Annotated in this window: 31 protein-coding genes and 1 tRNA gene (1 of these 32 only partly in view); 17 read left to right on the top strand and 15 right to left on the bottom strand. The window is 71.7% G+C overall.

The window, feature by feature from the left end; all coding sequences use genetic code 11:
* Together rmuC and PKC53_RS06635 are read left to right on the top strand one after the other, a co-directional pair.
* Nucleotides 1-91, top strand: the 3' portion of a protein-coding gene (gene rmuC, locus PKC53_RS06630) for a DNA recombination protein RmuC (RefSeq protein WP_324427499.1). Its footprint begins 1,448 nt before the window's first position; 91 of the gene's 1,539 nt are visible here — the last part of the coding sequence; its start codon lies beyond the left edge, outside the window; the stop codon is at nucleotides 89-91.
* Entirely contained in the window at nucleotides 84-1,310 is a 1,227-nt protein-coding gene (locus tag PKC53_RS06635) for an MFS transporter (RefSeq protein ID WP_324427501.1), read from the top strand. The genes rmuC and PKC53_RS06635 overlap by 8 nt, the downstream gene beginning before the upstream one ends.
* On the opposite strand, the gene PKC53_RS06640 is transcribed toward PKC53_RS06635, so the two are convergent.
* From PKC53_RS06640 to PKC53_RS06660, 5 genes are all read right to left on the bottom strand, one after another.
* Nucleotides 1,307-1,942 carry a glutaredoxin family protein gene (locus tag PKC53_RS06640; protein WP_324427503.1) on the bottom strand — a complete coding sequence of 212 codons (636 nt, stop codon included), beginning with the start codon at nucleotides 1,940-1,942 and terminating at the stop codon, nucleotides 1,307-1,309. The two genes, PKC53_RS06635 and PKC53_RS06640, sit on opposite strands and share 4 nt — an antisense overlap.
* Nucleotides 1,943-2,035: 93 nt before the next feature.
* The gene (locus tag PKC53_RS06645) at nucleotides 2,036-4,054 is read right to left on the bottom strand and encodes a M3 family metallopeptidase (RefSeq protein WP_324427505.1); all 2,019 of its coding nucleotides are present in this window, start codon (nucleotides 4,052-4,054) and stop codon (nucleotides 2,036-2,038) included.
* A 51-nt stretch (nucleotides 4,055-4,105) separates the two neighbouring features.
* On the bottom strand, nucleotides 4,106-4,957 hold the full coding sequence (folD, locus tag PKC53_RS06650) for a bifunctional methylenetetrahydrofolate dehydrogenase/methenyltetrahydrofolate cyclohydrolase FolD (RefSeq protein ID WP_324427507.1): 852 nt from the start codon (nucleotides 4,955-4,957) through the stop codon (nucleotides 4,106-4,108).
* A 69-nt stretch (nucleotides 4,958-5,026) separates the two neighbouring features.
* A complete protein-coding gene (locus PKC53_RS06655) occupies nucleotides 5,027-5,650 on the bottom strand; it encodes a response regulator transcription factor (protein ID WP_324427509.1) in 624 nt (207 codons plus the stop codon).
* Nucleotides 5,647-8,211: a PAS domain S-box protein gene (locus tag PKC53_RS06660; protein ID WP_324427511.1), complete on the bottom strand. Its 2,565-nt coding sequence runs from the start codon at nucleotides 8,209-8,211 to the stop codon at nucleotides 5,647-5,649. The genes PKC53_RS06655 and PKC53_RS06660 overlap by 4 nt, the downstream gene beginning before the upstream one ends.
* A 179-nt stretch (nucleotides 8,212-8,390) precedes the next feature.
* Between PKC53_RS06660 and aceE the strand changes: the two genes are divergently transcribed.
* From aceE to PKC53_RS06695, 7 genes are all read left to right on the top strand, one after another.
* Nucleotides 8,391-11,120 carry a pyruvate dehydrogenase (acetyl-transferring), homodimeric type gene (gene aceE, locus PKC53_RS06665; RefSeq protein WP_324427513.1) on the top strand — a complete coding sequence of 910 codons (2,730 nt, stop codon included), beginning with the start codon at nucleotides 8,391-8,393 and terminating at the stop codon, nucleotides 11,118-11,120.
* 24 nt (nucleotides 11,121-11,144) lie between these two features.
* Complete coding sequence (gene aceF, locus PKC53_RS06670) at nucleotides 11,145-12,791, top strand: dihydrolipoyllysine-residue acetyltransferase (RefSeq protein ID WP_324427515.1); 1,647 nt, start codon at nucleotides 11,145-11,147, stop codon at nucleotides 12,789-12,791.
* A gap of 152 nt (nucleotides 12,792-12,943) precedes the next feature.
* Entirely contained in the window at nucleotides 12,944-14,740 is a 1,797-nt protein-coding gene (lpdA, locus tag PKC53_RS06675) for a dihydrolipoyl dehydrogenase (protein ID WP_324427517.1), read from the top strand.
* 138 nt (nucleotides 14,741-14,878) lie between these two features.
* Nucleotides 14,879-15,943 carry an alpha/beta fold hydrolase gene (locus PKC53_RS06680; RefSeq protein ID WP_324427519.1) on the top strand — a complete coding sequence of 355 codons (1,065 nt, stop codon included), beginning with the start codon at nucleotides 14,879-14,881 and terminating at the stop codon, nucleotides 15,941-15,943.
* A gap of 128 nt (nucleotides 15,944-16,071) precedes the next feature.
* Nucleotides 16,072-16,401 carry a DUF2917 domain-containing protein gene (locus PKC53_RS06685; protein WP_324427521.1) on the top strand — a complete coding sequence of 110 codons (330 nt, stop codon included), beginning with the start codon at nucleotides 16,072-16,074 and terminating at the stop codon, nucleotides 16,399-16,401.
* A gap of 207 nt (nucleotides 16,402-16,608) precedes the next feature.
* Nucleotides 16,609-17,844, top strand: a complete 1,236-nt coding sequence (locus PKC53_RS06690) for a lytic murein transglycosylase (RefSeq protein ID WP_324427522.1) — start codon at nucleotides 16,609-16,611, stop codon at nucleotides 17,842-17,844.
* Between the two features lie 153 nt (nucleotides 17,845-17,997).
* Entirely contained in the window at nucleotides 17,998-19,899 is a 1,902-nt protein-coding gene (locus tag PKC53_RS06695) for an EAL domain-containing protein (protein ID WP_324427524.1), read from the top strand.
* Between the two features lie 23 nt (nucleotides 19,900-19,922).
* On the opposite strand, the gene PKC53_RS06700 is transcribed toward PKC53_RS06695, so the two are convergent.
* Nucleotides 19,923-20,486 carry an NUDIX hydrolase gene (locus tag PKC53_RS06700; RefSeq protein ID WP_324427526.1) on the bottom strand — a complete coding sequence of 188 codons (564 nt, stop codon included), beginning with the start codon at nucleotides 20,484-20,486 and terminating at the stop codon, nucleotides 19,923-19,925.
* A gap of 109 nt (nucleotides 20,487-20,595) precedes the next feature.
* Between PKC53_RS06700 and PKC53_RS06705 the strand changes: the two genes are divergently transcribed.
* From PKC53_RS06705 to pgeF, 3 genes are read left to right on the top strand one after another with little or no spacing between them, the layout of a single operon-like run.
* Nucleotides 20,596-21,294, top strand: coding sequence for a fumarylacetoacetate hydrolase family protein (locus tag PKC53_RS06705; protein WP_324427528.1), 699 nt, complete (start codon nucleotides 20,596-20,598; stop codon nucleotides 21,292-21,294).
* Between the two features lie 14 nt (nucleotides 21,295-21,308).
* Nucleotides 21,309-21,947: a maleylacetoacetate isomerase gene (maiA, locus tag PKC53_RS06710; RefSeq protein WP_324427530.1), complete on the top strand. Its 639-nt coding sequence runs from the start codon at nucleotides 21,309-21,311 to the stop codon at nucleotides 21,945-21,947.
* Complete coding sequence (gene pgeF / locus PKC53_RS06715) at nucleotides 21,937-22,707, top strand: peptidoglycan editing factor PgeF (protein WP_324427532.1); 771 nt, start codon at nucleotides 21,937-21,939, stop codon at nucleotides 22,705-22,707. The genes maiA and pgeF overlap by 11 nt, the downstream gene beginning before the upstream one ends.
* On the opposite strand, the gene PKC53_RS06720 is transcribed toward pgeF, so the two are convergent.
* Entirely contained in the window at nucleotides 22,639-22,902 is a 264-nt protein-coding gene (locus PKC53_RS06720; RefSeq protein WP_324427534.1) for a hypothetical protein, read from the bottom strand. The two genes, pgeF and PKC53_RS06720, sit on opposite strands and share 69 nt — an antisense overlap.
* Nucleotides 22,903-23,148: 246 nt before the next feature.
* Here PKC53_RS06720 and phaC point away from each other — a divergent pair, with 246 nt between their 5' ends.
* The 3 genes from phaC (at nucleotide 23,149) to phbB (ending at nucleotide 26,789) form a co-directional block, all read left to right on the top strand.
* The gene (gene phaC / locus PKC53_RS06725; RefSeq protein ID WP_324427560.1) at nucleotides 23,149-24,750 is read left to right on the top strand and encodes a class I poly(R)-hydroxyalkanoic acid synthase; all 1,602 of its coding nucleotides are present in this window, start codon (nucleotides 23,149-23,151) and stop codon (nucleotides 24,748-24,750) included.
* Between the two features lie 37 nt (nucleotides 24,751-24,787).
* Complete coding sequence (locus PKC53_RS06730) at nucleotides 24,788-25,966, top strand: acetyl-CoA C-acetyltransferase (RefSeq protein ID WP_324427536.1); 1,179 nt, start codon at nucleotides 24,788-24,790, stop codon at nucleotides 25,964-25,966.
* Between the two features lie 85 nt (nucleotides 25,967-26,051).
* Nucleotides 26,052-26,789 (top strand): acetoacetyl-CoA reductase, encoded by a 738-nt coding sequence (phbB, locus tag PKC53_RS06735; protein ID WP_324427538.1) that lies wholly within the window; start codon nucleotides 26,052-26,054, stop codon nucleotides 26,787-26,789.
* A 191-nt stretch (nucleotides 26,790-26,980) separates the two neighbouring features.
* Here the strand turns inward: phbB and PKC53_RS06740 are convergent, their stop codons facing one another.
* The 5 genes from PKC53_RS06740 to map form a co-directional block, all read right to left on the bottom strand.
* Nucleotides 26,981-27,193, bottom strand: coding sequence for a DUF2788 domain-containing protein (locus PKC53_RS06740; RefSeq protein ID WP_324427540.1), 213 nt, complete (start codon nucleotides 27,191-27,193; stop codon nucleotides 26,981-26,983).
* A gap of 14 nt (nucleotides 27,194-27,207) precedes the next feature.
* Nucleotides 27,208-27,993, bottom strand: coding sequence for a DUF2189 domain-containing protein (locus PKC53_RS06745; RefSeq protein WP_324427542.1), 786 nt, complete (start codon nucleotides 27,991-27,993; stop codon nucleotides 27,208-27,210).
* Between the two features lie 56 nt (nucleotides 27,994-28,049).
* Nucleotides 28,050-29,117: a tRNA 2-selenouridine(34) synthase MnmH gene (mnmH, locus tag PKC53_RS06750; protein ID WP_324427545.1), complete on the bottom strand. Its 1,068-nt coding sequence runs from the start codon at nucleotides 29,115-29,117 to the stop codon at nucleotides 28,050-28,052.
* Between the two features lie 135 nt (nucleotides 29,118-29,252).
* A complete protein-coding gene (locus tag PKC53_RS06755; protein WP_324427547.1) occupies nucleotides 29,253-31,859 on the bottom strand; it encodes a [protein-PII] uridylyltransferase in 2,607 nt (868 codons plus the stop codon).
* Between the two features lie 5 nt (nucleotides 31,860-31,864).
* Nucleotides 31,865-32,686, bottom strand: coding sequence for a type I methionyl aminopeptidase (map, locus tag PKC53_RS06760; RefSeq protein WP_324427549.1), 822 nt, complete (start codon nucleotides 32,684-32,686; stop codon nucleotides 31,865-31,867).
* A 101-nt stretch (nucleotides 32,687-32,787) separates the two neighbouring features.
* Here map and purL point away from each other — a divergent pair, with 101 nt between their 5' ends.
* On the top strand, nucleotides 32,788-36,795 hold the full coding sequence (gene purL / locus PKC53_RS06765) for a phosphoribosylformylglycinamidine synthase (protein ID WP_324427551.1): 4,008 nt from the start codon (nucleotides 32,788-32,790) through the stop codon (nucleotides 36,793-36,795).
* A gap of 26 nt (nucleotides 36,796-36,821) precedes the next feature.
* Here the strand turns inward: purL and PKC53_RS06770 are convergent, their stop codons facing one another.
* The 3 genes from PKC53_RS06770 to PKC53_RS06780 form a co-directional block, all read right to left on the bottom strand.
* Nucleotides 36,822-37,502, bottom strand: a complete 681-nt coding sequence (locus PKC53_RS06770) for a hypothetical protein (RefSeq protein ID WP_324427553.1) — start codon at nucleotides 37,500-37,502, stop codon at nucleotides 36,822-36,824.
* A 14-nt stretch (nucleotides 37,503-37,516) separates the two neighbouring features.
* A complete protein-coding gene (gene treS, locus PKC53_RS06775; protein WP_324427554.1) occupies nucleotides 37,517-40,813 on the bottom strand; it encodes a maltose alpha-D-glucosyltransferase in 3,297 nt (1,098 codons plus the stop codon).
* Between the two features lie 100 nt (nucleotides 40,814-40,913).
* Nucleotides 40,914-40,989, bottom strand: a tRNA-Ala gene (locus PKC53_RS06780).
* Nucleotides 40,990-41,244: 255 nt separating this feature from the next.
* Here PKC53_RS06780 and PKC53_RS06785 point away from each other — a divergent pair.
* Nucleotides 41,245-41,624 (top strand): rubrerythrin family protein (locus tag PKC53_RS06785; protein WP_324427556.1); only part of this gene is annotated, 380 nt, incomplete at its 3' end.

Below are 41,624 nucleotides of genomic sequence, written 5' to 3' on the forward strand. Positions count from 1 at the left end.
GCTGCGCAGCGTCGAGGCGCTGCCCGAGGCGCAGGCGCAGCGCCTGCTGCCCGGTGGCGACGACGACGGCGCTGCGTCGCCGCATGCCTGAGCCAGACGGCGACGGTGCGGCGCCGCCGGGCAGCGGTTTCGACCGCACGCTCGTGTTGCTGATCGCCGGGCAGATCGGCATGCACGCGGCGATGGCCGGGCTGCGCCTGGCCGCGCCGCTGCAGGCGCTGCGCGAGGGCCACAGCGCTTGGTCGGTGGGCGTGCTGCTGGCGCTGTTCGCCGCCGCGCCGGTGCTGCTGGCGCTCGGCGCCGGACGCATGGCCGACCGCCACGGCTACCACCGGCCGGCGCGCATCGCGGTGGGTTTGAGTCTGGCCGGGCTCGCGGTCGCGCTGGCGTCGACACCGCTGGCCGGCCGGGCGCAGTTCGCGCTGCTGTGCCTGGCCGCGACGCTCAGCGGCGCCGGCAGCAACGTCGGGCTGATCGTGATGCAGCGCACCGCGGGCGTGCGCGCGCGCGACGGCGTCGAGCGCATGCGCATGTTCAGCTGGATCGGCATGGCGCCGTCGCTGGCCAATGCGGTGGGCCCGGTCGCCGCCGGGCTGGCGATCGATCTCGGCGGCTTCGCCGCCGCCTACGCGCTGCTGCTCGCGCTGCCGCTGGGCAGCGCGTGGTGCGCGCGTCGCGTGCCGGCACTGCCGCCTGCCGACCGCCCCGCGGCGAGGCAGCGCGGTGGTGCGTTCGCGCTGCTCGCCGCGCCGCGGTTCAAGCGGCTGCTGTTCGTCAACTGGCTGCTGTCGAGCTGCTGGGACGTGCACAGCTTCGCCGTGCCGGTGCTGGGCAACGCGCTGGGGTTCAACGCGTCGACGATCGGGCTGATCCTCGGCCTGTTCACGCTCGCCGTGACCTGCGTGCGCCTGCTCATCCCGCTGCTCGCGCACCGGCTGCGCGAGGTCACCGTGGTGCGCGCGGCGATGCTCGCCACGGCTGCGGTTTTCGCGGTGTACCCGCTGACCACGTCGCCGTGGGCGATGGCCGTCTGCGCCGTGCTGCTCGGCGTTGCGCTCGGTGCGGTGCAGCCGATGCTGATGTCGACGCTGCACCAGCTGACCCCAGCGCACCGCCACGGCGAGGCGATCGCGCTGCGTTCGATGTCGATCAACGCGGCGAGCACGCTGATGCCGCTGGTGTTCGGCGCCGCCGGCGCGGCGCTCGGCGTGGCGGCGCTGTTCTGGGTGATGGGCGCGGCGGTCGGTGCCGGCAACTGGAGTGCACGCCGGCTCGACGCAGCAGCGCCCGGCCGATCGTCCGCGGGCTAGAAGCGGATGCCGCCGCCGGCGGGCAGGGGCAGCGACGGCCGCGGCAGCGGCTCGACCGGCGTCTGCGGCTCGGCGGCGGGCGCGGGCACCGTGCGCCGCGCGACCAGCGGCTGGACCTCGGGCGGCGCGTAGTTCGCCGGCAGGCGCGACGTGCGCGGGTAGCCGGCGAGGTCCAGCGTGGCGTTCCACTCCTCGGCGGCGAAGCCGCGCAGCGCCTGCGCACCGACGGTCAGCGCCGGCGCGTCGAGACTGCCGACCGCACGCAGCCAGGCGTCGCGGTCGGCCGCCGGGTCGGCGCGGCGTTCCTCGTGCGGCACGCCGCGGCTGCGCAGCAGGTCGCGGCCGCGATCGCAAGGCGCGCAGTCGGGCAAGGTGTAGAGCACGACGGGAAACCGCGCGGCGGCCTCGCGCAGCGCCTGCGGCAGCGCAGGGGAGCCGGCGCCGCCTTCGGTGCGCCCCAGGCTTTCGACACGCAGGTTGCCGCCGGCGGGCGGCCGGTCGGTGTAGGTCACGGCGCCGTCGGGGGCGACCAGCTTGTAAAGCGCCTGAGCCGCGGCCGGCGCGGCGGCGCAGGCCAGCCACAGGCCCGCCAGCGCGACGGTCGGGGCGAACGGACGGTGACGTGCACTCATGCGTCTTCCTTCGGACAGCACCCGGCGGGCGCGCCCCGGCGGACCACCCGACGGGCTGTTGCGCCGCAATCTAACCCACGCGGCGGCCGCGCTTCAACCCATGCCTTGGTGGCGCAGCAGCGCATCGATCAATGGTTCACGCCCGCGGAAGGCGCGGAAGCTGTCGATGGCCTTGCGGCTGCCGCCGACCTCGAGGATCTCGCGGCGGTAGCGCCGACCGGTCTCGGCGTCGAACACGCCGCGCTCCTCGAACGCGCTCCAGGCGTCGGCGCTGAGCACCTCGGCCCACTTGTAGCTGTAGTAGCCGGCCGAGTAGCCGCCGGCGAAGATGTGCGAGAACGAGTGCGCGAAGCGGTTGTAGGGCACGCGCGGCAGCACCGACACCTCGTCGCGCACCTCGTCGGCGATCGCGGCGATGCGCTCGGCCGCGCCGTACTCGAGGTGGATGCGCATGTCGAACAGCGCGAACTCGACCTGGCGCAGCATCTGCAGCCCGCTGTGGAAGTTCTTCGCCGCGAGCATCTTGTCGAACAGCGCGCGCGGCAGTGCCTCGCCGTGGTCGACGTGCGCGCTCAGGCGCTTCACCACGTCCCACTCCCAGCAGAAGTTCTCCATGAACTGGCTGGGCAGTTCGACGGCGTCCCACTCGACGCCGCTGATGCCGGACACGCCGAGGTCGTCGACGCGCGTGAGCATGTGGTGCAGGCCGTGGCCGAACTCGTGGAACAGCGTGGTCAGATCGTCGTGCGTCAGCAGCGCCGGCTTGTCGCCCACCGGCGGTGCGAAGTTGCACACCAGGTGTGCCACCGGGGTCTGCAACCCGGTGTCGGGGCGCTGCCAGCGCCCGCGCACGTCGTCCATCCACGCGCCGGCGCGCTTGCCGGCGCGCGCGTAGGGGTCGAGGTAGAACTGCGCGACGAGCTCGCCGCCACGTTCGATGCGGTAGAAGCGCACGCTGGGGTGCCACACCGGCGCGTGGTCGGGGCGCACCTCGACCTCGAACAGCGTCTCGACGATGCGGAACAACCCCTCGAGCACGCGCGGCTCGGTCAGGTACTGGCGCACCTCCTGGTCGCTGAACGCGTATCGCGCCTGCTTGAGCTTCTCGCTGGCGTAGGCGAGGTCCCAGGGCTGGAGATCGGGCAGGGCGAGCTCGCGCGCCGCGAACTCACGCAGTTCGGCCAGATCGCGCTCGGCGAACGGGCGCGCACGCCGCGCGAGGTCGCGCAGAAAGCCCAGCACTTGCTCGGGGCTGTCGGCCATCTTCGGCACCAGCGACAGGTGCGCGTAGCTGGGCATACCGAGCAGTTGCGCCTCCTCGCGGCGCAACTGCAGCAACTCGCGCATCGCCGCGCTGTTGTCCAGCGCCGGGTCGCCGAGCTCGCTGGCGCGCGTGATGTAGGCGCGGTACAGCTGTTCGCGCAGCGCGCGGTCGCTGCCGTACTGCATCACCGGCCAGTAGCTCGGCGCGCGCAGCGTGACCTTGCAGCCCTCGCGCGCGTCGGCGCGCGCCGCCTCGCGGGCGGCGTCGCGCACGTCGTCGGGCACGCCGACCAGGCGCGCCTCGTCGACGTACAGCGCGAACCGGTCGGTGGCGTCGAGCACGTGCTCGGAAAAGGCCTGCGCCAGCTCCGCTGCGCGCTCCTGGATCTGTGTGAAGCGCGCCTTCGCCTCGCCGTGCAGTTCGGCGCCGGACAGGCGGAAGTCGCGCAGTGCGTTGTCGAGCGCACGCCGCCGCGCGGCCGACATCGCCGCCGCCGCCGGGCTCGCGGCGAGCGCCTTGTACTTCGCGTACAGACGTTCGTCGGCGCCGAGCGCGGTGTGGAACTCGGTGACGCGCGGCAGGTTCGCGTTGTACGCGGCGCGCAGCTCGGGCGTGTCGGCAACGTGGTTCAGGTGTCCGACCGCGCCCCAGGCGCGGCCGAGCCGCTCGGTGGCCACGTCGAGCACCGCCGACAGCGCGTCGTAGTCCGCCGGCACGTCGGGGCCGACGGCGCGCTCGAGCGCGGCACGCGCATCGGCGAGCAGCACGTCGAGCGCCGGGGTGACGTGTTCGGGGCGGATGTCGGCGAAGGCCGGCAGTCCGGCGGTGTCGAGCAGGGGGTTGGTCATCGGTGCGGCGTGTCGGTCAGGGGTCGGGGGCGGGGCCGCGCGGCGCGTGCCTCAGCCGGCGGCGCGCTCGGCGGCGTCGAGCGTGTTGACGAGCAGCATCGTGATGGTCATCGGTCCGACCCCGCCGGGCACCGGGGTGATATAGCCGGCCACCTGGGACACGCCGGCGAAGTCGACGTCGCCGCACAGCTTGCCCCCTTCGTCGCGGTTGATGCCGACGTCGATGACCACCGCGCCGGGTTTGACCATGTCGGCGCGCAGCACGCCGCGCCGGCCGACCGCGGCGACGACGACGTCGGCTTGGCGCGTGAACGTGCCCAGGTCGGGCGTGGCGCTGTGGCACACCGTCACCGTGGCGTTCGCCTGCAGCAGCAGCAGCGCCATCGGCTTGCCCACCGTGTTGCTGCGGCCGATCACCACCGCGTGCTTGCCTCTGAGGTCGGTGCCGGTGCTCTCGATCAGCTTCATGCAGCCGGCCGGCGTGGCCGGGCGCAGCCCCGGCAGCCCCGTCATCAGCTCGCCGGCGCTGGCCACCGAGAAGCCGTCGACGTCCTTGGCCGGCGCGATGGCCTCGATCACCGCGTGCGCGTCGAGGTGCCGCGGCAGCGGCATCTGCACCAGGATGCCGTGGATCGCCGGGTCGCCGTTGAGCGCCTCGACGCGCGCCAGCAGGTCGGCCTGGGTCATCGTCGCCGGGTAGGTCTCGAGCACCGAGCGGATGCCGTGCTGCTCGCAAGCCTTGACCTTGTTGCGTACGTACACCGCCGAGGCCGGGTCGTCGCCGACCAGGACCACCGCCAGCCCCGGGATGACGCCGCGCGCGCGCAGCGCCGCGGCGCGTTCGCCGACGCCGGCACGCAGGTGCCGGGAGAGTGCGGTGCCATCGATGATGCGGGCGGTCATGGCGGGTGTGCGGGTCGAGAAACGAACAAGGCCGCTGTGGGCAGCGGCCTTGGCGGGAGGGCCGGCGGCTCAGGCCTTGCCGTGCGCGCCGAGCGCGATCTTCAGCAGGTCGGCCACGGTGTTGGCGTTGAGCTTCTCCATGATGTTCGCGCGGTGCGCCTCGACCGTCTTGATGCTGATGCCGAGGTCGTCGGCGATCTGCTTGTTCAGCCTACCGGCGACGATGCGCTCGAGCACCTGCGTCTCGCGCGTGGTCAGCCGCGACAGCAGCGCGTCGCGGCTGGCCTGCTCCTGGTGCTGGCTGAACGCGGTGCGCGCCTGCTCGAGCATGCGCTCGACCAGCGACAGCAACTCCTCTTCCTTGAACGGCTTCTCGATGAAGTCCATCGCGCCCTTCTTCATCGTCGTCACCGCCATCGGCACGTCGCCGTGGCCGGTGATGAAGACGATCGGCAGCGGGCTCTTGCGCTCGAGCAGCCGGTCCTGCAGCTCCAGCCCGCTCATGCCGTCCATGCGGATGTCGGCGATCAGGCAGGCCACCTCGCGCGGGTCGAAGCGCGACAGGAACGACTCGCTCGAGTCGAAACACTTCACACGGTAGTCCTTGCCTTCGAGCAGCCACTGCAGCGAGTCACGCACGGCCTCGTCGTCGTCGACGACGTAGACGGTGCCCTTCTTCGGGATCAGGCTCATGGGAGGGTGGCGGAATCTTCGGTCTGTGGCGGCCCGGCGGCGGGCGGAGATTCGTCGGCGCGCGCGCCGAGTTCGATCGGCAGCGTGAACGAGAATCGGCAGCCGACGACAGCCTCTCCATTGTAGAGGTTCTGCGCGCGAAGCCGGCCGCGGTGCGACTCGACGATCGAGCGGCACAGCCCCAGGCCGATGCCCAACCCGTCGGACTTGGTCGAGAAGAACGCCTCGTACATGCGCGCCAGCACCTCGGGCTTCATGCCGGGCCCGCCGTCGGTGATGCTGAACTCGATGCCGCCGCCTTCCTCGGGCGTGTGGCGCGGCACGACGCGCAGCTCGATGTGCCGCCGCGACGCGGGCAGCTGGGCGATGTCGATCGCCTCGGCGGCGTTCTTCAGCAGGTTCAGCAGCACCTGCTCGATGAGGATCGGGTCGACCAGCAGCGGCGGCAGATGCTGCGCGACGTAGGTCTGGATCTGCACGCGGCGGCGTCGAAGCTCGATGCCCGCGAGCTCGACCGCGTTGTCGACGATCTGCCGCGCCTGCGCACTCTGGCGCTGCGGTTCGCTGCGTTTCACGAAGGCGCGGATGCGGTGGATGATCTGTCCGGCGCGACGCGCCTGGTGGGCGGTCTTCTCGAGCGCGGCGACGAGGTCGTCATTGCCGATCGTGCCGGCCTTCACGCGCGAGACCATGCCGGTGCAGTAGTTGCTGATCGCCGTCAGCGGCTGGTTCAGCTCGTGCGCCACCGACGACGCCATCTCGCCCATCGTCACGAGGCGGCTCGTGACCTGCGCCTTGTCGGCCTGCTGCTGCGCCAGCTCCTCGGCCTGACGGCGCGCGGTGATGTCGGTGGCGATCAGCATCTGCGCCAGGCGTCCGTCGGTCCACTGCAGGTAGCGCGAGCGCACGTCGAACCACTTGCCCAGGTGCTCGACGAACACCTCGCGCGGGTCCGATCCGGTGTCGGTCAGCTCCTGCGTCGGCAGCCCGATGAGGTTGTCGACCGTGTCGTCGCTGCGCAGGTCGGGCAGCGTGAACTGCGTGCCGGCGAGCTGGGCGTGGCCGCGCGCGTCGGCGCCGAACCACATGCGGTACGAGCGGTTGGCGAACAGCAGCTCGCTTTGCTGCACCGACAGCACCGACACGGCGGCGTCCAGCCCCTCGAGCACGGTGGTGAAGCGCTCGTGCGACGCCGACAGCTGGTCGCGGATGCGCTTGGCCTCGGTGATGTTGGTCATCGAGGTCATCCAGCCGGTCTGCTCGCCGTGCGCGTCGACGAGCGGCGAGACGTACATGCGCGCGTCGAACACCGTGCCGTCACGGCGCTGGACCTTGACCTCGATGCCGCCGGCCGGGCTGCGCCCCTGCAGTTCCTGGCGCAGCAGCCGCGCGTTCTCCTCGATGCGGTCGGGCGGCCAGTAAGGGAAGGGCTGGGTGCGCCCGATCAGATCGGCCTCGGAGAAGCCGGTCATCGCGCAGAACGCCGGGTTGACGTACGTGATGCGGCCCTCGAGGTCCATCGCGCGCATGCCCGTGAGCATCGAGTTCTCCATCGCGCGACGGAAGTTGGTCTCGGCCACCAGTGCGTCCTGGATCTGGGTGCGCCGCTGCATGTGGCGCCAGGTGCCGAACAGCATCCACACGGTCAGCGCCGACAGCAGCACGACCATCCAGAACAGCGTCGTGCTGATCAGCCCCACCGAGGTGCGCCAACCCTGGCCGCGCAGCACCAGTCCGTCGGCGGCGGGCATCAGCGGGAGTTCGTAGACGATCTGCGCCGGCCGCGGCGCCTGCCCGGGCATCACCGTCACGGTGCCGACGAGCTCGCGCCCGGTCGCCGCGTCGAGCACCGACAGCGCGTGGCGCTGCACGACCTCGGACGGCACCGCCAGGCGCAGCAGCACCTCGAGCGTGTACTCGGCCACCAACACGCCCTCGAAGCGACCGCGGCGCAGCATCGGCACGTAGACCTGGAACACCGGCGAGCCAGTGATGTCGTTGAACGGCTTCGAGTACACCGGCTGGCGCTGCTCGCGCGCAGCCTCGAAGGCGCGCGCCGGCTCGGTGTCGCGCCCTTCGTCGGGCAGCGCCAGCGCGGTCGTCTCGCCCTGCGGGTTGGCCTCGACGTGGAACGGGCTGGCCGACCAGCCGGCGACACGCTCGCGATCGCGCCCGATCCACTGCAGGTGCGCGATCTCCGGCCGATCGCTGCCGATGGCGAACGCCTGCGCCTCGAAGTCGGCGCGGCCGAGGTCGCGCGAGACGATCTCGCGCGCCAGGCGCGTCACCAGGTCCTGGTTCTCGACCAGGCGCAGGCGTAGCTGCTGCTGCGCGATCTCGGTGTCGCGCTTGACCGCCTCGGTCTCGCGCTCGATCTCCTCGTTGCGCAGGTACCAGAAGGCGGAAATGATCGCCGCCAGGAACAGCAGCACCGACACCAGCGGGCCGATGGTCGCGAACCGGTCCTGCCGCGCCGGCGATTGGCGTTTCCACCAGCGCCCGATCAGGCGCTGGGTGCGCGACAGCGCGGCGGTGCGAGCCCGTACGGCGGACGGTGGCATCGGGGGATTATCGAATGGACCCCGCGCGGCAAGTGGCGAGACTGGCTGCATGCGGTGCGTTCGACGTCATTTGTGTTTCGTATTGCGGGATGTGATCGCACGATTTGGAATTCTCTGACGCCTGTGCCAGAATCCGCGCCGACCGCCCGCTGCCCGCACCCCCACGCAAGGAGACACGCATGTCGGCACAGCCCCTGCCCAACGCCTTCCCGGCCGCCAACGACGCCGACGCGCAGGAGACGCGCGAATGGCTCGACGCGCTCGCTGCGCTGATCAGCGCCGAAGGGCGCGAGCGTGCGCACTTCATGCTTGAGCAGCTGCTCGAGGAGGCGCGCCAGCACGGCATCGACAAGCCGTTCTCGGCCACCACGGGCTACGTCAACACCATCGAGCCGGAGGACGAGGAGCGCAGCCCCGGCAACCTCGAGCTCGAAGGCCGGCTGCGCGCGTACATGCGCTGGAATGCGATGGCGATGGTGGTCAAGGCCAACCGCATCGACTCGGCCGACGGCAGCGAGCTCGGCGGCCACATCAGCTCGTTCCAGTCGCTGGCGCACATGCTGGCCGCGGGCTTCAACCACTTCTGGCACGCCGACGACACCGACGCCGGCGGCATCCACGGCGGCGACCTGCTGTACCTGCAGGGGCACTCGGCGCCGGGCATGTACGCGCGTGCCTTCATGGAAGGGCGACTCACCGAGGACCAACTGCTGCACTTCCGCCAGGAGGTCGGCGGCAAGGGCCTGTCGAGCTATCCGCACCCTAAGCTGATGCCCGACTTCTGGCAGTTCCCCACCGTCTCGATGGGCCTGGGCCCGATCATGGCGATCTACCAGGCGCGCTTCCTGAAGTACCTGCACGCGCGTGGCATCGCCGACACGAGCCGGCGCAAGGTGTGGGTGTTCTGCGGCGACGGCGAGATGGACGAGCCCGAGAGCCTCGGCGCGATCGGCCTGGCGGCGCGCGAGAGGCTCGACAACCTGATTTTCGTCATCAACTGCAACCTGCAGCGCCTCGACGGCCCGGTGCGCGGCAACGGCAAGATCATCCAGGAACTCGAGGGTGAGTTCCGCGGCTCGGGGTGGAACGTGATCAAGCTGCTGTGGGGCAGCAACTGGGACGCCCTGCTGGCGCGCGACAGGACCGGCGCGCTGCGCAAGATCATGATGGACACGCTCGACGGCGACTACCAGGCGTTCAAGGCCAACGACGGCGCCTTCGTGCGCAAGAACTTCTTCGGCCGCGACCCGCGTGCGCTCGAGCTGGTGTCGAAGATGAGCGACGACGACATCTGGGCGTTGCGCCGCGGCGGCCACGACGCGAACAAGGTCTACGCCGCGTTCCACCGCGCCAACAGCCACGTCGGCCAGCCCACCGTGCTGCTGGTCAAGACCGTCAAGGGCTACGGCATGGGCAAGGCCGGCGAGGGCAAGAACACTGCGCACCAGACGAAGAAGCTGTCGGACGACGACATCCGCTACATGCGCGACCGCTTCAACATCCCGATCCCCGACAGCGAGCTGCCGAAGATCCCGTTCTACCGCCCGGCCGACGACACGCCGGAGATGAAGTACCTGCACGAGCGCCGCAAGTCGCTGGGCGGCTACCTGCCCAGCCGCCGGCAGCGCAGCTCCGAGAGCTTCACCGTGCCGTCGCTGGAGACCTTCAAGGCGGTGCTCGAGCCCACCGCCGAGGGCCGCGAGATCTCGACCACCCAGGCCTACGTGCGCTTCCTGACCCAGCTGCTGCGCGACCAGGCGCTCGGCCCGCGCGTCGTGCCGATCCTCGTCGACGAGGCGCGCACCTTCGGCATGGAGGGGCTGTTCCGCCAGATCGGCATCTACAACCCGGAAGGGCAGAAGTACACGCCGGTCGACAAGGACCAGGTCATGTACTACCGCGAGGACAAGGCCGGGCAGATTCTGCAGGAGGGCATCAACGAGGCCGGCGGGATGAGCAGCTGGATCGCCGCGGCGACGTCGTACTCGACGAACAACCGCATCATGCTGCCCTTCTACATCTATTACTCGATGTTCGGCTTCCAGCGCTTCGGCGACCTCGCCTGGGCCGCCGGCGACATGCAGGCGCGCGGTTTCATCCTGGGCGGCACCAGCGGGCGCACGACGCTCAACGGCGAGGGCCTGCAGCACGAGGACGGCCACAGCCACGTCCTGGCCGGCACGATCCCGAACTGCGTCACCTACGATCCGACGTTCGCGCACGAGGTCGGGGTGATCCTGCACCACGGCCTCAAGCGCATGGTCGAGAAGCAGGACAACGTGTTCTTCTACGTCACGCTGCTCAACGAGAACTACGCGATGCCCGGGCTGAAGCCCGGCACCGAGGAGCAGATCATCAAGGGCATGTACCTGCTCGCCGAGGGTCAGGCCGGCAAGAAGAGGGGCGCGCCGCGCGTCAACCTGCTCGGCAGCGGCTCGATCCTGCGCGAGTCGCTGGCCGCGAAGGACCTGCTCGAGGCCGACTGGGGCGTCGCGGCCAACGTCTGGAGCTGCCCGAGCTTCAACGAGCTCACGCGCGAGGGCCAGGACTGCGAGCGCTGGAACCTGCTGCACCCCACCGAGACGCCGCGCGTGCCGTACGTGGCGCAGCAGCTCGGGCCGCACGCCGGCCCGGTGGTCGCCTCGACCGACTACATCAGGAACTACGCCGAGCAGATCCGCGCCTTCGTCCCGAAGGGCCGCAGCTATCGCGTGCTCGGCACCGACGGATTTGGCCGCAGCGACTTCCGCTACCGGCTGCGCGAGCATTTCGAGGTCAACCGCCACTACATCGCGGTGGCCGCGCTGAAGGCGCTGGCCGACGACGGCACGCTGCCGGCGGCCAAGGTCGCCGAGGCGATCGAGAAGTACGGCATCGACCCCGACAAGGTCAACCCGCTGCACGCCTGACAACGACAACCGCGGAGACATCCCATGGCATTGGTCGAAGTGAGGGTCCCCGACATCGGTGATTTCAAGGAAGTCGCGGTGATCGAGGTGCTGGTCAAGCCCGGCGACCGGGTGAAGGCCGAGCAGAGCCTGATCACGGTGGAAAGCGACAAGGCGTCGATGGAGATCCCGTCGTCGGCGGCCGGCGTGGTCAAGGAGATGAAGGTCGCGCTCGGCGACAAGGTCAGCGAAGGCTCGGTGGTGCTGCTGCTCGAGGCCGAGGGTGCCGCCGTGCCGGCGCAGGCTCCGGCCGCGGCGGCGCCGTCCGTTCAGGCTCCCGCCGCGCCGCCACCCGCGCAGGCCCCGTCCGCCGCGGCGGCGGCCGCTGGCCTGGTCGAGGTCGTCGTGCCCGACATCGGCGACTTCGCGGACGTCGCGGTCATCGAGGTGTTCGTCAAGCCCGGTGACACGGTCAGGGCCGAACAGAGCCTGATCACCGTCGAGAGCGACAAGGCGTCGATGGAGATCCCGTCTTCGCACGCCGGTGTGGTCAAGGCCATGAAGGTCGCGCTCGGCGACAAAGTCTCGAAGGGCTCGCCGGTGCTGGTGCTCGAGGCCGCGAGTGCTGCCGCGGCATCCGCGACACCCGCGGTCGCCGCGCCGCCGCCGGCGGCCGCCGCGCCGGCTGCGCCGGCCACCGCGACGCCAGCGGCCGCGGCGACGGTCGGCGCACCGGCGCACGCGCCCAGCGCGGCGGGCGGCAAGCTGCCTCACGCGTCGCCGTCGGTGCGCAAGTTCGCGCGCGAGCTCGGCGTGCCGCTCGACGAGGTGCCTGGCTCCGGGCCCAAGGGCCGCATCACGCACGACGACGTTCAGGGCTTCGTCAAGCGCGTGATGGCCGGCGACGCGCAGACCGCGGCAGTGGCGAAGAAGACGCCGGCCGGCGGCGCGGGCGCCTTCCCCGGCCTGCTGCCCTGGCCGCAGGTCGACTTCACGAAGTTCGGCGAGGTCGAGCGGCGCGACCTGTCGCGCATCAAGAAGATCAGCGGGGCCAACCTGCACCGCAACTGGGTCGTGATCCCGCACGTCACGAACCACGACGACGCCGACATCACCGACCTCGAGGCGTTTCGCGTGCAGCTGAACAAGGAGCACGAGAAGAGCGGCGTCAAAGTGACGATGCTGGCGTTCATGATCAAGGCCGCGGTGGCCGCGCTGAAGAAGTTCCCCGAGTTCAACGCCAGCCTGGACGGCGAACAGCTGGTGCTGAAGAAGTACTACCACATCGGCTTCGCCGCCGACACGCCCAACGGCCTGGTGGTGCCGGTGGTCAAGGACGCGGACCGCAAGGGCATCCTGCAGATCAGCCAGGAGATGAGCGAACTGGCGAAGAAGGCGCGCGACGGCAAGCTGGGCCCGGCCGACATGAGCGGCGGCTGCTTCAGCATCTCGTCGCTCGGGGGCATCGGCGGGCGCTACTTCACGCCGATCATCAACGCGCCCGAGGTCGCGATCATGGGGGTTTGCAGGAGCAACTGGGAGCCCAAGTGGGACGGCAAGGCGTTCGCGCCGCGGCTGATGCTGCCGCTGTCGCTGTCCTGGGACCACCGCGTGATCGACGGCGCCGCCGCGGCGCGCTTCAACGTCTACTTCGCGTCGCTGCTGGCGGACTTCCGCCGCATCGCGCTGTGAGAGCCCCCCCGAAGCGCCTACGGCGCCTCCCTTCCAAGGGCACCGCCAGCGGACCGGCCAAGCCGGGTCCGCGGCGGTTGCTTGCAGGCGCGCGCCCCGGCGGTCGGGCATGCCGCCCGGGCGGCCTGGACAACTGAACTGAGGAGCCGGCGATGGCAATCGTCGAAGTGAAGGTTCCCGACATCGGCGACTTCAAGGACGTCGCGGTGATCGAGCTGCTGGTCAAGCCCGGCGACACCGTCAAGGCCGAGCAGAGCCTGATCACGGTCGAGAGCGACAAGGCGTCGATGGAGATCCCGTCGTCGGCGGCCGGTGTCGTCAAGGCGGTGAAGGTCGGGCTCGGCGACAAGGTCAGCCAGGGTTCGGTCATCGTGCTGCTCGACGCGGCGAACGCGGCGCCCCCGGCGTCGGCGCCGGCCGCCGTCGTGGCGCCGGCTGCCGCACCCGCCGCCGCACCGGTGGCAGCGAGCCACGGCGGCGGCGCCGACCTCGAGTGCGACCTGCTCGTGCTCGGCGCCGGTCCCGGCGGCTACTCGGCGGCGTTCCGCGCCGCCGACCTCGGCCTGAAGGTGGTGCTCGTGGAGCGCTACCCGGCGCTGGGAGGCGTCTGCCTGAACGTCGGGTGCATCCCGAGCAAGGCGCTGCTGCACGTCGCGGCCGTGATGGACGAGGTCGCGCACTTCGCCGACCTCGGCGTCTCCTACGGCGCGCCCTCGGTCGACGCGGCCAAGCTGCTCGCGCACAAGAACAAGGTCGTCGGCAAGCTCACGCACGGCCTGTCGGCGATGGCCAGGATGCGCAAGGTCACGGTCGTTCGCGGCTATGGCAGCTTCCTCGACCCGCATCACGTCGTCGTCGAGGAGACCACGGGCGACGGCCAGGCCAAGACCGGCGCCAAGCACGCCGTGCGTTTCAGTCAGTGCATCGTCGCCGCCGGATCGCAGGCGGTGCGCCTGCCGTTCCTGCCCGACGACCCGCGCATCGTCGACAGCACCGGGGCATTGCAGCTGCGGCAGATCCCCGAGCGCATGCTGATCGTCGGCGGCGGCATCATCGGCCTCGAGATGGGCACCGTCTACTCGACGCTGGGCGCGCGCCTGGACGTCGTCGAGATGCTCGACGGGCTGATGCAAGGCGCCGACCGCGACCTGGTCAAGGTCTGGCAGAAGATGAACGCCAGGCGCTTCGACAACATCCTGCTGAAGACGAAGACCGTGGCTGCCGAGGCGACGTCCGACGGCATCCGCGTGCAGTTCGAGGGCGCCGACGGCAAGACCAGCGAGGGCGTCTACGACCTCGTGCTGCAGGCCGTCGGCCGCAGCCCGAACGGCCGCAAGATCGGCGCCGACAAGGCCGGCGTGGCCGTCAGCGACCGCGGGTTCATCCCGGTGGACGTGCAGATGCGCACCAACGTGCCGCACATCTTCGCGATCGGCGACATCGTCGGCCAGCCGATGCTCGCGCACAAGGCCGTGCACGAGGGGCACGTCGCCGCCGAGGTCGCCGCCGGCACGCTGCTCGGCGACGACCGGCTCGCGAAGTCGCGCTTCGACGCGCGCGTGATCCCCAGCGTGGCCTACACCGACCCCGAGGTCGCGTGGGTGGGTCTGACCGAGGACGAGGCCAAGGCCAGGGGCATCGCGGTGACCAAGGGGTTGTTCCCCTGGACGGCGTCGGGCCGCGCGATCGCCAACGGCCGCGACGAGGGGTTCACCAAGCTGCTGTTCGACGCGCGGCCCGACGGCGGGCACCGCATCCTCGGAGGCGGCATCGTCGGTACGCACGCCGGCGACATGATCGGCGAGGTCGCGCTGGCCATCGAGATGGGCGCCGACGCCGTCGACATCGGCAAGACGATCCACCCGCACCCGACACTGGGCGAGTCGATCGGCATGGCCGCCGAGGTCGCGCACGGTTCGTGCACCGACCTGCCGCCGCCGCGGCGCTGAGGGGCCGGTGACAGCCGAGCGGTCTGGCGCTCATCCGGGTCGGTCGAGGACGGTGACGGGCGGGGGCCACTCGCTGGCGGCCCGTCGCCGCGCCGCCTACACTGGCCCGGCATACAGGAAGGGACAGTGAGCGAGCCCATGGCCCTGTCGCGCGAGATCCGCTTCTGCCGCAGCGCCGACGGCGTCGAGCTCGCGATGGCGCTGTACGGCGCCGGGCCGCCGCTGGTGAAGGCGGCCACCTGGCTGACCCACGTCGAGAGCGAACACACGAACACGTTCGACCTGGCGATGATTCGCGCGGTCAGTCCGCACCGCCGATTCGTGACCTACGACGCGCGGGGCTGCGGGCTGTCGCAGCGTCAGGTCGACGAGGTTTCGTTGGACGCCTGGGTTCGCGACCTCGAGGCGGTGGTCGACGACCAGGGCCTGGAGCGGTTTGCGTTGCTCGGGATATCGCAGGGGGCGGCGATCGCCGTTGCCTATGCGGCGCGCCGTCCCGAGCGCGTCAGCCAGCTGGTGCTGGTCGGCGGTTTCGCCACCTCGTACCTGAGCACCACCAAGCCCGATCCTCGGGTCGTCGACGAGGCCGAGACGCTGATCAAGCTCGTCGAGCTCGGCTGGGGCAGCGCCAGCCCGGCGCTGCGCCAGGTCTTTGTCTCCAAGTTCCTGCCCGATGCGACCGTCGAGCAGTGGCGCGTCTTCGACAGCATCCAGAAGGCCACGGCGACGCCGCAGATGGCCGCGCGCTACCTGAGGGCGATGTTCAGCGTGTCGGTCAAGGCGGAAGCGGCACAGGTTCGTTGCCCGACGCTGGTCATGCACGTCAAGGGCGACCAGATGGTCTTCTTCGAGCAGGGGCGTCGGCTGGCGGCGCTGATCCCTGGCGCGCGCTTCGTGCCGCTGCCGGGCAACAACCACGTACCGTTCGAGACCGAGGCGGCCTGGCCTGTGCTGATGCAGGAGATGCGCGCCTTTCTCGGCCTGACCGCGACGTCGACGCAGCGCAGCGCGCTGACGGCGAGGCAGCTCGAAGTGCTGGCACGCGTGGCGGCCGGTCAGACCGACAAGCAGATCGCCCGCGAGCTGCAGCTCAGCCCGCGCACGGTGGAGATGCATGTCGCCGGCGCGATGAAGGCGTTGGGCGGCAGGACGCGCGCCGAGGCGGTGCGCCAGGCTGCGCAGCAAGGGCTGCTGCCGCCGTGACTCGTCGGCTGCGGCACGGTGTTGCTACCGTAGTCGCGCCGCGGGATGGCCGTAGTTCGCACACTGTCGCGCGGCGGCCGCGCCCGGGACACTGGCTCCATCGACTCACCCATCGCATGGAGCCTGACATGAACCGCGCCCCCGTCCTTCCTGCCGGCCTCGATCTCTCCCTCTGCGGCCTGTTCCGCCGCCTCGTCGCGGCATTCCAGGTCCCCGCGGCGTCTTCCCGCAGCGATCTGTACCGCCTGGCGAAGGGTGCCACGCTGGCCGTGCGCCGGCCGCAGGGCAGCGTCATCGAGTGTCGGTGGGGATCGCTGTGGATCACCTTCGACGACACGCCCCAAGACATCGTGATCGATGCCGGCGAAAGCCACGTCGCCGTGCAGCGGTCGCGCATGCTCGTGCACGCGCTAAGTGACAGTGCGCTGCGACTGGTCGCGGACGGCGGTGCGCGCTGAGTCTGGGTCGCAAGGCGGGCCACGCACTGCGGCAACGGCGAGCGGCCGGCCTTCAGCTGCGGGCGGCGGGTCCTCCATGCGTCACTCGGTGCCGCCAGGGCGCGGCGCCGTCCGTCCCACGACACAGTGGTCGCGCTCCGCGCGCGAGGGGTCGAGCAGCTGCGGTGCGTGCCGGCAGACGCTCGGGCCGGCGGCTACCATCGCCGAATGACGAACGCGCGACGATCGGGCGGCGGCCGCCTCGGGGCGGCCGCGCTGTCGGGGGCCCTGGCATGCGCGGCCGCGGGTGCTGCCTCGGCGCAGACCGAAGCCGACTTCAGGAGCTGCCTCGCCGGGCTGCAGCGCGCCGCAAAGGCGGCAGGAGTTTCGGCGTCGACTTGGCGCGAGCACACCGCCGGGCTGCAGCCCGACATGGGTGTCGTCGCGCGACTCGACGACCAGCCCGAGTTCCGTGTGCCGATCTGGGACTACCTCGCGGCGCTGGTCGACGACGAGCGCGTCGCCGACGGCAGGCGCATGCTCGCCGAGCACCGCGAGACGCTGGCCGGCGTGGCGCGGCGCTTCGGCGTCGACGCCGAGACCGTCGTCGCGGTCTGGGGCGTCGAGAGCGACTACGGCCGCAGCTTCGGGCGCACGCCGCTGGTGCAGTCGCTGGGCACGCTGAGCTGCTTCGGCCGTCGCCAGGCGTTCTTCCGCGGCGAGCTTTTTGCGGCGCTGCGCATCGTGCAGGGCGGGCACCTGCAGGCGCAGCAACTCGTCGGCTCGTGGGCCGGCGCCTTCGGCCACACGCAGTTCATGCCCAGCACCTACGAGCGGCTGGCCGTCGACTTCGACGGCGACGGCCGGCGCGACCTGGTCTCCACGATCCCCGACGCGCTGGCGTCCACCGCGCACTTCCTGCAGAAGGCCGGCTGGCGCAGCGCCGAACCCTGGGGCTTCGAGGCGCGCCTGCCGGCCGGCTTCGACCTGCGCGGCGAGGGCCGGCGCACGAAGCGCCCGCTGTCCGAGTGGACGTCACGCGGGCTGCGGCGCGCGGACGGTTCGCCGCTGGCCTCCGGCGGGCTCGTCCCGGCCACGCCGGCCGGGCTGCTCGCGCCGGCCGGCCCGCAGGGCCCGGCCTTCCTCGTGCTGCGCAACTTCGACGCGCTGTTCAGCTACAACGCTGCCGAGAGTTACGGCCTGGCGATTGCACACCTGTCCGACCGGCTGCGCGGCGGCGGCGAGTTCGCCACGCCGTGGCCCACCGACGACCCCGGGCTGTCGCGCGCCGAGCGCCGCGAACTGCAGACGCTGCTCATCGCGCGCGGGCACGACATCGGCGAGGTCGACGGACGGCTCGGCGAGCGAAGCCGCGCGGCGATCCGCGCCGAGCAGCAGCGGCTGGGGCACGACGCCAACGGGCGCGCCGGTCGCAGGTTGCTGCAGGCGCTGCGCGCAGGCTGAGCGGCATCAAGTCCGGCGCGCGCCGGCCGATGACCGTGCCAACGGGGCCGTGCCCCGAGGCCGCCGCATGTCCCCGATCGAACCCGCCCGCCGCTGCCGTCGCCAGGTCTGCACCGGGCGCCGGCGTGGCGGCGTGGTACACCTGCCGCCGCCATGTCGCTGATCCGTCGCCTGCAAGGCCTGCTCGCCGCCGTGCTTGCCACGGCGCTGGCCCTGGCGTGGGCACTTCACCTGGTGGCCGCGCGAAACCTCGGCGAGGCCGCGCTGCAGGCGGGCAATGCCGACGCTGCGCGTGCCCTGGCGGCGCAGATCGCGGGCGAAGGCGGCGACGCGCGGCGCACCGACGCGCTGCTCGCCGCGCAGTTCGACGCCGGCGCGTACCGCCGCCTGCGCCTGATGCGCGACGCCGGCGGCGACGGGTTCGAGCGCAGCCGTGGCGACACGCCGCAGGCGCCCGCCTGGTTCGTCGTGCTGCTGCCGATCGAGTCGGCCCCCGGCACCGCGGCCGTGCCCGCGGCCGGCGCCACGCTCGAGGTGATCGGGCTGTCGGCGCCGGTGCACGACGCGCTGTGGCGCGACGCCTGGACGGTGGCCGGCTGGCTGCTGGCGATCGGTGCCTTCGCGCAACTGGCCGGGGCCCGCGCGCTGGCGGCGCTGCGCAGGCCGTTGCAGGCGCTGGCGCAGCAGGCGCAGGCGCTGGGCGAAGGGCGGTTCCAGCGCGTCGGGCTGCCTGCGGTCGCCGAACTGCTCCCGGTGGCCGATGCGCTCAACACCGTCGTGCAGCGCGTGCGCGACGACTTCGAGGCGCAGGCGACGCTGCTCGGCGAACTGCGCCAGCGCGCACACTGCGACGCGCTGACCGGCCTGCCGCACCGGCACGCCTTCGTCGAGCAGTTCGCGGCGCTGCTGGCGCGCGAGGACGGCATCGACGGCGGTGCCCTGGTGCTGCTTCGCCTCGGCGACCTCGCGGGCATCAACCGCGAGCATGGCCGCGACAGCGCCGACCGCGCGCTGCGCGTCATCGCCGAGCTGCTGCAGGCCTACCCGGCGCATGTGGCCGACTGCCTGGTCGGTCGCCTGAACGGCGCCGACTTCGCGCTGGTGCTGCCCACCCGCGGCATGGCCGCCGAGACCGCGTCGTCGCTGGCGGCGGCATTGGCGTCCGGGCTGGCCGGCATCGGGCGCGGCGTGCACGTGCACCTGGGCGCGATCGAGTTCCAGCGCGGCCACGGCGTCGGCGACCTGCTGGCTGCGGCCGACCTCGCGCTGGCGCGGGCGGAAAGCCGCGGCCCTTTCGCTCTCGACGTCGGCGCCGTCGACGCCGCGACCCCGGCCGGCGGGGAGCGCGAGTGGCACGCGCAGGTGGCCGCCGCACTGCAGCAGCGTCGCGTCGAGCTCGGCCGCTTCGCGCTGCTCGACGCGCTGCGGCGCACGGTGCACCTGGAAGCACCGCTGCGCCTGCAACTGCAGCCCGGCGGCGCCTTCGAGCCCGCGGCACGCTGGCTGCCGCTGGCGCTGCGCAGCCGGCTCGCGCCCGAAGCCGACCTGGCGGCGCTGTCGCTGGCGCTCGAGGCCATCGCCCGCGACGGCGTGCCGCGCGCGGTCAACGTGTGCGCCGCGTCGATCGCCGACGGCGACTTCGCGATCCACGTGCAGCAGCGCCTGCGCGACCGCCCGCCGCCGCCGTCGACGCTGTGGCTCGAGCTGCCCGAGCGGGTGGCCATCGAGCAATTCGAGATGCTGCAGCGGCTGGCTCAGGCGTTGCGCCCGCTGGGCGTGCGCGTCGGGCTCGAGCATGCCGGCGCGCAGCTGCACCGCGTCGAGCGGCTGTACGAGCTGGGCATCGACTTCGTCAAGCTCGACGTGTCGCTGTGCGCCGGTGTGGCCGCCAGCGAGGCGGCGCGCCAGGTGCTGCGCGCGACCGTCGCGCTGGTGCACGCGCTGTCGATCAAGGCCTTCGCCGAGGGTGTCGTCGACGACGTCGACGCGCAGGTGCTCTTCGAGCTGGGCGTCGACGCGGTCGGCGGGCCCTGGGCCGCGCGGCACGCAGGTTAGCTGCGGGGCCTGGGTTCGAAGCCTCAGGCGATGTCGTCGCAGTGCACCCCGTGCACGCCGAAGCGGCCGCTGCGCCGGTCGGCGAAGAAGTGCTGCAGCGTCTTGCGCACGGTGCGGAAGGCGATCTCGTCCCACGGCACCTCGTGCTCGCGGAACAGCTGCGCCTCGATGGTCTCGGGGCCCGGCGCGAAGCGCGTGCTGCGCAGCGTCGCCAGGTAGAACAGGTGCACCTGGCCGACACGCATCACGTTGAGCACGGTGAACAGCGGGCCGAGATCGATCTCGGCGCCGGCCTCCTCGATGGTCTCGCGCACGGCGCCCTCGGCGGTGGTCTCGCCGAGCTCGAGGAACCCCGCCGGCAGCGTCCACAGGCCCTTGCGCGGCTCGATGTTGCGCCGGCACAGCAGCACCTGGTCGTCGTCCCACACCGGCACGGTGCCGACGACGTTGAGCGGGTTCTCGTAGTGGATCGTGCCGCAGGCTGGACACACGGCACGCGCGCGGTTGTCGTCGGCCGGCACGACGTGCTCGACGGCGCTGCCGCACGCGCGGCAGAAGCGGATCTGGCTGCGGTGCTCGAGCAGCATCGGTTCAGTGTAGCCCGGCCCCCGTGCGCGCCTCGGTGACGGCGTGCCCGCGCCACGCCGCCGAGGGTCGCGTGGCATCATGCGCCGCTCGCCCGCCCGGAGTCGCCGCATGCCGCACCCGCCCTTCGTGATCCCCGCGCCTGCGCCGGTCGTGGTGCCGGTGGTCGGCGGCGGCGGCTTCCCGGTGCACCGCATCTACTGCGTCGGGCGCAACTACGTCGAGCACGCGCGCGAGATGGGGCACAGCGGGCGCGAACCGCCGTTCTTCTTCCTCAAGCCGGCCGACGTCGCGGTGCCGATCACCGGCGACGGCGGTACGATCGACTACCCTGCGCTGACGCACGACCTGCAGCACGAGGTCGAGCTGGTGGTGGCGATCGGCCGCGGCGGCACCGACATCGCCCCGAGCCAGGCGCACGCGCACGTGTTCGGCCACGCGATCGGGCTCGACATGACGCGGCGCGACCTGCAGTCCGAGATGAAGAAGCTCGGTCGGCCGTGGAGCATCGGCAAGGCCTTCGAGCAGTCGGCGCCGCTGGGCCCGATCCACCCGGCCAGCGCCACCGGCGCCTTCACGCGCGGCTCGATCACGCTGTCGGTCAACGGGCAGGAGCGCCAGCGCGGCGACATCGCCGACCTGATCTGGAGCGTCGACGAGACGATCGCCGCGATCAGCCGCGCGTGGACGCTCGCGCCGGGTGACCTGGTGTTCACCGGCACGCCGGCGGGCGTCGGCACGGTGGTGCGGGGCGACGTGATGGAGGCCTCGATCGACGGGCTCGGCACGCTGCGCGTGGCCGTGCGCTGAAGGAGCACATCGAGATGCAGTTGTACAACTACTTCCGCTCGTCGGCCTCGTACCGCGTGCGCATCGCGCTCGCGCTCAAGGGGCTCGACTACGAGTACGTGCCGGTGAACCTGCCGGCCAACGAGCAGATGGGCGAGTCCTACGCTGCCGTCGCCGCGTCGCGCCTGGTGCCGCTGCTCAAGGACGGCGACAAGGTGCTCACGCAGTCGCTGGCCATCGTCGAGTACCTCGACGAGACGCACCCGCAACCGCCGCTGCTGCCGGCCGACCCGGTCGGGCGTGCCCGCGTGCGGGCGCTCGCGCTCGACGTCGCCTGCGAGATCCACCCGCTGAACAACCTGCGCGTGCTGCGCTACCTGGTGCACGATCTCAAGGTTGCCGACGACGACAAGGACCGCTGGTACCGCCACTGGGTCGAGACCGGGCTCGCCTCGATCGAGCGGCAGCTGGCCGGGCATCCGTCGACCGGACGCTGCTGCCACGGCGACCGGCCCACGCTGGCCGACATCGCGCTCGTGCCGCAGATCCACAATGCGCAGCGTTTTGCCTGCCGGCTCGACCACGTGCCGACCGTGATGCGCGTCTTCGAGCACTGCATGACGCTCGAGGCGTTCGCGAAGACGCAGCCATCGGCGTGCCCGGATGCACGCTGACGCGCTGGCCGGCATCGTGCCCGACTGGGCCGTGACCGGCGTCGGCGCGCTGATGACCACGCGCGCCGGCGGCGTGAGCCGCGCGCCGTGGGACACGCTCAACGTCGGCGACGCGGTCGGCGACGACCCGCTCGCGGTCGCCGAGAACCGGCGCCGCGTGGCGTCGGCGATCGGCGTGCCGGTGGTCTATCTGCGCCAGGTGCACGGCACCCGCGTCGTGCGCATCGACGCCGCCGACGCGTCGCGCGTGCCGATCGAGGCCGACGCCGCGGTCACCGACGCGGCGGGCGTGGCCTGTGCGGTGCAGGTGGCCGACTGCCTGCCGGTGCTGTTTGCCGCACCCGGCGGGCGCGCGGTCGGTGCAGCGCACGCGGGCTGGCGCGGGCTGGCTGGCGGCGTCGTCGAATGCACGCTCGACCGCGTGGCGGCCCTCGCCGGCTGTGCCGCGAACGAAGTCGCGGTGTGGCTGGGACCGTGCATCGGGCCACGCCGGTTCGAGGTCGGCGACGACGTGCTGGGTGCCTTCGGCGTCGACCCGGCGGGCGACGCATCGCCGCACTTCGTGCCGCGCCGCCGCGCAGACGGTCGGTGGCGTTGGCTGTGCGACCTGCCCGGGCTGGCGCGCGAGCGGCTCGCCGCGGCGGGGGCGGTGCGGTTCGACGGCGGCCACGGCTGCACCGTCGAGGATCGCTCAGCGTTCTTCTCGTACCGGCGCGATGGCGTCACCGGGCGGCACGTCGCGGCCGTCTGGCGCCGCTGACGCGGCGGCTTGCGCCTCGCGGCGCAGGCGACGGCGCGCCGGTGTGCCGAGCACGTACATCACGATCGCCAGCGGCAGCAACCCGTAGAGAACGACGGTGAACGCCGCGCCGAGCCAGGTGCCGTTCGGCGACACCGCCTCGACGATGGCGACCATCAGCACGACGTACATCCAGGCGATCGGGATCAGGTACACGGCAGTGGGCGGTGCAACGATTACGCAATGCTGCGTATTTTCAATCGATGAAAGCACATGTCATGATGCGGTAAGCAGAACCGGCTACAACGTGAAAGACTTCACGCTGCCAATCCGGCTCGCGCCGCGTGCGCCGACCAGGAGACCCGAGTGCCTGACAAGCCCCATCCGTCCACTGCCCCGATCGGTGAGTCCGCCCAGGCCTTCGGCGCCGCGGTCGGCGAGGTCTGGAAGGCGTTCTCCGGGCTGAGCCTGCCGCAGCAGACGCTGGCGCAGCTGCAGGGCGACTACGTGAAGGAGGCTACCACCCTCTGGAACACCACGCTCGCCCGCCTGCAGTCGGCCGACGGCGGCAAGGCGCAGGCGCTGCCCGACCGGCGCTTCGCCGCGCAGGACTGGGCCGCCAACCCGGCCGCGGCGTATCTGGCGCAGGTGTACCTGCTCAACGCGCGCACGCTGATGCAGTTGGCCGAGGCGCTCGAGGGCGACGAGAAGACGCGCCAGCGCGTGCGCTTCGCGGTGCAGCAGTGGATCGACGCGGCGAGCCCGAGCAACTGTCTCGCGCTGAACCCCGAGGCGCAGCGCAAGGCGCTCGAGACGCGCGGCGAGAGCATCGCGCAGGGCATGCAGTTGCTGCTCAAGGACCTGCAGCAGGGCCATGTCTCGCAGACCGACACCAGCGTGTTCGAGGTCGGACGCAACGTCGCCACCACCGAGGGCGCCGTGGTGTTCGAGAACGAGCTGATCCAGCTCATCGAGTACAAGCCGCTGACCGCCAAGGTTCACGAGCGCCCGATGCTGTTCGTGCCGCCGTGCATCAACAAGTACTACATCCTCGACCTGCAGCCCGACAACTCGCTGATCCGCTACACGGTCGAGCAGGGGCACCGCACCTTCGTCGTCAGCTGGCGCAACCCCGACGTCTCGCTCGCGCACAAGACCTGGGACGACTACATCGAGCAGGGGGCCGTCGCCGCGATCCGCACGGTGCAGGCCATCACCGGCGCGAAGACGCTCGACACGCTGGGCTTCTGCGTCGGCGGCACGATCCTCGCCACCGCGCTGGCGGTGCTCGCCGCGCGCGGCGAGCAGCCGGCGTCGAGCCTGACGCTGCTGACCACGCTGCTCGACTTCAGCGACACCGGCATCCTCGACGTGTTCGTCGACGAGGCCAGCGTGCAGCTGCGCGAGATGACGCTCGGCGAGCGCGCACCCGGCGGGCCGAAGCTGCTGCACGGCAAGGAACTGGCCACCACGTTCAGCTTCCTGCGTCCCAACGACCTGGTGTGGAACTACGTCGTCGGCAACTACCTCAAGGGCGAGGCGCCGCCGCCGTTCGACCTGCTGTACTGGAACGGCGACAGCACCAACCTGCCCGGGCCGATGTACTGCTGGTACCTGCGCCACACCTACCTGCAGGACGAACTGAAGCTCCCCGGCAGGCTGACGGTGTGCGGCGAAAAGCTCGACCTCGGCGCGATCCGGGCGCCGGTGTTCATCTACGCGTCGCGCGAGGACCACATCGTGCCCTGGGAAGCCGCGTACGCCAGCACCGCGATCCTCGAGGGCGAGAAGACCTTCGTGCTCGGCGCCTCGGGCCACATCGCCGGCGTCATCAACCCGCCGGCCAAGGGCAAGCGCAGCCACTGGACGCACGACCGCCTGCCCGCCGAGGCGCACCAGTGGCTGGCCGGTGCGACCGAGCACCCCGGCAGTTGGTGGACCCGCTGGTCCGACTGGCTGCGTCCGCACGCCGGCAAGCTGGTGCCCGCGCCGAAGGGCTACGGCGCGCGCGGCTACAAACCGATCGAGCCCGCGCCGGGCCGTTACGTCAAGCAGAAGGCCTGATTTCCGTTCCTCATTCGTTCCAACCAGGAGACCCGCCATGACCGACATCGTCATCGTCGCCGCCGCCCGCACCGCCGTGGGCAAGTTCGGCGGCTCGCTCGCCAAGACCCCGGCCACCGAGCTCGGGGCGATCGTGATCCGCGAGGCCATCGCGCGCGCCCGGCTCGACCCCGCGCAGGTCGGTGAGGTCATCATGGGTCAGGTGCTGGCCGCAGGCGCCGGGCAGAACCCGGCGCGCCAGGCGATGATGAAGGCCGGCGTGCCCAAGGAGACGCCGGCGCTGACGATCAACGCCGTCTGCGGCTCGGGCCTGAAGGCCGTGATGCTCGCCGCGCAGGCGGTGGCCACCGGCGACAGCGAGATCGTCGTCGCCGGCGGCCAGGAGAACATGAGCGCCAGCCCGCACGTGCTGCTGGGCAGCCGCGACGGCCAGCGCATGGGCGACTGGAAGATGATCGACAGCATGATCGTCGACGGCCTGTGGGACGTGTACAACCAGTACCACATGGGCATCACGGCCGAGAACGTGGCCAAGGCGCACGGCATCACGCGCGAGATGCAGGACGCGCTGGCGCTGGCCAGCCAGCAGAAGGCGGCGGCGGCGCAGGCGGCGGGGCGCTTCAAGGACGAGATCGTCGGTGTGACGATTCCGCAGAAGAAGGGCGAAGCGCTGGTGTTCGCGAGCGACGAGTACATCAACACCAAGACCAACGCCGACGCACTGGCCGGGCTTCGGCCCGCGTTCGACAAGGCGGGCAGCGTCACCGCCGGCAACGCCAGCGGCATCAACGACGGCGCCGCGGCGGTGGTGGTGATGAGCGCGAAGAAGGCCGCCGAACTCGGGCTGAAGCCGCTGGCGCGCATCGCCAGCTACGCCACCAGCGGTCTGGACCCGGCGACGATGGGCATGGGCCCGGTGCCGGCGTCGCGCAAGGCGCTGGCGCGCGCGGGCTGGAACGTCGGCGACGTGGACCTGTTCGAGCTCAACGAGGCATTCGCCGCGCAGGCCTGTGCGGTGAACAAGGTGCTCGAGAACGACCCGGCGAAGGTCAACGTCAACGGCGGCGCGATCGCGATCGGCCACCCGATCGGCGCCAGCGGTTGCCGCATCCTGGTGACGCTGCTGCACGAGATGCAGCGCCGCGAAGCGAAGAAGGGCCTGGCGGCGCTGTGCATCGGCGGCGGCATGGGCGTGGCACTCGCCGTCGAGCGCTGAGGCACCCCGGGCGAACCCGCTTGACCACCACGCGGCCCGGCGGGACGCTCGATACGTTCATCACGGACAAACCCAGGAGAGAGCAATGACACAGAAAGTGGCCTACGTCACCGGCGGCATGGGCGGCATCGGCACCGCGATCTGCCAGCGGCTGGCGAAGGATGGTTTCAAGGTGATCGCGGGCTGCGGTCCGAGCCGCGACTACGTCAAGTGGCTCGACGAGCAGAAGGCGCTGGGCTACACGTTCTACGCGTCGGTGGGCAACGTCGCCGACTGGGACTCGACGGTGGCCGCGTTCTCCAGGGCCAAGGAGGAACACGGCCCGATCGACGTGCTGGTCAACAACGCCGGCATCACGCGCGACCGCATGTTCCTGAAGATGACACGCGACGACTGGGACGCGGTGATCGACACCAACCTGAACTCGATGTTCAACGTCACCAAGCAGGTGGTCGCCGACATGGTGGAGCGCGGCTGGGGCCGCATCATCCAGATCAGCAGCGTCAACGGCGAGAAGGGCCAGGCGGGGCAGACCAACTACAGCGCGGCCAAGGCCGGCATGCACGGCTTCACGATGGCACTGGCGCAGGAGGTGGCGGCCAAGGGCGTGACGGTCAATACCGTGAGCCCGGGCTACATCGGCACCGACATGGTGCGCGCGATCAAGCCGGAGATCCTGGAGAAGATCGTCGCCACGATCCCGGTCAAGCGGCTGGGCACGCCCGAGGAGATCGGCTCGATCGTCGCGTGGCTGGCCGGGCCCGACAGCGGATTTACCACCGGGGCCGACTTCAGCTGCAACGGCGGACTGCACATGGGATGAACGCGGGCGACTGAGCGTCCCTGCGGACGGTCCGTCGCCTCGCTCGCACCCGGGTGCGTCTTGCGTGCCCGGGCCGGGACGGCCGCCGAAGGCGATCATCCGTGCGGGTGCCCTGGCGGGTCCCGTCGCGCCCCCGGCCTGGAGGGGGCGCCCGCCTGAAGGTCGAGAGCGCCGGCACCGGCCGGCGCTGTTCATTGCCCGCCGATGAAGTACTTGATGAGGCCCTTGGCGGCGAAGCCGAGCATGCCGAAACCCAGCACCAGCAGCAGCACGAAGGTGCCGAAACGGCCGGCCTTCGACTCGCGCGCCAGCTGCACGATGATGAACACCATGTACAGCATGAAGGCCGTGACGCCGAAGGTCAGGCCGAACCAGGCGATCTGTTCCTCCGTGTAGCCGAACATCGCGCGCGCCTCGGTCAGCGGGCCTCGGGCAGCTGCGAGGCGTCGACCAGGTCGCGGTAGGCGTGCCAGCTGGCGTGCGCCAGCCACGGCACGACGACCAGCAGCCCGAGCACCCCGGCGACGATCGCCGCCGCGGTCACGAGCATCAGGATCGCCGCCCACAGCGCCAGCGGCAGCGGGTTCTCGACGACGACGCGCCAGCTCGTCATCACCGCGCGCCACAGGCCGACGTCGCGGTCGAGCAGCAGCGGGATCGCGACCACCGTCGACGCGAACACCGGCGCGGCCAGCGTGCCGCCCAGCGCCAGCCAGGCGGCGAACAGCGTCGGGTCGGGCGACAGCACGACCACGCGGACGAAGTCCAGCGGATTGCGCACCGGCGCGTCGGCGAACAGCGTGATCAGCGCCGCCGAGCACAGCACCCAGCCGGTGCCGGCTGCCGCGAGCAGCACGCCGAACACCACCAGGTTGCGGTTGCGCGGCCGCCAGGCCGCCAGTGCCGTGCGCATGTCCACGCGCTCGCCGCGCTCGACGCCGCGGCTGATCGCGTACAACCCGGTGGCCAGGATCGGCGCGAGCAGCAGGAATCCGCTGAACGCACCGGCAAGCAGCCAGAAGCGGTCGTGCGCGAGCGCGAACAGCAGCGCGCCGAACAGTGCGAGCGCGGCACCGTGGACGAACCCCGGCCCCGGGTTGCGCGCGAAGTCGCGCCAGCCGGCGGCCAGCCAGCGTCCGGTGGAGGCCAGCGTGGCCGCACGCACCGGCACCGCCGGCGAATCGGGGCGCGCAGGGCTTGTCATCGGGGGCGATGTTGCCATGCACCCGCGCGCGTCGCCGACGGGCGCCGCGGGGCCGGTCAGCGCGGGCGCAGCGACGCGGCGTGCAGCTGCGCCGCCGCGGCGGCCAGCGTGCCCGCGGCGCCGTCGCGCAGGTGCAGGCGCTGCGCATGCGCGCGCTGCACGAAGTGGCGCTGCATCGAGCGCTCGTACAGCGGGTCGTAGTGCTCGCGCATCAGCGCGCCGAACACGTCGGCCCAGCGCCCGGCGCGCGCCAGATGCTGCCAGGCGTGCACGCGCTCGCGGCCGCACAGCGGCACCAGGGCGTCGAGGCGGCGGCAGAAGTGCTCGACGTCGCTGACGAAGAACGCGTAGTCCTCGAGCAGCAGCGCGACGCGTTGCGCATCGCCCATCGCCACCTCGACGCAGCGGCCGTGGTCGCGCATGCGCGCGACCAGCGCGTCGGGCAGCTGCAGGGCGCCGATCTTGCGGCTCTCGCTCTCGACGAACACCGGCCGCGCCGGGTCGAGCGTGCGCAGCGCCTGCCACAGCGCGGTGTCGAACCCCTTTTGCGTCGGCTGCGCGCGGCCGGGCAGGGCACCGAGCACCGAGCCGCGGTGGCGGGCCAGCGCCTCGAGGTCGAGGACCTGCGCACCGGCACAGGCCAGCGCCTGCAACAGCCGCGTCTTGCCGCTGCCGGTGCGTCCGGTGAGCACGTGCAGGTCGAGGCGCTGCGGCAGTCGCTCGAGGTCGTCGCGCACGACGCCGCGAAAGGCCTTGTAGCCGCCGGCGAGCTGCTGCGTGCGAAAGCCGATCTGCCCGAGGAACCACGCCAGCGAGCCCGAACGCTGCCCGCCGCGCCAGCAGTAGACGAGCGGGCGCCAGTCGCGCGGCCGCCCGGCGACCCAGCGTTCGAGGTGCGCCGCGACGTTGCGCGCCACCAGCGCCGCGCCGACCTTGCGCGCCTCGTGCGCCGAGATCTGCTGATACAGCGTGCCCACGACCCTGCGCTCGCGGTCGTCGAGCACCGGCCAGTTGACGGCGCCGGGCAGGTGGTCGGCCGCGAACTCGGCCGGCGAGCGCACGTCGATCAGCGTGTCGCAGCACGCCGCATCGTCGGCCAGCACGCGCGCCGCGATCGGTGTCACGCCCATCTCAGTGGCTGCCGTCGCGACGGTGGCCGCAGCGCCGAAGGACGTCGGGCGAGCGCCGCGGACCCGGCTCGACCGGTCCGCAGGCGGTGCTGCTCGAGGGGAGGGCACCGCGGGCGTTGCGCAGGTCGTTCATGCCACCGGGGCGACGGCGTCGAGCAGCTCGCTCTCGATCTGCAGCTGTGCCTTGGGCTGCTGCAGCTCGGGGCCGTCGACGAGAAACGTGTCCTCGACGCGCTCGCCCAGCGTCGTCACCTTGGCCAGCTGCAGGTTGACGTGGTGGCGCGCCAGCACGCGGGCGATGCCGTAGAGCAACCCGGAGCGGTCGCTGGTGCTGATCGACAGCAGCCAGCGCTGCGCGCGTTCGTCGGGGCGCAGCGACACGCGCGGCGTCACCGGGAAAGAGCGCACGCGGCGCGACACGCGCCCGCGGCTGGGTTCGGGCAGCGGCGCGTCGCTGGACAGCGCACGCTCGAGCTGGGTCTCGACCAAGGCCGTCAGGTCGCGGTAGCTGCTGCCGTGGGGTGGCTCCATGCGCGGGTGCACGACCTGGAACGTGTCGAGCGCGTAGCCGGTGCGCGTGGTGTGGATCTTCGCGTCCTGGATGTTGAACCCGGCGCCGTCGAAGTAGCCGCAGATGCGCGCGAAGAGGTCGCGGCGGTCGGGGGCGTAGACCAGCACCTGCAGACCTTCGCCGACCGACGACGGACGCGCGCGAACCACCGGCTGGTCGGTGTCGACGTGGCGCCTGAGCACGCGCGCGTGCCACGCGATGTCGGGCGCGTCGTGGCGCGCGAAGTAGCTGACCTCGAGCGTTCGCCACAGCCGCTCCTCGGTGCCGGGCAGCTGCGACGCCAGCGCCAGCATCGACCGTGCCTCGGCCTTGCGCGCCTCGATCTCGGCGTCCAGGTTCGGCCGCGCGCCGCCGAGGGCGCGCAGCGCCAGGCGGTACAGGTCCTCGAGCAGCTTGCCCTTCCACGCGTTCCACACCTTCGGGCTGGTGCCGCGGATGTCGGCCACCGTCAGCAGGTACAGCGCCGTGAGCGTGCGCTGGTCGCCCACCGAGCGTGCGAACGCGGCGATCACCTCGGGGTCCGACAGGTCCTCCTTCTGCGCGATGCGCGACATCGTCAGGTGGTGGCGCACCAGGAACTCGACCAGCCGCGCGTCGTCGCCGCCGATGCCGTGGTCGCGGCAGAAGCGCCGCACCTCGCGCGCGCCGAGCTCGGAGTGGTCGCCGCCGCGGCCCTTGGCGACGTCGTGGAACAGCGCGGCGATGTACAACAGCCAGGGCTTGTCCCACTGCAGCGCGAGCTGCGAGCAAAACGGGTACTCGTGCGCGTGCTCGGGGATGAAGAAGCGGCGCATGTTGCGCACGACCATCAGGATGTGCTGGTCCACCGTGTAGACGTGGAACAGGTCGTGCTGCATCTGCCCGACGATGCGGCGGAACACCCACAGGTAGCGCCCGAGCACCGAGGTCTGGTTCATCAGCCGCAGCACGTGGGTCTGTCCCTGCTCCTGCCGCAGCATCTGCATGAAGGTCGCGCGGTTGACCGGGTCGCGGCGGAACGTCGCGTCCATGCGGTCGCGCGCGTTGTACAGCGCGCGCAGCGTGCGCGCCGACAGCCCCTGGATGCCGGGGCTGCGCTGGAAGGCGAGGAAGGTCTGCAGGATCGCGTGCGGGTCGCGCTCGTAGAGGTCGTCGCTGGCGACCTCGAGCATGCCGGCCCGGTCGAGGAAGCGCGGGTCGTCGAGCGGACGCATCGGCGCGGCCTCCGACCGGTTGACGCGCTCCTCGATGTTGAGCATCAGGATCTGGTTGAGCTGCGCCACCGCCTTGGCCGCCCAGTAGTAGCGGCGCATCAGCACCTCGCCGGCGCGCTGCGTGCGCGTCGCGACGAGGCCGAAGCTCGCAGCCACCGCGGTCTGCAGGTCGAACACCAGCCGGTCCTCGCGCCGGCCGGCCACCAGGTGCAGCCGCGCGCGGATCAGCTTGAGCAGGCCCTCGTTGCGCCGCAACTGCTTGGCCTCGAACGGCGTGACCAGCCCGTTGGCGGCCAGCTCGCCCCAGCTGCGGCCCAGGCCGGCGGCGCGTGCGACCCAGATGACCACCTGCAGGTCGCGCAGCCCGCCGGGGCTCTCCTTGCAGTTGGGCTCGAGCGCGTAGGGCGTGTCCTCGTACTTGACGTGGCGCTGGCGCATCTCGAGCGTCTTCGCGCGCAGGAACGCGCGGGCGTCGATCGAGGCGTCGTGCGCGCGGCGGAACGTGGCGAACACGCGCCGCGAGCCGCACACGCGGCGCGACTCGAGCAGCGCCGTGCACACCGTGACGTCGCGCGTGCTCTCGGCCAGGCACTCGGCCACCGTGCGCACCGACGAGCCGATCTCGAGCCCGATGTCCCAGCACGCGGTGATGAAGGCCTCGATCGCGGCGCGCCCGGTGTCGGTGGCGCCGTCGCCGTCGAGCAGCACCAGCACGTCGACGTCGGAGTACGGGTACAGCTCGCCGCGCCCGTAGCCGCCGGCGGCCACCAGCGCCGCGCCGGGGGGCATGCCGCAGCGCTGCCACAGCAGCGTCAGCGTCGCGTCGACGTGGCGCGCCAGCGCGCGCAGCAGTGCACTGGCCGCCGGCGCGCTGGCGCGCGCGCCGCCGAAGCGCTCGAGCAGCGCGGACTTGCCGTCGCGGAACTGCTGCCGCAGGGCGCCGACGCCCGACGCGTCGGACGGCGACCCCATCTCGTTCAGGCCGTCACCGACGCCGGCGACGGCACGAAGTCGGGCGGCGGCGGGCTGCCGGCCGACAGGGTCAGCACCTCCCAGCCGGTGTCGGTGACGAGCACGGTGTGCTCCCACTGCGCCGACAGCGAGCGGTCCTTGGTGACGATGGTCCAGCCGTCGCCGAGCTCGCGGATCTCGCGCCGCCCGGCGTTGATCATCGGCTCGATCGTGAAGATCATGCCCGGCTTCAACTCATCGAGCGTGCCCGGGCGGCCGTAGTGCAGCACCTGCGGCTCCTCGTGGAACTTGCGCCCGACACCGTGGCCGCAGAACTCGCGCACCACCGAGTAGCCTGCCGCCTCGGCGTGGGCCTGGATCGCGTGGCCGATGTCGCCCAGGCGCGCGCCGGGGCGCACCTTGACGATGCCCTTCCACATCGCCTCGTAGGTCACCTGGCACAGGCGCTTCGCCGCGATCGAACCCTCGCCGACGACGTACATGCGGCTGTTGTCGCCGTGCCAGCCGTCCTTGATGACGGTGACATCGATGTTGACGATGTCGCCGTTCTTCAGCGCTCGCTCGTTCGGGATGCCGTGGCACACCTGATGGTTGATCGACGTGCACAGCGACGCCGGGTACGGCGGGTAGCCCGGCGGCTGGTAGCCGAGCGTGGCCGGCACGCCGCCCTGCACGTGCACGATGTGGTCGTGCGCGATGCGGTCGAGTTCGAGCGTCGTGACACCCGGCTTCACGTGCGCCGCGAGCAGGTCCAGCACCTCGGACGCCAGGCGGCACGCCAGCCGCATGCCGTCGACGTCGGCACCGGTCTTGATGGGGATCGACATGCCCGCGATTATCCCATCGCGCTCGTAGAATCGCGGTCTCCCCTCCCGGCCCACCCTGCATGCGGGCAGGCCGTTGTTGCAGCCGCCGCCCGACGGGTTCCATGCCGACCGCTTCCTCGCACCTCATGCACTTCGAGGGCAGCCGCGCGCTGTCCGACTTCCGCGCGCGCGCGCTGCTCGACCGCCTGTCGGCGGCGGTGCCGCGCGTCGCCGGCGTCGCCGCGCGCCACGTGCACTGGGTGGCCAGCGACGCGCCGCTGACGCGCGAGCAGCGCGACCGCCTCGAGGCCCTGCTGGCCTACGGGGAGGCGCCTGCGTCGCCCGGGCCGCGCACCGGCGACGTGCTGGTCGTCGTGATGCCGCGCCTGGGCACGGTCTCGCCGTGGGCAAGCAAGGCCACCGACATCGCGCACAACTGCGGCCTGCCGGTGCACCGCATCGAACGTGTCACCGAGTTCAGCGTCGCGCTGAAGGGCGGGCTGCTCGGCGGCGCGAAGCCGCTGAGCGACGCCGAGCGCCAGGCGCTGGCCGCGCGGCTGCACGACCGCATGACCGAGTCCGTGGCCTTCGAACGCGACGCCGCGCGACACCTGTTCGACGCGCAGCCGGCACCACCGCTGGTCCACGTCGACGTGCTCGGGCACGGACGCCAGGCCCTGGTGCGTGCGAACGGCGAGTTCGGCCTGGCGCTGTCCGACGACGAGATCGATTACCTCGTCGACGCGTTCGTCCGCTTGGGCCGCAACCCGACGGACGTCGAGCTGATGATGTTCGCGCAGGCCAACAGCGAGCACTGTCGGCACAAGATTTTCAACGCCGACTTCACGATCGACGGCGAGCGTCAGGCGCACAGCCTGTTCGCGATGATCCGTCACACCGAGAAGTCGAGCCCGCAGCGCACCGTGGTCGCCTACAGCGACAACGCGGCGGTCATGGAAGGCGGCCCCGTCGAGCGCTGGTTGCCGCTGGGGTACACGAACGCGCCGATGTACGCACCGCGCGGAGGCGTCGCGCACGTGCTGATGAAGGTCGAGACGCACAACCACCCGACCGCGATCAGCCCGTTCCCCGGTGCCGCCACCGGCGCCGGCGGCGAGATCCGCGACGAGGGCGCCACCGGCCGCGGCGCGCGGCCCAAGGCAGGGCTCACCGGCTTCTCGGTGTCGAACCTGCACCTGCCCGGCACCGACGAACCGTGGGAGCGCGACCCGGTCGGCAAGCCCGGGCACATCGCGAGCGCCTTGCAGATCATGATCGACGGGCCGCTGGGCGGCGCGGCGTTCAACAACGAGTTCGGCCGGCCGAACCTGGCGGGGTACTTTCGCGTCTACGAGCAGCAGGTGGCTGGCGTGAAGCGCGGCTACCACAAGCCGATCATGATCGCCGGCGGCGTCGGCAGCATCGACGCGACGCAGACGCACAAGGTCGCGTTTCCCGCCGGCACGCTGCTGGTGCAGCTCGGTGGCCCGGGCATGCGCATCGGCATGGGCGGCGGCGCCGCCAGTTCGATGGCCGCCGGCACGAACACGGCGGCGCTCGACTTCGACAGCGTGCAGCGCGGCAACCCCGAGATCCAGCGCCGTGCGCAGGAGGTCATCAACCACTGCTGGGCGCTCGGCGACCAGAACCCGGTCCTGGCGATCCACGACGTCGGCGCCGGCGGGCTGTCCAACGCGTTCCCGGAACTGGCCGACGGCGCGGGCAGGGGCGCGCGCTTCGATCTGCGCCAGGTGCCGCTCGAGGAGAGCGGCCTGGCGCCGAAGGAGATCTGGTGCAACGAGAGCCAGGAGCGCTACGTGCTGGCCGTCGACCCGGCGCTGATGCCGCTGTTCGAGCAGATGTGCCGGCGCGAGCGCTGCCCGTACGCGGTGGTCGGCGTCGCCACCGAGGCGCGGGACCTGGTCGTCGACAGCGGCGACGGTGCCGAGGGCGAGACCCGTCGCGTGATCGACATGCCGATGGAGGTGCTGCTCGGCAAGCCGCCGAGGATGCACCGCGTCGTCGAGCGCGTCGCGCGCCAGGAGGCGCCGCTGGAGCTGACCGGCGTGAAGCTCGAGCAGGTGGCGTTCGACGTGCTGCGCCACCCGACGGTGGCCTCGAAGCGCTTCCTGATCACGATCGGCGACCGCACGGTGGGCGGCCTGAGCCACCGCGACCCGATGGTCGGGCCCTGGCAGGTGCCGGTGGCCGACTGCGCGGTGACGCTGGCCGATTTCCGCGGCCACCGCGGCGAGGCGATGGCGATGGGCGAGCGCACGCCGCTGGCGGCCCTCGATGCCCCGGCTTCAGGGCGCATGGCAGTCGCCGAAGCGGTCACGAACCTGCTCGCGGCGCCGATCGAGCTGTCGCGCGTCAAGCTCAGTGCGAACTGGATGGCCGCCTGCGGCGAGCCGGGCGAGGACGCGGCGCTGTACGACACCGTCAAGGCTGTCGGCATGGAACTGTGCCCGGCGCTGGGCATCGGCATCCCGGTCGGCAAGGACAGCCTGTCGATGCGCACCAAGTGGCGCGACGCCGCCGGCGACCGGCAGGTCGTCGCGCCGGTGTCACTGATCGTCAGCGCCTTCGCGACGCTCGACGACGTGCGCGGCACGCTGACGCCGCAGCTGCAGCCGGGCGACACGTCACTGATCCTGGTCGACCTCGGTGCCGGCCGCAACCGCATGGCCGGCTCGATCCTCGCGCAGACGCTGGGGCGCTTCGGTGACGAGACCCCGGACCTGGACGACCCCCAACGCCTGAAGGCGCTGGCGGCCGCCGTCAACGCGCTGCGTGCCACCGGCCAGCTGCTCGCCTACCACGACCGCAGCGACGGCGGCCTGTGGGCCTGCGTATGCGAGATGGCCTTTGCCGGCCACCGCGGCGTGAGCCTGAACGTCGACCTGCTCGTCACCGAGGGCGACGGCATCGGCGACAGCCGCGCCGACCACGGCGACTCGAAGAACTGGGCCAGCCAGGTCGGCGAGCGGCGCAACGAGCTGACGCTAAAGGCGCTGTTCGCCGAGGAGCTCGGCGTGGTGCTGCAGGTGCGGCGCGGCGACCGCGACGCGGCGGTGGCGACGCTGCGCGCGCACGGCCTGGGCCGCATGACGCACGTGGTCGGCGTGGCCAACGACCGCGGGGTGGTGGAAGTCTGGCGCGACACCAAGTGCGTGTTCTCGGCGCCGCTCGAGCAGTTGCACAAGACCTGGGACGAGGTGAGCTGGCGCATCGCGCGGCTGCGCGACAACCCGGCGTGCGCCGACAGCGAGCACGCGCTTGCCGGCGCGGCCGACGACCCCGGCCTGCACGTGCACCTGGCGTTCGACCCGGCCGACGACGTCGCCGCGCCGTTCGTCAACGTCGCGCGACCGAAGATGGCGATCCTTCGCGAGCAGGGCGTCAATTCGCAGGTCGAGATGAGCTACGCGCTGCACGCCGCGGGCTTCGACACCTTCGACGTGCACATGAGCGACCTGCAGCATGGCCGCGCGCGGCTCGAGCAGTTCCAGGGCTTCGTCGCCTGCGGCGGTTTCAGTTACGGCGACACGCTCGGCGCCGGCGAGGGCTGGGCGCGCTCGATCCTGTACAACCCGGCGCTGGCCGACCGGTTCGCCGCCTTCTTCCAGCGCCCGGATACGCTGGCGCTGGGCGTGTGCAACGGCTGCCAGATGATGGCCGCACTGACCGCGCTGATCCCCGGCGCCGACGCGTGGCCCAAGTTCACGCGCAACCGCAGCGAGCAGTTCGAGGCGCGGCTGTCGCTGGTCGAGGTGCTCGCGAGCCCGTCGCTGTTCTTCACCGGCATGGCCGGCAGCCGCATCCCGATCGCGGTGGCCCACGGCGAGGGCTGCGCCGACTTCTCGCAGCGCGGCGACGCGCTTCAAGTCGTGCGCGCGATGTGCTTCGTCGACCCGCAGGGCCGGCCGACCGAGGTCTACCCGCACAACCCGAACGGCAGCCCCGAGGGCCTCACGGCCGTGACGACCGCCGACGGGCGCTTCACGGCCTTGATGCCGCACCCCGAGCGGGTGTTCCGCCAGGCGCAGATGAGCTGGACGGCGACGGGCGCCGACGGGTTCAGCCCTTGGATGCGCATGTTCCGCAACGCGCGCGCCGCGATCGGCTGAGCCGGCGTCGAAGCGCCTGCCGCGGTTCAGCCGCCCGACCCGCGGTCGCGCGGGAACCAGCGCTCGATCACCTGCGCCGCGCGCTCGCGCCCGCCCAGCCCGAAGGCCAGCGCGAGCGCGACGACGACGCCGGCCAGCAGGATCAGGAAAGTCTGCTGGATCAGCCCGCCGCCGACGTCGAGGTGGTCGACGGCGAGCAGCACGACGAACACCAGCACCGCGTACTGCGCCAGCCGGCCGACGAGGTCGGCGTCGCCGAGCCCGGCGTCACGCCAGTGGCCGGTCACCGACTGCGCGACGAAGCGCGCGAAGTAGCTGCCGAGCACGACGATCAGCAGCGCCACCAGCAGCCGGGGCACGAACAGCAGCACGCGAGCGAGCAGGTCGGTCACCGGCGCCAGCTCGAGGCCGCTGAAGGCGACCATCAGCGCGGCGAGCAGCACCAGCGCGTACGCGATCAGGCCCACCAGGTCGCTGGTGTCCCTCGTGCTGCCGCCTTGCTGCAGGAACGCGTCGACCCCGGAGCGTTCGGTGAGCACGTGGAAGTTGAAGGCGCGCAGCGTCTTGACCACCGCCAGGCGCACCGCCTTGGCCAGCGCCCAGCCGACGGCGACGACCACCGCGGCCAGCGCCAGGCGCGGCACGAAGGTGCCGACCTGCTGCAGCAGGGCGCGCAGCGGTTCGAGCAGGACTTGCAGGGGTTCCATCGCGGGTCTCCGGTTCAATCGCCGCGGGTCGCCGCGGCGTCGGCCAGCGCCGCCAGGCGCTGCGCGATCGCGTCGGGACGGTGTTCCAACGCGTGGCGCAGCATCCGCAGCGCACGCTCGATCTCGAACACCGCCAGCAGGGCGCGCAGCGCGTCGAGCGCCGCGGCGTCGGGGTACAGGCCGGCGCCGACCGCCGCGTCGGCGTAGGCACGCCAGAACGCCGAGCGCACCGCCGCGGCCCACTGCCGCGCGGCCGCGGTGAGCCGCTCGCGTTCGCCGGCCAGCTGTGCCATCGAAGCCAGTGCCGCGTGCTGCGCCTCGTCGAACGCGCAGCGCAGCGCGGCGACGTCGCGCAACGCGCTGTGCTTGGCGCGGCGCTCGGCCACCGGCACGCTGGCGTCGCCCTCGAAGTCGATCAGCACGAAATCGTCCTGCACCACCAGCACCTCGGACAGGTGCAAGCTGCCGTGCACGCGCGTCCTGCGCAGCGCCGCCAGCGGCGTGCCGCGCGCGCGCTCGATGGCTTCGCTGAGCGACGCGGCGACGCCGGGGTCGAGCGCGATCCCGCGTGCCTCGGCGCCGACCAGCGTGCGTTGCAGCTGCTCGCGCGCCGCCTGCAGCCACTGCTCGAGGTCGACCGCGTCGACCGGCTCGGGCTCGAAGGCCGGGTCGCCGGTGGGCCGCGCCAGCGCGGCGTGCAACTCGGCCACGCGCCGCGCCAGCACGGTGATGCGCTCGGCGATCGGTGCCAGCGCCTCGTCGACGGTCAGCGTGCCGGCCAGGTGCGCCTCGAGCAGCCGGGTGAGCTGTTCGACGACGAAGCCCCACGCGTCGCCCTGGTGCGCGACTTGCGCCTGCAGCAGCGCGAGCACCACCGGCTCGCCGCCGTCGCGCTGGTACTCGACGCTGCCGGCCAGCGGCACGACGTGCGGGAAGCCCACGGCGTCGCCCAGGTGTCGCGCCATCTCCAGCTCGGGGCACACGCCGGGTTGCAGCCGGCGGTAAGCCTTGAGCATCAGCCGCTCGCCGAGCAGCGTGATCGAGTTCGTGCCGGTGCCCAGGCGCAGCAGCGACCAGGCCTGCGGCGGCGCCTGGCCGACCAGCGCGGCGAACGACGCGCCGGGCGTGAAGCGCACGCTTCCGTGCTCGGCCGCCAGCGAGCGTGCGCCGCCGACGGCGTCGACGAGGGCGCGGCAGAAGGCCTCGTCGCCCATCGCGTCGGCGAGCACGCCCACCGCGGCCTGCTGGCGCACCCGGCTGACCGCCACCGGCGCCAGCGCGCGCAGGCGTTCCTCGTCGTGGTCCTCGAACGCGATGGCCAGCGGCAGGAACCAGCGCGGCGGCGCGGTCGGGCCGGCCTCGCCGTCCATCAGCGCGAGCAGCCACTGCCCGGCGCCGCCTTCGAGCAGCGCGTGGTCGACGACGCGCACGCGCGCGATGTCGCCGTGGCCGTCGAACCAGCGCTGACGGCGCAGGTAGCGCGGCAGCAACTCGTCTTCGAGCTGCGCGCGCAGCTTGTCGGCCAGGCCGATGCGCCACGGCACCACGCGCTGGCGGAACAGGCTGTTCCAGCCGTCGAACAAGACCAGCACCGGCAGGTCCTCGGCCGGCGCGCGGTCGACGTGCCAGTCGGGCGGTGCAGCGTCGGCGGCCAGGCGGAACCAGAAGAACCCGTGGCCCGGCAGCGTCAGCAGGTAGGGCAGGTCGCCGATCGGCGGGAACGCGTGGCGCCCCAGCATCTCGACCGGCACGCGGCCCCTGTAGGCGTGCAGGTCGAGCTCGACCGGCTGCGCGGCGCGGCTCATGTTGGCCACGCACAGGATGACCTCGTCGTCGAGCTCGCGCAGGTAGGCCACGATCTTGCGGTTGCCGGGGTGCAGCATCGTGAACCGACCGCGGCCGAACGCCTGCGACGAGGCGCGCACCGCCAGCATGCGCCGTGTCCAGTTGAGCAGCGACGACGGCTCGCGCGACTGCGCCTCGACGTTGACCGCCTCGTAGCCGTACACCGGGTCCTGGATCGGCGGCAGGTACAGCCGCTGCGGGTCGGCGCGGCTGAAGCCGCCGTTGCGGTCGCTCGTCCACTGCATCGGCGTGCGCACGCCGTCGCGGTCGCCGAGGAAGATGTTGTCGCCCATGCCGATCTCGTCGCCGTAGTACAGCACCGGCGTGCCCGGCATCGACAGCAGCAGCGAGTTCATCAGCTCGATGCGCGGGCGGTCGTTCTCGAGCAGCGGCGCCAGGCGCCGGCGGATGCCCAGGTTGATGCGTGCGCGCGGGTCGGCGGCGTACATGCGCCACATGTAGTCGCGCTCGCGGCTGGTCACCATCTCGAGCGTCAGCTCGTCGTGGTTGCGCAGGAAGATCGCCCACTGGCAGTTCGGCGGGATCTCGGGCGTCTGCGCCAGGATCTCGTAGATCGGGTGGCGCTCCTCCTGCGCGATGGCCATGTACATGCGCGGCATCAGCGGGAAGTGATACGCCATGTGGCACTCGTCGCCGTCGCCGAAGTACTCGCGCACGTCCTCGGGCCACATGTTGGCCTCGGCGAGCAGCAGCCGGCCCGGGTACTTCGCGTCGACGCGACGGCGGATCTCCTTGATCACCTCGTGCGTCTCGCGCAGGTTCTCGTTGGAGGTGCCGTCGCGCTCGATCAGGTACGGGATCGCATCGAGGCGGAAGCCGTCGATGCCCATCTCGAGCCAGGACTCCATGATCCGGACCACCGCCTCGAGCACCGCGGGGTTGTCGAAGTTCAGGTCGGGCTGGTGGCTGAAGAAGCGGTGCCAGTAGTACTGCTGCGCGACCTCGTCCCAGGCCCAGTTGGACTTCTCGGTGTCCGTGAAGATGATGCGCGTGCCGGCGTAGCGCTTCGGGTCGTCGCTCCACACGTAGAACTCGCGCTCGGGCGAGCCGCGCGGCGCGCGGCGAGCGCGCTGGAACCACGGGTGCTGGTCGGACGTGTGGTTGACGACCAGTTCGGTGATCACGCGCAGCCCGCGGCGGTGCGCCTCGTCGACGAAACGGCGCACGTCGTCGAGGCTGCCGTAGGACGGGTGCACGTTCTCGTAGTCCGAGACGTCGTAGCCGTCGTCGCGCAGCGGCGACGGGTAGAACGGCAGCAGCCAGATCGTGTTCACGCCCAGCGACTGCACGTGGTCGAGGTGCTGCGTGAGTCCGGCGAAGTCGCCGATGCCGTCGCCGTTGGCGTCGGCATAGGCCTTGACGTGCAGTTCGTAGATGACCGCGTCCTTGAACCACAGCGGGTCCTGCGCGGCCTCGGCACTCGCGGGCAGGGCGTCGGCTTTCACAGGGCGCGACCCTACCTCAATCGCCGGTCGTCGCGGTGGCCCGCAAGAACGACGGCCACCGCTACGGGTGGCCCTGTTCGTGTCGACGGCGGTATCTTGGTGGTGGAGACGAGGAGGATCGAACTCCCGACCTTCGCATTGCGAACGCGACGCTCTCCCAGCTGAGCTACGTCCCCAAGAGCCCGCGAGTATAGCAACATCCTTTGGGCCGAAGCGCTTGGCATTGCGGCCCCACCTGAGCACGGTCGTCGACGATCGACCGTCCGTCGGCAATGCGACCGATTGTCATTTCACAACGAATAGGACGCCGCTATGCCTCGCATAGCTTCTATGCATTGGAACTGCCGCCGACGCTGCGCTAAGGTCCCCCGCGCGCTGCACGGCGCGCGCCGCGTGCAGCCGTTCGCGTTACCCCCACCAAGGAGACCGACATGGGACTGAAAGGATCGAAGACCGAGCAGAACCTGAAGGACGCGTTTGCCGGTGAATCGATGGCAAACCGCCGCTACCTGTACTTCGCGAACAAGGCCGACGTGGAAGGCCAGAACGACGTCGCCGCGCTGTTCCGCTCGACCGCCGAGGGCGAGACCGGCCACGCGCACGGGCACCTCGAGTTCCTCGAGCAGGTCGGCGACCCGGCCACCGGGTTGCCGATCGGCGCGACGCGCGACAACCTGAAGGCCGCCGTGGCCGGCGAGACGCACGAGTACACGGACATGTACCCGGGCATGGCCAAGACCGCGCGCGACGAGGGCTTCGACGAGATCGCCGACTGGTTCGAGACGCTGGCCAAGGCCGAGCGTTCGCACGC

Origin of the sequence: Azohydromonas sp., assembly GCF_035325925.1 — a bacterium.
Lineage (GTDB): Bacteria > Pseudomonadota > Gammaproteobacteria > Burkholderiales > Burkholderiaceae_C > Calidifontimicrobium.

Coding starts and splice junctions, on each gene's coding strand:
- PKC53_RS06635 (WP_324427501.1), top strand. CDS start 84: ATGCCTGAGCCAGACGGCGACGGTGCGGCGCCGCCGGGCAGCGGTTTC.
- PKC53_RS06640 (WP_324427503.1), bottom strand. CDS start 1,942: ATGAGTGCACGTCACCGTCCGTTCGCCCCGACCGTCGCGCTGGCGGGC.
- PKC53_RS06645 (WP_324427505.1), bottom strand. CDS start 4,054: ATGACCAACCCCCTGCTCGACACCGCCGGACTGCCGGCCTTCGCCGAC.
- folD (WP_324427507.1), bottom strand. CDS start 4,957: ATGACCGCCCGCATCATCGATGGCACCGCACTCTCCCGGCACCTGCGT.
- PKC53_RS06655 (WP_324427509.1), bottom strand. CDS start 5,650: ATGAGCCTGATCCCGAAGAAGGGCACCGTCTACGTCGTCGACGACGAC.
- PKC53_RS06660 (WP_324427511.1), bottom strand. CDS start 8,211: ATGCCACCGTCCGCCGTACGGGCTCGCACCGCCGCGCTGTCGCGCACC.
- aceE (WP_324427513.1), top strand. CDS start 8,391: ATGTCGGCACAGCCCCTGCCCAACGCCTTCCCGGCCGCCAACGACGCC.
- aceF (WP_324427515.1), top strand. CDS start 11,145: ATGGCATTGGTCGAAGTGAGGGTCCCCGACATCGGTGATTTCAAGGAA.
- lpdA (WP_324427517.1), top strand. CDS start 12,944: ATGGCAATCGTCGAAGTGAAGGTTCCCGACATCGGCGACTTCAAGGAC.
- PKC53_RS06680 (WP_324427519.1), top strand. CDS start 14,879: ATGGCCCTGTCGCGCGAGATCCGCTTCTGCCGCAGCGCCGACGGCGTC.
- PKC53_RS06685 (WP_324427521.1), top strand. CDS start 16,072: ATGAACCGCGCCCCCGTCCTTCCTGCCGGCCTCGATCTCTCCCTCTGC.
- PKC53_RS06690 (WP_324427522.1), top strand. CDS start 16,609: ATGACGAACGCGCGACGATCGGGCGGCGGCCGCCTCGGGGCGGCCGCG.
- PKC53_RS06695 (WP_324427524.1), top strand. CDS start 17,998: ATGTCGCTGATCCGTCGCCTGCAAGGCCTGCTCGCCGCCGTGCTTGCC.
- PKC53_RS06700 (WP_324427526.1), bottom strand. CDS start 20,486: ATGCTGCTCGAGCACCGCAGCCAGATCCGCTTCTGCCGCGCGTGCGGC.
- PKC53_RS06705 (WP_324427528.1), top strand. CDS start 20,596: ATGCCGCACCCGCCCTTCGTGATCCCCGCGCCTGCGCCGGTCGTGGTG.
- maiA (WP_324427530.1), top strand. CDS start 21,309: ATGCAGTTGTACAACTACTTCCGCTCGTCGGCCTCGTACCGCGTGCGC.
- pgeF (WP_324427532.1), top strand. CDS start 21,937: ATGCACGCTGACGCGCTGGCCGGCATCGTGCCCGACTGGGCCGTGACC.
- PKC53_RS06730 (WP_324427536.1), top strand. CDS start 24,788: ATGACCGACATCGTCATCGTCGCCGCCGCCCGCACCGCCGTGGGCAAG.
- phbB (WP_324427538.1), top strand. CDS start 26,052: ATGACACAGAAAGTGGCCTACGTCACCGGCGGCATGGGCGGCATCGGC.
- PKC53_RS06740 (WP_324427540.1), bottom strand. CDS start 27,193: ATGTTCGGCTACACGGAGGAACAGATCGCCTGGTTCGGCCTGACCTTC.
- PKC53_RS06745 (WP_324427542.1), bottom strand. CDS start 27,993: ATGACAAGCCCTGCGCGCCCCGATTCGCCGGCGGTGCCGGTGCGTGCG.
- PKC53_RS06755 (WP_324427547.1), bottom strand. CDS start 31,859: ATGGGGTCGCCGTCCGACGCGTCGGGCGTCGGCGCCCTGCGGCAGCAG.
- map (WP_324427549.1), bottom strand. CDS start 32,686: ATGTCGATCCCCATCAAGACCGGTGCCGACGTCGACGGCATGCGGCTG.
- purL (WP_324427551.1), top strand. CDS start 32,788: ATGCCGACCGCTTCCTCGCACCTCATGCACTTCGAGGGCAGCCGCGCG.
- PKC53_RS06770 (WP_324427553.1), bottom strand. CDS start 37,502: ATGGAACCCCTGCAAGTCCTGCTCGAACCGCTGCGCGCCCTGCTGCAG.